Raw genomic sequence first — 56363 nt, 5'->3', positions numbered from 1 at the left:
GGAGCCGCGCCCGAAGGCCCCGACACCCTGGCCGCCCGGTTCGAGCCCGGGCAACTGAAACCTGCGGATGCCTTCCTCTTCGACCTCGGCGGCGAGGGGTCCCGCGTGGCCACCGTCACGCTGGAAGGCGCCGACGGCATCACCCGCAGCATCCGGATCGAGCGCGGCGACCGCCTGCGCGCCACCGGCCGCTTCTTCCTGCGGCTGGAACCCTATTGGAGGCCCGATCTTACCCGCGTCGCCGTCACCTTCGACCGGCCCCTGCGCGAGACCTCGGCCCTCACCCTTTGTCCAACCCCGAAAGGAGACGATTCATGAAACGCATCCAAGGCGCCCTGTCGCTCGTGGTTCTTGCCGCTGCCGCCACCGCCGCCCTGGCCCAGGACGGCGGCCTGTACGAGGACGTGGCCAATCCCGAAGCCAGCTTCGTCCGTGTCGTCGATGCCGGAACCCCGGTCGCGGTGATCCAGTCGGCCAGTTTCGACAGGGTTGACGGCGGCGTCACCCCCTATGTGGTGATCGACGGCGAGACCGAGGTGAAGATCACCTCGGGCGAGACCTCCACCACCGAGACCATCGAACCGGCGACCTTCTACTCCTTCGTCGTGGGGGCCGACGGGACCTCGGCGCTGGTGGTGGACAAGATCTCCAACAACCCGGCGCAGGCCGATGTCACCTTCTACAACCTGTCCGACATCGCCTCGGCCGACCTTTACGTGCCGCAGGCCAAGGCCATGGCGATCGAAGGCGTTGCGGTGAACGGCGGCGGCGCGGTGGCGCTGAAGGCCCCGCTGACGCTGGATTTCGAGGTGCGCGACGGCGAGACGGTGGTGGCCACCGTCCCCGCCGTGGCGCTGAAGCGGCGCGAGGGCGTCGCCATCGTGCTGTCCGGCACCGGCGGCAGCTACACCGCCACCGTCGCGCCGAACGCGCTTGCGAAGTGACCCCCTGACAGGAAGGCCGATTCCATGCTCCGCACCACCCTTGCCACCCTTCTGGTTCTTGCCCTGCCCGTCGCCGCGCGGGCCGCGACCGTGGACCTGGTGTTCGAGCCGCCGGTGCTGGACTCGGCCCCGATCTGCGACCGGAACCTCAGCGACGAGGCTCTGGTCGCGAAATGGGAGGGCGCGGATCCCGCCGCGCCGCCGGAAACCGATACCGGGCTGATCAAGCGCGACCTGCGCCGCCTGATCGAACTGGACCCGCGGCGCTGGTTCGACCTGGCCAGCGCTGTGCAGGCCGGTTTCCGTACGCTGGACCCGGAATATTCCGACGCCAACATGCTGATCGACCGGATCGAGCTGCTGCTGGCCACCGGACACCTGGCCGAACTGCAGCAGGAGGGGCTGGTGGAAAAGCTGGCGGCGACGGACCTCAGCCAGACGCCGCGGGCGCAGCACCTGCTTGCGGGCTATCTCATGCGCGGCGTCGGCATCGAACGGGACACCGAGAAGGGCGAGGCGCTGCTTCTCACCGCGGCCTTCGGCGGCAATGCCGATGCGATCCTCGATCTGGTCGAGCGCGAGAATCAGGGCGGGCCGGTCGAAGGCTGGGACGTGCCGCCGGAACTGGGCGTCACCATGGCCTTCGGCGCGCTTCTGGGCAAGCTGGACCCGCTGATCTGCGACCGGGTGAACCGGATCGCCCGGGAATACATGAACGGCAACATCGTAAGCCGCGACCCGGTCCTGGCCGAACGCTGGTTCCGCTTTTCGGCCGATCTTGGCGACGCGATCTCGGCCTGGCGGGTGGCCGAGATGCACCTGCGGGCCGAGGACATCGCCAAGGACAACGACGTCCTCCTGCACTACCTGACGGCGGCTTCGGAGGCCGGGCTGCCCTATGCCCAGGCCGCGCTGGCGCGGGTCGAGGCCGACGGCGCGCTGGTGCCCCGCGATCTGGAGGCCGCCGACGCGACCTATGCCGCCGCCGCCGCAAGCGACTGGGCGCCCGGCGCGGCCAGCCATGTCCTTTTCCTGCAGGCGCAGTCCCGCCGCGATCCGCAATGGACCCCGCGCTACATAAAGGCGCTGTCCGACCTGGCCGCCTCGCCCAGGGCCCCTGCCTGGGCGCTGATCTCCATGGCCGAGGAGGTGCTGAGGCAGAAGGGCCGCTGGGCCGGCGAGGCCGAGGCGAAAGAGCTTCTGGATCGCGCGATCGACCTTGGCGAATACGCCGCGATGGAGCGTACCGCCCCGATGCGTTTCCGCGCCGCCCGGACCCCGGCCGATTTCTACAAGGTCATGGACCAGCTGATCCAGGTCGTCGTCTCGGGCGGCGAGGTGGATCCGCTGCTGGAACTTTCCAACGCCTTCATCTGCCGCGCGCCCGATGCGCCGCAGGTGGCCGAGGCGGATTACTGGGTCCGAGCCGCGGACAGCACCGCGACCATCGCCGTCGACTTCACGCCGGAGGAGCTTGCAAGGCTTGCCGCGACGCCCGACCCGATCGCCGAGGCCGAGGTCCAGACCCAGGCCCTGAACGGCCGCATCTCCGCCATCGCGCAATACATGTATCTGCTGGAGAAGCGCGGCGCCCCGGCCCGGACACTGGCCTTCTGGACCGACTACGCGACCCGCTTCCCCGGCGTGACCACCGCCCGCGCCAGCCTTGCGCTGAAGGCCGCCCGCAGTCCGGCGGCGCGGGAAGCGGCGCTCGACCTTTTCCGCCAGGCCGTGCGTCGGGGCGAAACCTCGGCCAGCGCCCAACTGGCCGAAGCCCTGCTGGATGAGGGGCATATCAACGCCGCCGCCCAGGCCGAGGCGCTGGACCTCCTGTTGCCGCTGGCCGAGCGCGGCAATGGCGATGCCATGGCGCTGCTGCCCCTGGCCGACCCGGAAACCTTCCCGAACCTCGCCGCCGTCTATGGCCGCTACGCCGAGACGATCGACACCCGGGGCGATTTCGACGCCCTGCTTCTGGCCCTGCCGCTGATCAAGGACAAGGCGGTGTTCGACGACTACCAGCGCCGCGCCACCGCGATCACCGGCTGCACCTTCGACGAGGCCCTGCGCCTGGCCGATGCCGTCGGCCGCTCCGGCGACCGTGCGCTGCTGGAACGCTGGCTCGGGATTGCCGAATACCTGGCGCAGGGCAAGGGCGCGGCGCTGGCCGATCTGGCGGATGTCTTCAGCCGCTACGGCACCGATGCCGACGAGCCGCGCATCCTTGCCTTCTACGAGGCCGCCCGCGACGACGGCAGCCGGGTGGCGATCCACCGGCTGCTCAACATCTATTCGCACCGCAGTTCCCCCGAATACGATCCCGAGATCGCGGCCGGGCTGTTCGTGGACCTGGTCCGCTTCAGCGCGCCCGAGGAACTGCCCGCAGCTCTCGGGCGCCTGCGCACGGCGACGCCCGAGATCCGCGCCATCGCCTATCGCAGCATCGACGAGGCGGCGCTTTATCTGACGGCGGCGGAATCCGGCAACGCGGTCGCGATGCGGGAATATGCGCTGATCCTGCGCAAATCCGCCTCGACCCCGGCCGAGGTGATCGATTCGACCGAATGGTTGCGCCGCGCCGCCGAGGCGGGCGAGCCGGCCGCGATGATCGACTATGCCGATGCGCTGGTCTTCGGCATCGGCGTAACCCCCTCGCGGGGCGAGGCGGTTGTCTGGTTGCGCAAGGCCGCCGATCTGGGCGACACGGATGCAGCCCAGCGGCTGCGGACCCTGGAACTGACGACGGAGGTCGGACAATGACCCTGCGCACCCTTGCCCTCGGACTAAGCCTGCTCGCCGGCCCGCTCGCCGCCGAGATCTGCCCCTCGGACAGCAAGCCCGTCGTCTCGCTGGGTTTCGGCAGCCGCTATGCCGAGGACAGCAAGAACCGCAGCGACTTTGACGAGGAGGGCGACAAGGCGGTGACCGCCGCGCTGAAGCCGATCGATGACTTCATCGCCGACCTCGCGCGCCAGACCGACATCCTGCACGATCCGAAAAGCAAGCCCGAGGCGGTGGCAAAGGCGTCGGCCTGCGTCATGGACAGCATCCGCGCCTGGGCGAAGGCCGGGGCGCTGAGCAAGCTGACCACGCAGGGCGCCAATCTCTCGGCCCCGTCGCGGGTGGGGGGGATCGCCTTCGCCTATGCGGCCGTGCTGGACAAGGCCCCCGGCACGCCGCGCGACCGGGTGATCGAGGACTGGCTGCGCGCCCGGGCGCGGCAGACGATGGCCTGGTTCGACGCCGAGGCTCCGCCCCGCGCCTCGCAAAACAACCTGCGCGCCTGGGCCGGGCTGGCGGTGACCCGTGTCGGCCTCACGCTGAACGATCCGGCCTTGATCGACTGGGGCGCCGGATCGGCCGAGTTGGTGGCCTGCACCGCCGATGCCGATGGCAGCCTGCCGAACGAGATGTGGCGCGGCAGGCTGGCGCTGCATTACCAGCTTCATGCCGTGGCCCCGCTGGTCGTGACCGCCGCCCTGCTGAAAGAGCGTCGGCCGGGCCTTTTCACCGCCTGCAACCGGGCGATCCCGCGCATCGTCGGCTTCACCATCGCCGGGCTTGCCGATCCGGCCCCGGTCGTGGCGATCACCGGCAAGGCGCAATCCGTCGGTGGCCCCGGAAAAAGGCCCCGGGACCATGAGCTTGCCTGGGTGCCCGCCTACCTGCGGCTGCAGCCGGATCCCGCGCTTGCCGCGCAGGTCAGGCGCATCAAGAAGCTTGGCAATTCCAAGCTGGGCGGCGACCAGCGCCTGCTCTGGCCCGCGCGCCGCAGTCCGGCCCCTTCCGACGGCTGACCCCTGTTCCGCCTCCGGCTTCCGTCCTAGTCTGGCGCCGGGCAGGGATCGGGGCGGATATGCAGGATCAGTTCTTCCGGCTGGGGGTGGCGCTTGCAATCGGCCTTCTGGTCGGCCTCGAACGCGGCTGGCGCGAGCGTGAGGGGCGGGCCGGCAGCCGCACGGCGGGATTGCGCACCTTCGGACTTTTCGGTCTGCTTGGCGGCGTCTTCGCCGCGCTGGCCGAGGAGATGGGCTCTCCGCTGGTCTTCGCCGCCGGGTTCCTTGGCATGGCCGGGCTTTACGGCGTCTTTCAGCTGCACGAATCCAGCCACGAGGAGAATTTCAGCGTCACCAGCGTGATGGCCGGGCTTGGCGTCTTCGGCCTTGGCGGGCTGGCGGTCAGCGGCGACACCCAGGTCGCGGCCGCCGGGGCGGCGGCGCTGGCCGCGCTTCTGGCCGGGCGCGAGATGCTGCACGCAAGCCTTCGCCGGTTGAACTGGATCGAGTTGCGCTCGGCGCTGATGCTGGCGGTGATGACCATGATCATCCTGCCGATGCTGCCCGACCGGGCCGTCGATCCCTGGGGCGGGCTGAACCCCTGGGAGATCTGGTTCTTCACCGTGCTGATCGCCACGATCTCCTTTGCGGGCTATATCGCGGTCAGGGTGCTGGGCCCGACGCGCGGCCTTCTGGTCAGCGCGCTGGCCGGATCGCTGGCCTCCTCCACGGCGGTCACCGTGGCGCTGGCGCGGATGGCCGCGGGCGCGGGACAGGTCCGCCCGCTGGTCGGCGCGGCGGCGCTGGCGGCGCTGGTCTCGCTTCTGCGGGTCCAGGTCGTGATCGCGCTGCTGCGCCCCGAGGTCCTGCCGCTGGTCGCCCCGCCCGCCCTGGCGGCGGCTTTCGTGATGGGGGGCGCCGGGCTGGCGATGCTGGTGCGCCAGCGCGAGCCGCTCACGCCCGAGGGCACGCTGCGCAACCCGTTCGAGCTGCGCACCCTTCTGGTGTTCGCGGCGGTCTTCGCGCTGGTCTCCACCGCCAGCGCGGCGCTGGTGGCCCGCTTCGGCGGCGCAAGCCTGCCGGTCGCCTCGGCGCTGTCGGCGCTGCTGGATGTCGATGTCGCGGTGCTCAGCGCCCTGCGGCTCCAGACGCCGACGCTGGACCTGCCGATGCTCGGGACCGCGATCCTGATCGCGATCGCCGCGAACGCGCTGGGCCGGATGGGGTTGGCCGCCCTCGCCGGGCCCGCGCGCTTCTGGCTGCCCCTGGCCGGGATCAGCGCGGCCGCCGCGACCGCCGCGACGGCGGCCTGGCTTGCCCTTGGCTGAGGGCCGTCAGGGCATCGGCAGCGACAGCACCTTCGCCAGCTGGTCCCGCGCCGTGGCCAGGGCGGCAAGGTTGCGCTCCATCTGCGGGCCGACGATGCTTCCCTCCGGCCCGGTCAGGCCCACGGCAAAGCGGACCTCGCCCTGCGCGCCGGGGATCGGCCGCGCGACCGAGGCAAGGCCGAGGACATGCTCGCCATGCTCGATGGAATAGCCCCGCGCGCGGACCTGGGCCAGTTCCTCGTCCAGCCGGGCGCGCCCGGTGATGGTGCGGGGGGTGAAGGCCGTCCGTTCGACCGCCAGCGCCGCCTCCAGCACCTCGGGCGGGGCGAAGGCCAGGATCGACTTGGCCGTCGCCGAGGCATGTGGCGGCATCCCGGTGCCCGGCACGATGTGGAAGCGCACCGTCGTATCCGGCGCGACGCAGTTGACCGAGCGGACCTCGGCCCCGAACAGGCAGGCGACAAAGGCCGACTGCCCGGTCGCCCCGGCGAGGTCCTGCAACGGGCGCTCGGTGATGCGCTCCAGCCAGCTCAGGTCATGCGCGCCGGTCAGCAACCGCAGGATCCGCGGCCCCAGCCGATAGGCCCGCGCCCGCCCGGTCGAGCCTGCGATCAACCCGCTGTCCAGCAGGACATGGATGATCCGGTTCATCGTCGCCTTGGGCAGGTCCAGCGCGCGCTCCAGCTCTCCGGGGGTCAGGCCATCGGGCTGCGGCGCCAGCAGCTCCAGGACCGAAAGATACCGCTCGAGCGGTTTGTCGCGCTGGTCTGGGGCGGGCATCCTGTGGGTGTTCCGTGAAATGCGTCTGTCCCCCTGCTTAGGCGGCGCGGGGTCCAAGGGCAACAATCCGCTTCTGCCATGGAAAAGATAGGCCCGCCGCATGGTGCGGCGGGCCAGGTCCGGCTGGGCCTCTGCCTACTCGATCACGCGGCTGTCGCCGACCGTCGCGGCCGAGGGGTCAAGGCCATAGGCCGTCAGCACCTCGGCGATGACGCCCGCGCCGCGATAGTCCTCGAGGCTGGCGTTCATCGCCGCGACGAAATCGTCGTTGCCCTTGGGCAGCAGGAACGCCGTCTGCGAGGCCAGCGTCGTCGCCGCGATGCGCTCGTCGGCCTGCAGCAGCGTGACCTTCACATCGGTCCCGGCATGCAGCACCACCGCCGCGCCGAACCCTTCCAGGCCCGCGTCCAGCCGGTCGGCCTGCACGTCCTGCGCCAGGTTCAGCGACGAGGGATAGGTGGTCGAACCCTCGATCGTGTCCTGCATCTCCATGACCCAGTCATAGCCCTCGACCGTGCCGACCTTCTTGCCGATCAGCTCGTCCAGGGTCGAATAGCCGGCCTTCGAGGTCACGGCCAGCTGGTCCAGGTAGACCGGGGTCGACAGCGTGACCACCTGGTCGCGCGCGGCGGTGCGATAGAAGCCGCCGATGGCGACATCGGCGCGGCCCGACTGCACGGCCGAGACCGCGCCGGGATAGTTGAAGATCTCGTAGGCGATGGTCAGGCAATTTTCCTCGGCGAAGCGTTTCAGAAGGTCGCCGTCGATTCCGCCCACATTGCCCTCGACCTCGGCCGAATAGGGCGGGGTGTTGGTCAGGGCGACGGTCAGCGTGCCCTCGGCCAGGGTGGTGAAGGCATGTTTCGGCGCGCAGTCCTGCGCCAGGGCCGAGGTCGCGCCGATCAGGGTCAGGGCAAGGCCCAGGCTGGTCAGGGTGGTGGTCTTCATGGGTTCTCCTGTTGGGTTGCGGTCAGCCGAGATGGCTGCCAAGACGCCGCGCGGCCCGGTTCACAAGCCAGCCGAACGGAATGGTGACGGCCAGGTAGACAAGCCCGGCCAGGATCAGGACATCGAGGTAGAGGTAGGTCGCCGCCCCGATCCGGTAGGCGCGGGCCAGAAGCTCGGGGATGGCGATGGTGAAGGTCAGCGCCGTGGCCTGAAAGATCAGGATGGCGAACCCCATCAGCGCCGGCACCGCGAAGATCACGCCCTGCGGGATCACCACGAAGCGCAGGATGTCCTGCCGGGTCATGCCCAGGGCCTGGCCCGCCTCGACCTCGCCCTGCGGCACGGCATTGATGCCCGCGCGCAGGATCTCGCTGGTATAGGCGGCGGTGGTCAGCCCCAGCGCGATCGCCCCGGAAAGGAAGGCGCTCAGGTTCAGCCCGGCCGAGGGCAGGCCGTAATAGACCATCTGCAGCACCACCAGCGCCGGGGCGCCGCGTCCGATCTCGACCAGCGCGACGGCGGGCCAGCGCAGGGCCGGACCCCTGGCCGAGGAAGCCAGCGCCAGGACCAGCCCCAGCGGCAGGCCCAGGGCCAGGGCAAAGCCGGTCAGTTGCAGGCTGATCCCGAGCCCCTTCAGCAGTTGCGGCAGCCAGTCCGCCCAGTTCGTCAGAAGATCGGTCATCGCGAGGTCCTCGCGCGCAGGCGGGCGTCCATCTTCCGCGCCAGCAGCGCCACCGGGATCGACAGAAGGATGTAAAGCACCGCGGCCGAGATGAAGGGCGCGAAGCCCCCGCCCGCGGCCTGCGCCTGTTGCGTCACCAGCATCATCACGTCGCGCACCCCGATCGTGGATGCCACCGTGGTGTCCTTGAGAAGGCTGACCAGAAAGGTCGCCATCGGCGGGATCGAGACGCGCAGCACTTGCGGGGCCAGGACAAAGCGCAGCCGGTCTGCCCGCGTCATCCCCAGCGCGACTGCGGCGGCGTCCTGCCCGGCCGGCAGGGTCAGGAAACCGCCCCGGTAGATCTCGGCCAGATAAGCGGCCGAGATCAGCCCCATCCCCAGGCTTGCCGCCTGGAAGGGCGTCAGGCTGACGATGCCGCTGCCCAGGCCGAAGAAGATGATGAACAGCCAGACCACCGGCGGGATGCCGCGGGCGATCTCGATGTAGGTCCGGGCCAGAAGACGCGGCATCCAGTGGCCCGACCGACGCATCAGCACCAGCGGCACGCCCAGCACCGCGCCAAGCGCGAAGGCCAGCCCCGTCACCGCCAGCGACACCGGCACGCCGTGCAGAAGGGCAATGAACGTGTCCAGCATCAGTGGCGTTCCAGGATGGCGCGGAAGAACTTCTGCGTGCGCGGCAGGCTGGGGTTGCGGATCACCCGATCCGGCGGGCCCTCCTCGATGATCTGGCCGTCGGCCATGACGATCACCCGGTCGGCCACTTCGGCCGCGAAGGCGATTTCATGCGTCACGACGATCATCGTCATCCCCTCCGCCGCCAGTTCGCGCATTACCGACAGCACCTCCAGCCCCAGCTCGGGGTCCAGCGCCGAGGTCGGCTCGTCGAACAGCATCACCTGCGGGTCCAGCGCCAGGGCCCGGGCGATGGCGATGCGCTGCTGCTGCCCGCCCGACAGACGGGCCGGATAGGCCTGCGCCTTGTCGGCCAGATGCACCCGCTCCAGCAGGCGCGCGGTCACGCGGTCGGCTTCCTCGCGCGATCGGCCCAGCACCCGCATCTGCGGCAAGGAGATGTTGCGCTGGACCGTCATGTGCGGGAACAGGTTGAACTGCTGGAATACCATCCCCGTCGAACGCCGCAGCGCCAGCAGGTCCTTCTGTCCCAGCGGCCGGTCCAGCGCGAAGGTAATATCCCCCACATGCAGCGTCCCCGAGGCCGGGGTCTCCAGCATGTTGATCGCGCGCAAGAGCGTGCTCTTCCCCGCGCCCGAGGGGCCGACCATCGCCACGACCTCGCCCTTCGCGATGTCCAGCGATACGTCGCGCACCGCGTGATGGGTGCCGTAGCGGATGTTGATACCCTTGAGCGAGACGATGGGCTGAACTTCCCCGGCCATCACAGCACCTCGCGCAGCGGGCGGTTGCGGTCGGGCGTGGGCAGCAGCGCCTCGGCCCCGGCGACGGTGACCGGGCGGCCCCGCAGCACCCAGTCCGCCCCGATCAGCCCCATCACGGGCGAAAGCTGGATGCCGTAGCCGCCGCCGCCGCCCACGGTGACCAGTCCCGGCTCGGCCGGATCGAGCGGGCCGACGAAGGGCCGGTGGTCGAAGGTCTCGGGATAAAGCCCGGCCCAGCCCCGTCCCAGCCGCGCGCCGGGCAGGTCGGGCAGGCGCTCCAGCAGAAGCTCGGCCAGCATCTCGCGCGCCGAATCCCCGCACTGGTCGTTGTAGGCGTCGGGGTTTTCCGAGGGCGCGGTCTCGACCTTGTGGATCTCCGAGATCAGCTCGGTCGGTTTTTCGTGGCGGAAGTTCAGCCCGGTGCCCTGGCCGTCGATCAGGTCCATCACCATCGGCATCACATAGCCCAGCGGCTGGTCCAGAAGCACGCTCAGCGCCTCGTGCCGTTCGGCGTGGATGTGCAGCACCTGGCCGAACAGCGCGGCGATCCGGGGCGCCCAGGCGCCGGCGGCGTTCACCACCACGTCGCAGTCCACCGGCCCGCCGGTCGTCTCCAGCCGGTAGCCGCCGGGAGTGCGACGGGCCCCGGTCACCTTGCAGAACTGCCGCACCGCGCCGCCACTTGCGCGAAGCTGCGCACCAAGGAAGCTGCACAGTTCATAGGGATCCAGGAAGCCGTCGTTCGGCCCGAATATCCCGCCGGCCAGCCCCTCGGTGGACAGATGCGGCACCAGCTCGCGCAGCTGGTCCCGCCGGTAAAGCCGCGCCTCGAACCCCGCCCCGGCCTGCATCCGCTGCGAGCGTTCCAGCGCCTCCATCTGCGCTTCGGTCCGCGCCAGTCGCAGATAGCCGATATGGTTGAAGCGCAGGCCCCGGCTCTCCCAATCGCGAAAGCGGGCGATGGAATGGCGGCGCAGTTCGATCTGGAACGGGTCGGTCATCTGGGTGCCGACCACGCCCACCGAGCGCCCGGACGAGCCAGAGCCAAGCGCGTCCGCATCGAGAAGCGTCACCCGGGCGCCCTGTTCGATCAGGGCAAGTGCGGTCGAAGTGCCTGCGGCACCGCCGCCGATCACGGCGACATGGATCTGGGCAGTCATGGATTGGGTCCGTTCGGTCTGATGTCAGGCGGCGCGCGCGATGTCGGAAAGCGCGTCCTCGATCGCGGCAAGGATCTTTCCGGCGTCCGCGCGGGTCATCGGCGTGGAAAGGGCGAAGAGGCCATAGCTCGCCGACAGCACGCCCCGGTTCAGCAGGCCGCGGTGGAAGGCCTCCAGCCGCGCCTTCTCGACCTTGCCGGGATAGACGCTGCGGTAATCGGTGATCGGCCCGGCGGTGAAATGCACCTTGAACAGCGACCCCAGCCCGACGCAGGCCCCCGGCAGGCCAAGCCGTGCCAGCGCGTCGTTGGTGCCGTCGCGCAGGATCGCGCCAAGGTCGTCCAGATGGGCAAAGGCCTCGGGCGTCAGCGCCTGCATCGCGGCAAGGCCCGCGCGCATCGTGACCGGGTTGGCGGTAAAGGTGCCGCCATGCGGCAGGGCAGGCTTGCCGCGCGTGGGGTCGAAGACCGCCATCACCTCGGCCCGGCCCGCCACCGCGCCGACCGGGAAACCGCCGCCGATGATCTTGCCCAGGGCGGTCAGGTCCGGGCGGATGCCCCAAAGCCCCTGCGCCCCGGAATGACCCAGCCGGAACGAGATCACCTCGTCGAAGATCACCAGCGCCCCCGCCGCATGGGCGGTCTCGGTCATCGCCTCAAGGTAATCCTTGCGCGCCGGGATCAGCCCGGCGCGGTTCGGCATCGGGTCGATCAGCACGCCGGCGATCGTCGCCCCGTGCTGGGCGAAGACCGCCCGAAGCGCCGCGATGTCGTTGAACGGCACCACCAGCACGTCGTCCAGCACCCCCTGCGGCGTGCCGCGCGCATAGGCGGTCGAGGCCGGCATGTCGCCCCAGTTGCCCGGCGCGCTGTCCAGGCTTACCTCGGCAAAGTCGTAGGATCCGTGATAGGCGCCCTCGATCTTCACGATCCTGGGCCGCCCGGTATGGGCCCGCGCCGCCTTGATCGCCATCATCACGCCCTCGGTCCCCGAGTTGGCGAAGCGGATCTGCTCCATCGCGGGCAGGCGGCCGACCAGCAGCTCGGCCAGCTCGATCTCGGAGGGGGTCGGCCCGCCAAAGGCCGTGCCCCGCCGCAGCTGGTCGGTGACCGCCGCGACCTGTTCCGGCTGGGCGTAGCCATGGATCATCGCGGTGAAGTTGTTGATGCAGTCATAGAACCATTGCCCGTCGGCATCGCGGACCCGGCAGCCCTCGCCGTCGGTGACATAGATCGGGAACGGGTCGATGAAGACCGTGGTGCGGGTATTGCCGCCGGGCATGACCCTGCGGGCACGTTCGAAAAGCCGGGCCGAGGTCGGGAAGCTGTCGGGATAGCTGGGCATGATGCAACCGTAAGGAAAGGGGATAGGGGGCGGCAGGGGCCGCCCGGCCCGGATCAGATCGCCATGATCGTATGGCTTTGCTCATGCATGAACTGCGGCAGATACCAGATGCCAAGCCCGCCCTTGCCGCCGACCCCGGTGCCCTTCCAGCCGCAGAACGGCTGCCCGCCCGGCCAGGCCCCGGTCGTCGCCCCCGAGGCGCGGTTGGCGTACAGCACGCCCGCCTCGGCGCCCTCCAGGAACTGGCGCAGCTCGTCCTCGTCATTGGTGTAGATCCCGGCCGACAACCCGTAGGAGACCGCGTTCCCCTCGGCCAGCGCCGCCTCAAGCCCGTCGACCGCGCGCAGCACGACGAAGGGCATGAACAACTCGTCCCTCGTCAGGCTCGACGGCCCGTCCATCTCGACCAGGGCCGGGCGGTAGTAGTTGCCCGCCAGTTCCTCGATCCTGTCGCCGCCGAACAGCACCTTGCCCTCGGCCCTGGCCTGCGCGACCGAGGCCTCGAACCGCCGGGCGGTCGCGTCGCTGTAGAGCGGGCCCATGAAGACCTCGCGCCCGCGCGGATCGGCCACGACCAGCTTGCCCGCGAACTCCTTGAACGCCGCGACGAACTGGTCGCGCACCGCGCTGTCGACATAGACCACCGAACAGGCCGAGCATTTCTGTCCCTGCAACCCGAAGGCCGAGCGCGCCACCCCCGCCGCCGCGCGGGCGATGTCGGCGTTGCGCGTCACGTAGGCCGGGTTCTTGCCGCCCATCTCGGCGATGACCGGCCGCATCCAGGGCCGCCCCGCCATATGCCGGAAGATCGCCATGCCGGTCTTGTGCGAGCCGGTGAAGACTACCCCGTCGATCCCCTCGTCCGTCGCCAGCGCCTCGCCGACTGCCGCCCCGCCAAGGACCAGATTGAACACCCCCTCCGGCAGCCCGGCCTTGCGCAGCGTTTCCGCCAGCAGAAGCCCGGTCAGGGCGCAATCGGGCGAGGGCTTGTAGACCACCGCGTTTCCGGTCAGCAGTGCCCCGCACAGCATCCCCACCGACAGCGCCACCGGGAAGTTGAACGGCGCGATCACCGCGAAGACGCCATAGGGACGCTGCACGCTGAGCGAGCTTTCCCCCGGCACCATCTGGTTCATCGGGCGGCGGTAATCCCGGTTGGCCCGCAACTCGCCCGGATAATAGTCCAGCATGTCCACGGCCTCGTCGGCCTCGCCCATCGCCTCCAGCCGCGACTTGCCGACCTCGAACAGCGCGGCCATCGCCAGGAGGTCCTTGTCCTCGGCCAGCGCCGCGCGCCAGCGGGCCGCGAACTCCAGCCGGTCGTCCAGGCTGCTCCGGTTCCAGACCCGCGCCCCCGCCTTTGCCGAGGCGACGGCGGCCCGCACATCCCCGGGCGTCGATTCGGGGAAGGCCCCCAGCACCAGCGCCGGGTCGATCGGGCTGGCGACGTTGCGCGCGGGCCCGGTCGCAAAGCGGCTTGTCCAGGCCCGGCCCAGCCAGCTGGCTGCGAAATCGGGGATCGCCCGGTCCAGATGGTCGTGCAGCGGGCCGAAATCGGCGCCGATGTTGGAATAGGTGACGCGAGGCAGGTCGACAGTCATAGGTTTGTCCCGAAAAACGATATTTATATCAACAATCGGTATTATTTCGAGCTTGTCAATATTTTTCCTGCGCAGCCCGAAGCCTGGCGTCGGCGCCGGGTCCAAACCCTTGATCCTGCGTGAATCCTAGCGCAGCAGCCCGCGCAGCCCTGCCGCAACGGCCCGCAGCTCCGGCACCAGCCGCGCCGCCATCGCCGCCAGCGACTCGGGTCCGGCCGCGAGGCCCAGGTTCAGCGCCGCCACCACCTGCCCCCGCGCATTGACCAGCGGCACCGCGACCGAGCGCAGGCCCAGCTCGACCTCCTGGTCGATCAGGGCAAAGCCGTCCGTGCGGATCCGGGCCAGTTCGGCCAGGATCGTCTCGGGCGCGGTCAGCGTCAGCGGCGTGCGGGCGGGCAGGGGGGCCGTGCCCAGCCGGATCCGCGCCTCGGCCTCGGGCAGGGCCGCCAGCATCACCCGGCCCATGCTGGTGCAATAGGCCGGCAGGCGCGAGCCCGGCATCAGGCTGATCGACATCACCTTCCGCTGCGCCGCGCGGGCGACATAGACGATCTCGCCCCCGTCCAGGATCGAGACCGAGGAGCTTTCCCCGATCCGGTCCGACAGCGCATCCAGCGCCGGTTGCACGATCGCGGGCATCGGCATCGAGGCGAGGCAGGCCGTCCCCAGCCGCAACACGCGCGGGGTCAGGGTGAAGAACTTTCCGTCCCACTCGGCAAAACCCTGATGCACCAGCGTCAGAAGACAGCGCCGCGCCGTGGCCCGGTCCAGCCCCGTGGCCGCGGCGACATCGCTGATCGACTGCCTTGGCCGGTCGGCGGCGAAGGCCTCGATCACCGCCAGCCCCTTGGCCAGCCCGCCCATTATGTCGCGCTCGGTGATGGTCATGTCCGGCTTGTGCGATATCTCAACAAACGAACCATAACGCACAACTCCGGTAGACGAAAGCCCGCAAGGGGCAGTATCCCGGCGCGGCGGAGCGGCCGGCTTGCCTCGGGTCTGATCCGTGGCATCCTCAGGGGGAACGCCACCATGAAAGGGCTGGGCCATGACGAAACCACGGATCGGACTGATCGGGCTTGGCACGATGGGCGCGGCGCTTGCGCTCAACATCGCCGAGAAGGGCTTTGCCACCGCGGTCTGGAACCGCACCGCCTCTGTGACCCGCAGTTTCCACGCCGGGGCCGGAGAGCTTGCCGGACGCATCATGCCCACGACCTCCCTGGCCGATCTGGTCGCCGCCATCGCCCCGCCCCGTGCAATCGTCCTGATGGTCCCCGCCGGTCCGGTGGTGGATGACCAGCTTGCCGCCCTGGCCCCGCTCCTCGGCCCCGACGATCTGGTGATCGACGCCGGCAACGCCAATTTCCACGATACCAACCGCCGCATCCGCGCGGGGCTGCCCTTCCGCTTCATGGGCATCGGCGTCTCGGGCGGCGAGGAGGGCGCGCGCCACGGTCCCGCGATCATGGCCGGGGGCGAACCCGCCGACTGGACCCGCATCGCCCCGGTCCTGCAAGCCATCGCCGCAAGGGCCGAGGACGGCACCCCCTGCGCCTCCCATCTGGGGCCCGAGGGCGCGGGCCATTTCGTCAAGGCGGTGCACAACGGCATCGAATATGCCGACATGCAGATGATCGCCGAGACCTACGGCGTGATGCGCGACGGCATGGCGCTGCCGGCCCCCGCCATCGCCGAGACCTTCGCCCGCTGGAACCGGGGCCCGCTGCAATCCTACCTTGTCGAGATCTCGGCCACCGTCGCCGCCACTGCCGACCCCGTGACCGGCGCGCCGCTGCTTGACGTCATCGTCGATGCCGCCGGACAGAAGGGCACCGGCCGCTGGACGGCGATCGAGGCGCACAACCTTGCCGCGCCGATCCCGGTGATCGAGGCTGCCGTCATGGCGCGCAACGTCTCTGCCCGGCGGCAGGAGCGGGCCAGGGGCGAGGCGCTTTATGGCCCCGCCCCCCGGCCGCTGACCGAAGGCCTCACGCTCGACGATCTGGAGCAGGCGCTGATTGCAGGCAAGATCCTCTGCTACGCCCAGGGCTTCGCCATGATGACCGCTGCCGGGGCCGAGTTCTCCTGGCCCCTCGCCATGCCCGCCATCGCCAGGGTCTGGCGCGCAGGCTGCATCATCCGCTCGGCCATGCTGAACGACATGGCCGCCGCCCTGGCCGAGGATCCGGCGCGCAACCTGATCCTGTCGCCGTGCTTCGCCGACCACCTGCACCGCTGCCTGCCGGCCCTGCGCCGGGTGGTGGCGGCAGGCGCGCTGAACGGCCTCGCCCTGCCCGCGCTGGGGGCGGGGCTGGCCTGGTTCGACATGATGCGCACCGCCCGCGGGACCGCCAACATGATCCAGGGCCAGCGCGATTTCTTCGGGCTGCACGGCTTTGAACGGCTGGACGGCCTGCCGCAACCGCACGGCCCCTGGGCCCCGCTATCCACCTGACCGCAAGACGGACCAAGAAAGAAATGACCAATCCCCACGCTGGCAAGCCCTGCATCATCTGCGTCGCCATCACCGGCTCGCTTCCGACCAAGGAAAACAACCCCGCCGTCCCGATCACCATCTCCGAACAGGTGGAATCGACGCATGAGGCCTTCGAGGCCGGCGCCAGCATCGCCCATTGCCACGTCCGCGACGACGAGGGCAAACCGACCTCGGACCCCGACCGCTTCGCGCGGCTGAAGGAGGGGCTGGAGAAGCATTGCCCCGGCCTGATCGTCCAGCTTTCCACCGGCGGCCGCTCGGGCGCGGGGCAGGCGCGCGGCGGGATGCTGCCTTTGCGGCCCGACATGGCCTCGCTCACCACCGGCTCGAACAATTTCCCTACAAGGGTCTACGAGAATCCGCCGGACCTGATCGACTGGCTGGCCGCCGAGATGGCGAAATACGACGTCAAGCCCGAGCTGGAATGTTTCGACCTGAGCCACATCATCAAGGCGCAGGAGATGCAGCAGAAGGGCCAGATCAAGGGCACGCCCTATGTCCAGTTCGTCATGGGCGTGAAGAACGCGATGCCCGCCGACCGCGACGTCTTCGACTATTACATCCGCACCGTGCATCGCCTGTTCGGTCCCGACGCGCCCTGGTGCGCCGCGGGGATCGGTCCGCAGCAGATCGTGCTGAACGACTGGGCGGTCGCCTCGGGCGGCCATGCCCGCACCGGGCTTGAGGACAACGTCCGTCTCGACCGCGACCGTCTCGCCCCCTCGAACGCCGCCCTGGTCCGCCGGGTGGTCGAGATCTGCAACCGTTATGACCGCCCCGTCGCCAGCTGGCGCGAGGCGCGGGACATCCTGGGGTTGCGCCAGCCGGCAGGTTGATTTCCTCTTGCCTTGGGGGCGGGTTTGGCCCTTCCTCGCCCCCGACACCGCACTGGAAGACCCATGCAAGCCAACAGACTCCGTCTGAACGACGGCCGTTCCATCCCGCAGCTTGGCCTTGGCCTCTGGCAGATCCCGGCCGAAACCACGGCGGCAACGGTCGCCCAGGCCCTGCGGATGGGTTACCGGCTTCTGGACGGCGCGGCGATCTACGGGAACGAGGCAGGGCTCGGCCAGGGCCTGCGCGACAGCGGCGTGCCGCGCGACGAGGTCTTCGTGACGACGAAGGTCTGGAACAGCGACCAGGGCCACGACCAGACCCTGCGCGCGGTCGAGGCCAGCCTTGCCCGCCTCGGGATGGAGGAGGTGGACCTCTGCCTGATCCACTGGCCCGCCCCGGCGCAGGACCTCTATGTCGACAGCTGGCGCGCCCTGATCCGCCTGCGGGAGGAGGGGCGGGTGCGCTCGATCGGCGTGTCTAACTTCCTGCCCGCGCATCTCGACCGGATCGTGGACCAGACCGGCGTGGTCCCGGTCCTGAACCAGATCGAGCTGCACCCGCGCCTGCAGCAGGCCGGGCTTCGCGCCCTGCACGACAGCCTCGGGATCGTCACCCAGAGCTGGACGCCGCTTGGCCGGGGCCAAAGCTTCGATGCCGAACCGATCCGCGCCGCTGCGCAGCGCACCGGCCGCACCCCGGCGCAGGTCATCCTGCGCTGGCAAGTCCAGCTTGGCCTTTCCGTCATCCCGCGCTCGACCCGGGCCATGGGCCAGGCCGAGAACCTCGATCTTTTCGACTGGGAGCTGACCGAGGAGGACATGGTCGCCATCGCCACCCTGGACGACGGCAGCCGCAGCGGCCCCGACCCCGCGGTCTTCGGCTGAGGGAGGCGCGCCGATGCTCGTCCCCGAACTGACGCTGGCCGCGCCCGAAGCAGGCGCCAGGATGCTGGAACGCTTCGGCTTCCATCCCGACGCGGGACTCTGGCGTCTGGGCAGCCAGGCCCTGCGCGTGACCCAGGGCCAGCCGCAGGGCCACGGCCGCATCGACCATGTCGCGCTGACCGTGCCCGACATCGACCGCGCCCTTGCCGATCTCATCGCGCGCGGCCTGGCTTTGGACGCCGGGGTCACGCCGGACGGCCCCGAGCTGATCCCGGAATTCTGGACCGATGGGCTGCGCTTTGCCTACCTCTCCGGCCCCGAAGGCGCCCGGATCGAGCTTTGCCAGCGCCTGACCGGCGCGCCCTCCGGGATCGGCCAGGACCATGTCGGCATTCCCTGCGCGGATCTCGCCCCGATGCAGGCCTTCTTCGAAGGGCAGGGTGCCCGCCGGATCGCCGCCGTCGAGCTTGAGCGCCCCGAAGGCAGGATCCCCGTGCGCTTCCTCGCCTTCCAGGGTGGCGTGGTCGAGCTTTACCAGCCCGTTGCCCCCGCCCCCCGCGCCGCGCCGGGCCTCTGGTCCCGGCTCCTCCTCCCCGGCCTTGCCGCCCCGATCCACGGCCCCCAGGGCCTTGTTCTCGCCCCGCTCTGACATGCGACAGACCCTGACCGAACTCTACGAGGCCCGCGTCGCCGCCGGCACCCTGCGCCCCGACCCGGCGCAACATGCCGTCCTCCAGCCGCTCGAGGAGATCCGCCGCTGGCTGGAGGAGAACGCCAACCGCCGCATCGGCCTTTTCGCCGGGCTTTTCGCGCGGCCGATCACACCGCCGAAAGGGATCTATCTCTGGGGCGGGGTCGGACGCGGCAAGTCGATGGTCATGGACCTGTTCACCGAGGCGACCGAGATCGCCCGCAAGCGCCGGGTGCATTTCCATGCCTTCATGCAGGAAATCCACCGCGGCATGCACGCCGCCCGGCAGCGCGGGGTCGAGGACGCCCTAGCCCCGGTGGCCGAGGCGGTGATCCGCGACACCCGGCTTCTCGCCTTCGACGAGATGCAGATCACCGACATCACCGATGCGATGATCGTGGGGCGGCTGTTCGACAAGCTCTTCGCCGCCGGGGTGGTGGTCGTGGTCACCTCGAACCGCCCGCCGAAGGACCTCTATCTCAACGGGTTGAACCGGGGGCTGTTCCTGCCCTTCATCGCGCTCATCGAGGACCGGCTGCGGGTGATCGAGCTGGAAAGCCCGACCGACTATCGCCAGCACCGGCTGCAGGGTGCGCAGGTCTATTTCCACCCCGCCCGCACAGCCGGGGGACAGATCGCCGCGCTCTGGTCCGACCTGACCGGCGGCGCGCCCGAGGCCCCGCTCTCGCTGCAGGTGAACGGCCGCGAGCTGGTCCTGCCGCGCTTCGCCAACGGGATCGGCCGCGCGACCTTCTGGGACCTCTGCGCCAGGCCGCTGGGACCGGCCGACTACCTTGCCATCGCCCAGGCCCTGCGCGTCCTGATCCTCGAGGACATCCCCCAGCTTTCGGCCGAGAACTACAACGAGGCCAAGCGTTTCGTCACCCTGGTCGACGCACTGTACGAGGCGAGGGTCCGCCTCGTCGCCTCCGCCGCCGATACGCCCGAACGGCTGTATCTGGAAGGGACCGGGGCCTTCGAATTCGAGCGCACCGCCAGCCGCCTGCGCGAGATGCAATCCGCCGACTGGGGCGCCGACGCCGGCTGAGCGCCTATCCCGCGAAGACCTGCCACAACAGCCGCAGCGCCATGGCGGTCGAGACGACGACCAGCAGCGGCCGGATCAGCCCCGCCCCCACCCGCATCGCCAGCCGCGCGCCAAGCGAGGCCCCCGCGACCTGCGCCACCGCCATCACCAGCCCCACCCCCCACCACATCGCACCCGAGGGGATGAAGACCAGCAGGCTGCCGATGTTGGAGGCGAAGTTCAGCATCTTGGTATGCGCCGTGGCCTTCAGCACCCCATAGCCGGCCAGAAGCACGAAGCCCATCATGAAGAACGATCCCGTGCCCGGCCCGAAGAAGCCGTCATAGGCAGCTACCAGCGGCACCACGGTCAGCGCGAAGACCGGCAGTGATATCCGTGCGACGCTGGCGTCGTCGGACAGCCCCGGCTTCAGCGCGAAGAAGGCCGCGACGCCGATCAGCACGACGGGCATGATCACCCGCAGCACCTCGGCCGGGACCAGATGCGCCACCATCGCTCCCGCCCCTCCGGCCCCCAGGCTGATCGCCGCCATGCCGACCTGCTCCCGTGGCCGCACATGCCCCCCGCGCGTATAGGCGAACAGGGCGGTCCCGGCGCCGAAGGTCCCCTGCAGCTTGTTCGTCGCCAGCGCCTCGACCGGCGAGGCCCCGGCGAGAAGGAGCGCCGGCACCGACACCAGCCCGCCCCCGCCCGCGATGCTGTCGATGAACCCGGCCAGGAAGGCGGCCAGGATCAGGAGCGGGACAAGATGCGGGAGGACCTCGAACATCCCGCCCTTGTGGCCGCTTCCCCATGTCGGGGCAAGAGGAAGCCGTCCTCGGGGCATCGAGCCCCTCGGACGGCGCTGCCGCGGAAGAAGGTCCGAGGGGCGCGCCGGTGGAAGGGGCGGAGCCTCCGGCGGGAGTATTTTTGAAAAGAGCAAATGCGGCTTGCTCTTTTTCCAAATACTCTCGGGGGGTCCGGGGGGCGAAGCGCCCCCGGTGCTGTCAGCCTGGTGCGAACCCGTCGCGGGAATAGCCCTGCAGATACAGCAGCGCCGTCAGGTCGCCATGGTTCACCCGGACCTCGCATTCCGCCTGCACCCGCGGCTTGGCATGCAGCGCGACCCCGGTTCCGGCGGCCTTGAGCATCGGCAGATCGTTCGCGCCGTCGCCCACCGCGATCGCCTCGGCCGGAGTGATCCCCAGCCGGGCGGTGATCTCGTGCAGCGCCAGAAACTTGGCTTCCTTGCCCAGGATCGGCTCGGCCACCGTTCCCAGCAGGCTCCCGCCTTCCACATGCAGCCTGTTCGCGCGGTTCTCGTCAAACCCGAGCTGTTCGGCCACCGCCTGCGTGAAGGCGGTGAACCCGCCCGAGACCAGCGCGGCATGGGCCCCGTTCGCCTTCATCGTGGCCAGCAGCACCTTGCCCCCCGGCATCAGCGTGATCCGGTCGCGCAGCACGTGAGAGATCACCGCTTCGGGCAGGCCCTTCAAAAGGCCGACCCGCTCGCGCAGGGCGGCCTCGAAGTCGAGTTCGCCATTCATCGCCCGCGCGGTGATGTCGGCCACATGCGCCCCTACCCCGGCCTCGTCGGCCAGCTCGTCGATGCATTCCTGGCGGATCATCGTCGAATCCATGTCGGCGATCAGCAGCCGCTTCCTGCGCCCCGCGGCCTTCTGCACCACCATGTCGACGCGCAGCGCCTGCAGGCCTTCCCAGACCTCCCAGCGATTCTCCGGCACGGCTCCAAGGTCGAACTCCGCCGCCACGCCGGGGTCGAGCCAGCGCGCCGCGCCTCCGCCCCAGGCGTTGCGCAGGGATTCGACGGTAACGCGCTCCAGCACCGGGGTATCGGGGTTGGTCAGCAGGGTCACGACATGCATGGGCGGGTTTCCGATAGTGAACGCGGGCGTCGCTTTTTCGCGACGATGCGGCGCATTAGCGCGATTTTGTCCCTTGCGCCAGAGCGGGCGGGCCTTTAGCCAAGTCAGTGGGACACCCTTCCCCAACGAAGGGCTTTTAGCTGGAAGGCTACCATGACTGACCTGACTCCGCCGGCCAAGCGCCCGGCCAACCCGCGCTTTTCCTCGGGCCCCTGCGCCAAGATTCCCGGATATTCCCTGAACATGCTGGCCGACGCGCCCGTGGGCCGGTCGCACCGTGCCGCTGTCGGCAAGGCGAAGCTGAAGGAAGCCATCGCCCTGACGCGCGAGATCCTCGGCGTCCCCGCCGACTACCGCATAGGCATCGTCCCGGCCTCGGACACCGGCGCGGTGGAGATGGCGCTGTGGTCGCTTCTTGGGCAGCGCCCGGTGGAGATGCTGGCCTGGGAGAGCTTCGGCGAGGGCTGGGTCACCGACGTGGTCAAGCAGCTGAAACTTGACGCGACCGTGCGCAAGGCGCCCTACGGGCAGATCGTCGATTTCGCCCAGGTCGACTTTGACAAGGACGTGGTCTTCACCTGGAACGGCACCACCTCCGGCGTGCGCCTGCCGAACGGCGATGCGATCCCGGCCACCCGTCAGGGCCTGACGATCTGCGACGCGACCAGCGCGGCCTTCGCGATGGACCTGCCCTGGGACAAGCTCGACGTCACCACCTTCTCCTGGCAGAAGGTGCTGGGCGGCGAAGGCGCGCATGGGATGCTGATCCTGAGCCCCCGCGCGGTGGAGCGGCTGGAAAGCTACACCCCCGCCTGGCCGCTGCCGAAGATCTTCCGCCTGACCGCCAAGGGCAAGCTGATCGAGGGCATCTTCCAGGGCGAGACGATCAACACGCCCTCGATGCTCGCGAACGAGGATTACCTTGTCGCGCTGAAATGGGCGAAGTCTGTCGGTGGCTTGCAGGGCCTGATCGCCCGGGCCGAGGCCAATGCGCAGGTCGTCCACGACTTTTGCGCCGCGAACCCCTGGATCGCGAACCTGGCGGAAGACCCGGCGACGGCCTCGACCACCAGCGTCTGCCTGAAGTTCACCGATCCCCGGATCACCGATGGCGAGGCCTTTGCGAAAGCCGTCGCCAAGCGGATCGAGAAGGCGGGCGCGGGGTTCGACCTTGGCGCCTACCGCGACGCGCCGCCCGGCCTGCGGATCTGGTGCGGCTCGACGGTGGAAACCGCAGACGTGCAGGCGCTGATGCCCTGGATCGCGCATGCCTTCCGGGCCGAGATCGCCGCGCTGGCCGAAACCGCGTGAAAACCGCCGGGGCCCCCGGCCTACCCCATTCGTAGGTCGGGGCGTGCCCCGCTCTCCCCCCCGAAATCCAAGGACCATCCCATGCCCAAAGTCCTCGTTTCCGACGAACTCTCCGAAACCGCCGTCCAGATCTTCCGCGACCGCGGGGTCGAGGTCGACTACCTGCCGAAGCTCGGCAAGGACAAGGAGAAGCTGGCCGAGATCATCGGCCAATACGACGGCCTCGCCATCCGCTCGGCCACCAAGGTCACCGAGAAGCTGCTGGAGAACGCCACCAACCTCAAGGTCGTCGGCCGCGCCGGGATCGGGGTGGACAATGTCGACATCCCGGCGGCCTCGAAGAAGGGCGTCATCGTGATGAACACGCCCTTCGGCAACTCGATCACCACCGCCGAGCATGCCATCGCCATGATGTTCGCTGTTGCCCGGCAAATCCCCGAGGCGAACGCCTCCACCCATGCCGGAAAGTGGGAAAAGTCCAAGTTCATGGGGGTGGAGCTGTTCAACAAGACCCTCGGCGTGATCGGCGCGGGCAACATCGGCGGCATCGTCTGCGACCGTGCGGTCGGGCTGCACATGAAGGTCATCGCCTATGATCCCTTCCTGTCCGAGGAGCGGGCCAAGCAACTGGGCGTCCACAAGGTCGAGCTGGACGAGCTTCTCCACCGCGCCGATTTCATCACCCTGCATGTCCCCCTCACCGACAAGACCCGCAACATCCTGTCGCGCGAGAACCTGGCCAGGACGAAGAAGGGCGTCCGCATCATCAACTGCGCCCGGGGCGGGTTGATCGACGAGGCGGCGCTCCTCGATGCCCTGAACGCCGGCCACGTCGCGGGCGCGGCGCTGGATGTGTTCGAGACCGAACCCGCCACCGAAAACCCGCTCTTCAACCACCCGAATGTCGTCTGCACCCCGCATCTTGGCGCCTCCACGACCGAAGCGCAGGAAAACGTCGCCCTCCAGGTGGCCGAGCAGATGTCGGACTATCTCCTGACCGGCGCCGTCCAGAACGCGCTGAACATGCCCAACGTCACCGCCGAGGAGGCCGCCATCATGGGCCCCTGGATCAAGCTCGCCTCCCATCTCGGCAGCTTCATCGGCCAGATGACCGACGAGCCGATCAAGGCGATCAACATCCTCTATGACGGCACCGTCGCCGCGATGAACCTCGCCGCGCTGAACCAGGCGGTGATCGCGGGCGTGCTGAAGGCGCAGAACCCGGATGTGAACCTCGTCTCCGCCCCGGTGGTGGCCAAGGAGAAGGGCATCCAGATCTCCACCACAAGGCAGGAAAAGACCGGGGTGTTCGACGCCTACATCAAGGTCACGATGGTGACGGACAAGCGCGAGCGGTCCGTGGCGGGCACCTGCTTCAGCGACGGCAAGCCCCGCTTCATCCAGATCAAGGGCATCAACATCGACGCCGAGATCGGCCAGCACATGCTCTACACCACCAACGAGGACGTGCCCGGCATCATCGGCCTTCTCGGCATGACCATGGGCAAGAACAACGTCAACATCGCCAACTTCACCCTCGGCCGCGCGGGCGTGGGCCAGGAGGCGATCGCGATCCTCTACCTCGACCAGCGGATCGACCCCAAGGTGATCGCGACGTTGGAAGGCACCGGCCTTTTCCAGCAGGTCAAGGCGCTGGAGTTCGAGGTCGCCTGATCACGGCTTGCGACTTGCTCTTTTGACAAATACTCCGGGGGTCCGGGGGCTGGCCCCCGGTCCTCTCCATTGGGCGGAACGATGCATCTCTACGCGATCGGCGACATCCACGGCCAGCTCGGCCTTCTGCAGGCCGCGCATGCGCTGATCGCCGCCGACATGGCGCGGCATGGCCCCGGCCGGGTGGTGCATGTCGGCGATCTCGTGGACCGCGGCCCCGACAGCCGGGGCGTGATCGACTTCCTGATCCGGGGCCTCTCGCGGGGCGAGGACTGGGTGGTGCTGAAGGGCAACCACGACCGGATGTTCTCCCGCTTCATCGCCAATCCGCACGAGCCCGAACCCGGCCTCCGGGCCGAGCTTTCCTGGCTTCACCCGCGTCTCGGCGGGGCGGATACGCTGCGCTCCTACGGCGTGGCCGATGCCGGTGACCGCCCGGTCGCCAAGGTCCATGCCGAGGCCATCGGCGCGGTTCCGGCCGAACATCTCGCCTTTCTCGCCGCCCGCCCGACCCTTCACCTGGCCGGCGACTGCGTCTTCGTCCATGCCGGGATCCGCCCCGGCGTGCCCCTGGCCGAGCAGGTCGAGCGTGATCTCGTCTGGATCCGCGATCCCTTCCTGCAGGCCACCGAGAGCTTCGGCCCCTTGGTCGTGCATGGCCATACCGTCGTCGACGAGGCGACGCATTATGGCAACCGGCTGAACATCGACTCGGGCGCGGCCTATGGCGGCCCGCTCTCCGCCGTGGTGATCGAGGGGCGCGAGGCCGCGCTTCTGACCCCGACCGGCCGCCGCAACCTCATCCCCGCCCGCTGACGCAAGGTCGGGATTCCCGCCGCTCAGGCCACTGGACGCGCGGCCCGCGCCGTGATTGCCTCCGGTCCATGAGCAACCGCCTCACCCCCCTCCTCGTCACCCTCGCGATCATCCTCCTGATGGCGGCCTGGCTGCTCTGGATCGGACGCGAGCCGATCTGCACCTGCGGCTATGTCAAGCTCTGGCATGGCCAGGTCGTCAGTTCGGAGAACTCGCAGCATATCTCGGACTGGTATACGCCCAGCCACATCATCCATGGCCTCCTGTTCTATGCCGCGCTCTGGCTGGTCGCGCCGCGGCTCTCTCTCGGCTGGCGGCTGGCCCTTGCCACCCTGGTCGAATGTCTCTGGGAGATCGTCGAGAATTCGGATGCGGTGATCGAACGCTACCGGGCCGTGACGATCTCGCTGGATTATTACGGCGATTCCGTCCTGAACACGGTCTGCGACGTGCTGGCGATGATCCTGGGCTTCTGGCTGGCCACCCGCCTGCCGGTCTGGGCTTCGGTCGCGCTGATCCTTCTGTTCGAAGGGGTGACTATGTGGATCATCCGCGACGGGCTGGCGCTGAACGTGCTGATGCTGCTCTGGCCGGTCGACTGGATCGCCGAATGGCAGGCGGGCCGCTGAGGCGTCTAAAAATTTTCGACGAAAATTTTTAGACCCGCATCCGCCGCAGCGACAGCACCGCCGCCACGGTCAGCATCAGCGTCACCCCCGCCAGGATCCAGAAGAACCCGCGCTCGCCCATTCCCGCCATCACCGGCGCCAGCACCAGCGGCCCGCCGATGCCCCCCACTAGGCCCGAGGCGATGATCACCGGCGGCACCCGCATGTCCTCGCCCATCTTGCCGGTTGCGGTGACGTAGAAGCCGGGAAAGAACAGCCCCGCCGGGGCCCCCAGCGCCACGAAGAACACCGGCGGCGAGACGAGGGCCGCCCCCAGCGCAGACGCCGCCGCCAGCGCGACCGCCAGCGTGAACAGCGCAAAGGGCGCGATCCGGTGGGCGACGAAGATCAGCGCGACCCGTGCCGTCAGGAAGACCACGAAGAAGGCGCTGAGGAGTTCCGCCGCCGTCGCCTCCGTCACCCCGGCCCGGATCAGCGCCGTGGGGCCAAGGCCGATCAGGCAGGCCTCCAGCCCGATCGCCACCGCCCCGAAGCCCATGATTCCCCAATGCGGCCGGAAGACGCCCGTCCGGCCTGCGGCACCCGCAGCCTCGCGTCCCGCCGGGCCTGCGAACAGCCAGATCAGCGCGGCCAGCACCGCCGTCAGCCCGAAGGACCAGCGCGGATCGCTGTCCAGCGCGACAAAGACCAGCGGCGCGGCGATCGCGCCCAGCCCGAAGGTCGCGTTCAGCAGGCTCAGCATCGCGGGTCCCTGCCGCCCGAAGGCCCGCAGCACCCGCGGGTTGAACACCGCCGTCGACAGCCCGTAGCCCGCGCCGAACAGCACCGCCCCCGCGACCGTGGGCCACCACCCGGCCATCGCCGCCACACCCGCCGCCCCCAGGGCCATTGCCGCAAGCGCATGGCGCGGTGTGATCCCGCCCCCGCGCAGATACATCAGCGCCACGCCGAGGAAGCAGCCCACCCAATGCGCCGAGACCAGCACCCCCGCCTGCGCCTCGCTGATGGCGAGGCCGCGCGAGAAGGCGGGCAGGGCGGGCCCGTAAAGCGACTGGCCCGCGCCCATCATCACAAAGCTCGCCAGCCCGGCGAACAGAAGCCCGGCATGGGTTCGGATCAGGTCTTTCAAGATCGGCTCCCGCTGACGCGTCCTGATCTCCCCCGCCGGTCTGCGCATGTCAATGCCGCCCGTGACGCGACGTAGGCTCTGCCCTCGGCGCGAAATCGTGCATGATGCAAGGGACAGGAGGCCCCCATGACCGAGATCCACATCCTCTCCGCCACCCGCACCGCCATCGGCGGCTTTGGCGGCGCGCTTGCCGCGCTGCCCCCGATCGAGATTGCCACCCATGCCGCAAAGGCCGCCCTTGCCGGCGCCGGGGTGGAGGGCGCCCGGATCGGCCAGGTCGTCATGGGCCATGTGATCAACACCGAACCCCGCGACATGTATCTTTCCCGCGTCATGGCGCTGCAGGCCGGCATCCCCGAGACGACGCCGGCGATGAATGTCAACCGCCTCTGCGGCTCGGGCGCGCAGGCCGTGGTCTCGGCGATGCAGGCGCTGATGCTCGGCGATGCCGGGATGGCGCTGGCCGGTGGCGCCGAATGCATGAGCCGCGCGCCCTTCGCGCTCCAGACCGCCCGCTTCGGCCAGAAGATGGGCGACACCCGCGCCGTGGACATGATGACCGGCGCGCTGACCTGCCCCTTCGGCACCGGGCACATGGGCGTGACGGCCGAGAATGTCGCGGCGCAATACGGCATCACCCGCGAGGACCAGGACGCCTTCGCGCTGGAGTCCCAGACCCGCGCCGCCCGCGCCATCGCCGAGGGCCGGTTCAACGGGCAGATCACCCCCGTCGAGATCGCCGGCCGGAAAGGCCCGGTGACCTTTGCCGCCGACGAACACCCGAAAGCCACCAGCGCCGAGGCGCTTGCGGCTCTGCGGCCGGTCTTCCGGAAGGACGGCACGGTCACGGCCGGCAATGCTTCCGGCATCAACGACGGTGCCGCCGCGCTGGTCCTGTCGCGTGATGCGAAAGGTTCGCGTGCCCGGATCATGGGCTATGCGCTGGCGGGCGTGGATCCGAAGGTCATGGGCCTTGGCCCGATCCCGGCCGTGCAGGCGCTCTGCCGCAAGCTGGCGGTCAGGCCGCAGGACTTCGACCTGGTGGAATCGAACGAGGCCTTCGCCGCCCAGGCCCTTGCCGTGTCCCGCGCGCTGGACCTGGATCCGGCGAGGGTGAATCCGAACGGCGGCGCCATCGCCCTTGGCCATCCCGTGGGCGCGACCGGCGCGATCCTTATCGTCAAGGCCCTGCACGAGCTGGAGCGGACCGGACAGCGCACCGCGCTTGTCACCATGTGCATCGGCGGCGGCCAGGGCATCGCGCTGGCCATCGAACGCGCCTGATCCCTCCTCGTTCGACTTCGTCTCCTCGTCGGCAGGTCCGGCGAGGAGTGACGAAGTCATCGACGAGCCCCTACCTCACCCGCACCGCCGCCCTTGCCGAGCGGCCTTCCGCGTCGATCACGCTCAGCGTCACGAAACCCGCCCCCGGCAGCGCCAGCATCGCCTCGCGCGCGTCCAGTCCCACGATCACCGGGACCCCGTCGGCCAGCCAGGTGAAGGGCGCGGTCCCGCCCGTGACCCTCACCTTCAGCCCCGCCGCCAGCAGTTCCACCTCCGCTCCGTCCGGCGGGAAGGCCACCTGCGGCGCATCCGCCGCCACCCCGAACGCCGCCGACCGCGAGCGGAAGCGTTGCAGGGGCTGCGGCAGTTCGGCATTGGCGACCAGAAGCGTCGCCGCCGGGGCAGCCGGCTGTGGATCAAGCTTGCCCTTCAGCCGGTTGAAGGCCTGGAACAGCACCGGCGCGGCCACATCGGCGCCAAAGGCCCCCGGCACCGGCGTTCCGTCCGCCCGGCCCATCCAGACCCCCACCACATGCCGCCCGTCGAAGCCGATCGCCCAGGCGTCGCGATGCCCGTACGACGTCCCCGTCTTGTAGGCCAGCCGGTTCGACGGCGCCCCCGGCGGCGGGGCCAGTCCGGCCAGGATGTCCCCCACCTCCCAGGCCGCGACCTCCGAGACGACGCGCTGCCCCTCGGCCCCCTCGGCATCCAGCCGCCACGACAGCGGCCGCACCACTCCGCCCCGCGCCAGCGCAGCATAAAGCTGCACCATGTCCGACAGCGTCACGCCCACGCCCCCCAGCGCGATCGCCAGCCCCGGCTGGTCGCCGGGGAACACCGGCCTCATCCCCGCCTTCTCCATCGCCGAGATCAGCCGGGCCGGTCCCATCGCCTCGGTCAGCGCCACGACCGGGATGTTGCGCGACAGCTGCAGGGCCTCGCGCATCCGGATCGTGCCAAGGTAAAGCTTGTCGAAGTTCTGCGGCGCATAGGCGCCAAAGGCCATCGGCCGGTCTTCGATCATCGTCTCGGGGTGGCCCAGCCCCTCGTCGAAGGCCAGCGCATAGACCAGCGGCTTCAGCGTCGATCCGGGAGAGCGCAGCGCCTGCGTCATGTCGACGAAGCCCTGCCGCAGGTCGGCCTGATAGCCTGCCGACCCCACGCTCGCCAGGATCTCACCCGAGGCATGGTCGGCGACCAGGATCGCCACCTGCAATCGCTCGCCCTTGCCCGCCACGGCTTCCAGCGCCAGCGCCTCCAGCTTCTTCTGCAATCCGCCGTCCACCGTCAGGCGATGCGACAGCGCGGTCGGCAATTCCGCCCGCGCCCGGTCCGCCAGATGCGGCGCCAGCGCCGGGAAGGGCTTGCGCAGCCCCGGCACCGGCTCGCGCAGCGCCGCCGCCGCTTCCTCGGCGTCGATCACGCCCTCGGCCACAGCCCGCGCCAGCACCCGGTCGCGCGCCGCCTCGGCCCGGTCGGCGGCCCGGTCGGGGCGGCGGCTTTCGGGGCTTTGCGGGATCGCCACCAGAAGCGCCGCCTCGGCCGGGGTCAGGCGGCGCGGTTCCTTGCCGAAATAGGAAATCGAGGCCGCCCGGACGCCCTCGAGGTTGCCGCCGAACGGCGCAAGATGCAGGTATAGCTGCAGGATCTGGTCCTTCGACAGCCGCCGCTCCAGCGCCAGCGCCACCCGCATCTGCCGCAGCTTGCCGCCGACCTCGCCCGTCGTGCCCTCCTCCAGAAGTCGCGCCACCTGCATGGTCAGCGTCGAGCCGCCCGAGACGACGCGCCCGTTCCAGGCCGCCTGCAGCACCGCCCGCAAGAGCGACCGCGCATCCACCCCGGGATGATCGCGAAAGCGCCTGTCCTCATAGGCCAGCAGCATCTCCAGATAGACCGGGTCCACCTTGTCCGGCGGCAGCGCCAGCCGCCAGCGACCATCGGCGACCGTATAGGCGCGCAGAAGGTCGCCGTCGCGGTCCAGCACCTCGACCGAGGTCTCCACGACCAAGGGCGGCAGCACGGTCGCGTCGATCCAGCCATCGAAGCGGTCGCGCCCCAGCGCCGCCAGCCACAGCCCCGCCGCCAGAACGACGATCCCCCGCGCGCGCATCATCCGGCCCCGCTCGTCAGGCACTTCGTGCATTCCTCGCGCCATCCTCCGACGAGTGCACGAAGTGCTCGAGGAGGGGTCCCGCAGCCCCACCCCAGCCGAAATCCCCGCCCCCTGCCCATTACTGGCCGATCGTCACCGACCCGGTCTCGCTCCGCGCCCGGAAGTCCGGCCGGTACATGTCCTCGACCGAGGCCGCCGGGTGGTGGAACGTGCCGGGGCTGACCGCGCGGACCATATAGGCCAGGCGGAAGCTCTGGTCCGAGGACCAGTCCACCGCCGTGACAAAGCGATCCTGCCGGAATTCGGAATGGGCCACGTCCTGCAGGGCATCCAGCCAGCCCAGCTCCGAGGTCGAGCCCGCCGCGATCAGGTTCGGGTTGTCGATCTCGAACCCGGCGGGCAGCGGGTCGGCCACGATCAGCCGCGCCTCGCCATAGGCAAAGGGCGTGACCTCCAGCACCGTGACCAGCCGCGTCCCCGCCGCCACCTTGTCCAGCGCCACCGGCTCGCCCGACAGGGTGTAGTAGCTGCGCGTGATCGCATAGCCGTTGCCCCCCGCCGGTTCCGGTTCGGACGGCACGCCATAGGTGGTGACGGTGACCGTCGTATCCGCGCCGCCGTTCTTCACCACCACCGGAGCGACCGCCCCCGCGTCCAGCACCCGCACCAGCGGGCCGTCGGCCGGCTGGCCGTCGATGGTGATCCCCTCGGCGCCCGGCCGGTCGATCAGCGCATTGGCCGCCATCAGCGCCCAGGTCGCCTCCTGCGTGGAAAGCTGGCCGCTTTGCGCCGCGATCCGGTCCGTCAACGCCTCGCGGTCCACCGCCTGCGACCCGGCCTCGACCGCCAGCGTCAAGAGCGCGGCCGCGTCGCGATAGCGGGTGCCATAGTCCACCCGCCAGACCTGGCCCTGATCCGGCCCCAGCGCCTCCAGCTTCGCGCCCGCCTTGCGGAACATCGCATCCGCCCGCGCCTGGTCGCCGTAGGAGGCCAGCGCCGCGCCCAGCTGCGCCATCGCCAGCGGGGTGGCGAAGTCGTCGCCCTTCACGTCGGCGTAGTAGCGCAGGTCGCCGATCGCCGCCGCGCCCTCGCGGGCCAGCACCATCAGCGCATAGGCCAGCGCCTCGCCGCCGCCATTGGCCTCGGCGCTGAAGTCCGGCGCATAATTCACCTGGTTGCGCAGGTTCGCCAGCGCGTTCCTGAACGCCAGGTCCGGCACCCGGTAGCCCTGCGCCTTCGCCCGGCTCAGGAAGTCCGTCACATAGGCGTCCAGCCAGAAGTCGCCTTCCCCCGGCCCCCACAGCCCAAACCCGCCGGTCGAGCTTTGGTTCGCCAGGATCTCGACCACCGCCTCGTCGATGCGCTTCTGCAGGTCCTCGGCGCCCTTCAGCTCCATCACCCGCGCCACCTCGTCGAAATAGAGAAGCGGCATCGCCTGGCTGGTCATCTGTTCGGTGCAGCCATAGGGATAGCGGTCCAGCGCCGCCAGCAGGCCCGGCGCATTCAGCCGCGCGATTGGCCCCACCGCCATCGTCGCCTTGCCCGAGCCCGCGACCAGTCCCGCGAACACATCGCCGTCGAAGGTGAAGCTCTGGCCGCTCGCCAGTTCCAGCCGCGAGATCCGCGCGATCTCGGGGTCGTTCACCTGCACCGGCACGGTCAGCGTCTTCTTCAGCACCTTCCCGTCCGGCGTGGTCAGGCTGACCTCGATGGTCTGGATGCCGACCGCGCCCGCTGTCACCGGCACCTCGAACACCGCCTTGGCCTTGTCGCCAAGGTCAAAGCCCGAGGGCACCTCGCCCAGGGTCAGCCCGTTCGCGGTCACGTCCAGCCCCATCCGCCCCGAGGGCCCGGTGGCATGGACCACCTCCAGCAAGAGCCGAGAGCTATCCCCCGGCGACAGGAAGCGCGGAACGCTCGCCGTCACCACCACCGGATCGCGCACCAGCACGTCCGCCGATGCCTGCCCGACCCCGGTCTTGCTCCACGCGACGGCCATCACCTTCACCGTCCCGTTGAAGCTTGGCAGGTCGAACGACGTCCGCGCATAGCCATCCGCCCCCACTTCCACCGGCCCGGTGAAATAGGCCACCAGCTCCTCTGTAGGCGGCGGAGCCTGCAAGCGCGCCTGCGCGCCCGCATCGCCGCCGGAGCGGACCTCGCCGGTCGCGCCGTTCAGCCCGTCGATCAGCCGGCCATAGATGTCGCGGATGCCGACGCCCAGCCGCCGCTGGCCGAAGTAATGGTCCTGCGGATCGGGCGCCGTGAACCCGGTCAGGTTCAGGATCCCCACATCCACCGCCGCGATGGTGACCCAGGCCGTCTCGCCCGCCGTCACCCCATCGACCTTCACCGCCACATCCAACGGGCCGCGCGGCGCGGCTTCCGCCGCCACCTCGACCTTGGCCGACAGCGCCCGCGCGCCCGGATCAATCGCGGCATGGGTCAGTCCCAGCGCCCGCGCCGGGTTGCGGCCCGCCGCCACGTCCATCGGCCGCAGCACCGAAGCCGTAACATAGACGCCAGCACCCCAGTCGTCGGTGACCGGAAGCTGGATCAGGTTCTCCCCCTCCTTCACCTCGACCGCCTGCATCGCCACCAGCCGGTTCGACAGCACCGTCACCAGCGCCGTCCCCGCCGCGCGCGGCACGATCCGCAGGATCGCCGTCTCACCCGGCTTGTAGGCCGGTTTGTCCAGCGACAGTTCCAGCGTATCGGGCGTGGCCGAGGCATCGGCGGGCGCATACCAGCCCGCGTAGAACTCCATCGAGGTCGCGGCCTTGCCGCCATCCCGACGCTCGACCAGGATCTCGTAGGTTCCCCAGGTCACATCCGCCGCGATCTCGACCGGGGCGGCCCCCAGATCGGACTCGCCCTCGGCCACGATGGACCGGCTGACCACCGGCTCCCAGTTCCAGCTGCCGAAGCTCTGGTACCATTGATAGTCGTATTCCACGCGGGATACCGTCCATTTCACCGGCAGGTCCACCATCGCATCATCCTGCACGGCCATGATCTGGAACCACGCCTCGCCGCCCTCGGGGGCCACGCCGTCGAACATCGGCTTCACCCCGATGATCGGATCGGCCGAGGTGACCGCCTTCACCGCCTGCCGTTCCACCGGCCGGCCCGAACCTTCGGCGACGCGCACCGTCACCCGCGCTTCCAGCGGGCGATGCGGGTCCTCGATCATCGGCAGATAGACCGGCAGCACGGCATTGCCCGCCTCGTCGGTCTCGGCCCCGTTCAGCGATTCCATCTGCGCGCTGAAGGGCTGGTCATGGCGTCCGAAGACATAGCCGGGGAAAGCGGCAAGGCCATCGGCGGCACGCAGCAGCACCTCGCCCTCGATGGCCAGCCCCGCGCCCGGCGCGCCGAACAGATAGCGCGCGGCGACCGTCAGATCGACCGCCGAGTCGCGCCCGACGAACAGCGGCCCCTCCGCCATGGTCAGGTCAAAGTCGATGCGTTCCGGCAGGAAATCCTCGACGAGGAAGGTCTTCGACGCGAGTGCCGGGGCCTCCAGATCGGCATACATCTCCAGCCGGTAGACCCCGCGCGGGGCAGAGCCCGCGATGGGCAGCTGGAACACATGCCCGCCCGCGCCCTGATCCTCGACCAGTTGCCGGGAATATTCCACGCTATCCGGGCGGCTCAGGACCGCTGTCAGCGGCAACCCCTCGACCGCCGCCTGCTCCGCGTCGCGGGCCAGCGCGGTGACATAGACCGTCTCTCCGGCGCGATAGGCGCCCCGGTCGGTGGTCACGAACACATCCACCGGCGGCGCGGCCTCGCGGCCCTCCACCCCCCGGTCCGACAGGTCGAACTCCGGATCGGTCAGCGACAGGAAGGCTATATCCGCGGTCCCGTCCTTCACCACCACCATCGCCGGGGCGCTGCCGCCCGTGCCCCGCGTCAGCCCGGCATCAAAGCGCGCATAGCCCTGCTCATCGGTCGTGGCCGTGCCCAGCACCGTATTCGCCCGGTTCAGCAATTCCACCGACACCCCGGCCTTCGCCCCCGCTGTCCCCAGCGAGCGGACGAAGACATGCAGCCCGTCCACCCCCGACATTGTCGTGACCCCGAGGTCCGAGATCACGAACCACTGCCAGCCCGGCGGGATCGTGTAGGGGTCCACCCCCGGCACGGCGGCCTTCAGCGCATAGATCCCCGCCGGCAGCCCCTCCAGCGCCTCGCCCATCGGCAGGCGGGTGGTCACGTCCTTGTTCACCTCCTGAGCGACCGTGGCCGTGCCGGTCCACAACTCCTCGCCCACGGTGTCGGCGAAATATTCCTCGGAATAGACGTTGATCGGCGCGCCGAAATAATAGTCCTGGATCGAGCGCAAGAGGTTCCGGTCCGTCACCCGGTAAAGCACCAGGTCCAGCTTGTCGGTGTTCACCGTCTCGACCGGCAGCGCCGGATCGCCCGCCTTCGGCAGGACATAGCCCCGGCCGGGGAACTTCACCCCCGGCGCCCGGTCGCGGACGTATTGCGTGATCTCGACCGATTTCGCCATGGTCTGCCCGTCCGCCGCCGGCAGCCCCTCGCGGAAGGTCACGGAGTATCGCTTGCCATGCTCCAGCCCCGCCACGCAAAGCTGCCGCCAGCCGCCGTTCTCCACCGTCAGGCCGGGATCCTTGAGCTGGACGAAGGTGGAATAATCGACGCCCGAGGCGACCAGATCCTCGGAAAACGTCGCGCAGATCCGGGGCCGGGCAAGGTCGGACTGCACCTGCGTCTCACTGATGCGGAAGCCGTATTTTCCGATCGCGTCATCCAGCAGCGCCGCCGTATCCACCCGCTCCTGCAAGGACTGCGCCAGCCGCAGCGCCTGCACCGTGTCGCTGCCCCTTCCGCTGCGCTCCAGCACCTCGGCCATCGTGACCAGGATCGTATGCCGCAGCGCAGGGTTTTCCGCCCTGAGATAGCCGTTGACCGAGGCCGAGAGCGCCTGCGCCAGCCAGTAGTACTGCTGGTTCTGGTCCGCCTTCGCCGCCTCCAGCTGCCGCCGCGCGAACTCGCCCCAGGTCGCTGCATCGTCCGTCAGGTTCAGCGCCGCGCCCGTCGAGGCCGCCGCCGCCGCCCAGTCGCCCCGGCCCTCACCCGCACTTGCCTCGGCCAGATGCTCCTCGGCCGTCCAGGGACCCGTCGGGTAAAGCCGCCCCAGCCCCTGCGCCTGTTCCAGCGCCGGTGTCACGTCCCAGTCCTGCAGGAACCCCAGCTCCTTGCGCCGCTCTGCCGCCGCTGCCACCACCCGCGCATCCGCCTCGATCACCCGGGCCGACCAGGCCCCGGCAAAGAACGCCCCCTCGCCGGGACCGCTTTTCACGAAGCACGAGCCGTTGCGCGAATTGAACACATAGGCCGTGCAGCGCGCATTGGTCAGGCAGGCGCGCTCGCAGGCCTCGATCGTGGTGTCGAAAACACTGGCGATATCGCCCCCCGGCAGGTCCTGATCCTGCATCACGACGACCCGCCGCTCGGGAATCAGTTCCTGTGCCCCGGCCATGCCGGAAAAGCCGATGAGCGCCGCCACGGCGACCTGCAGAAACCGACGCATCGAAATACCCTCCAGGTGAACTTCCCGAAATCTCGCACCAGGCCGCCGCGCTGGCAAGGCGGCAGCCCCATCGGCGTTAAGTCTTGGTTCACTTTGCTGCGGCAGGGTAGTCGGGAATCCGGATGCGGGACCGCGCAAGGCCGGATGTTCGGGCAGGATGTCGGCTGAAGTGATGGAAGTATCGGAACGTCTGCTCAGGGAACGCCGCGCCCGCCTTGCGGCCGAACGGCTGCTGGAGCAGAAAAGCCGCGAACTCTTCGCCGCGAACGAGAAACTCGCGATCCACGCCCGCGCCCTGTCCGACCAGATCGTCGAACAGCGCCAGATGGTCCGCTCGGCCCTGACCGAGGCCGAGGCGCTGAAGACCCAGAACCACCGATTCGTCGCGGATCTGGACAGGGCCCATACCGCCGCCGTTATGGCGGAACGCCGGCTCTGGGAATCGATCAACACCATCCGCGACGGTTTCGCCGTCTTCGACAGCGCCAAGCGGCTGGTCAGCGCCAACCTCGCCTGGCTCGCCAGCTTCGAGGGCTATGCGATCGCCCCCGGCGTCCCCTATGAGCAGATGGTCCGCATCATCGCCACCTCCGGCCGGCTCGACCTTGGCGACGAGGCTCCCGATGCCTTCGTCGCCCGCATGCTCGCCCGGCTCGACGCCGACCCGGTCGAGCCCGTCACCCTGAAATTCCGCAACGGCACCTGGGTCAAGCTCCAGGATCGCCGCGCCCGCGACGGCGATCTCGTCTGCCTCGCGCTCGACATAACCGACCAGATGCGCATCTGGGCCGCCATCGACGCGCTGCCCGATGCCTTTGTCCTTTTCGACCGGGAGGAGCGACTTTTGGCCTGCAACCAGCGTTACCGTGAGATGTTCCCCGACAGCGCCGTCGCCATGCAGCCCGGCACCACCTTCGAGGACCTGCTGCGCCATGGCCTGAAGAACGGCCATGTCCCCGAGGCCGTGGGGCGCGAGGAGGACTGGCTCACCGACCGGCTCCAGCGGTTCCGCGCCGCCGAGGGTGCGGCCGAGAACGTGCTGGCCGGCGGCCGCGTGATCCTGGAATCCGATCATGTCACCCCCGACGGCGGCCGGGTCGGACTCCGCTCCGACATCACCGCGCTTCGCGAACAGCAGGCCCAGCTCGAAGCCGCCCGCAACGCCGCCGAGGCCGCGAACCGCGCCAAGACGGCCTTCCTTGCCAACATGAGCCACGAGATCCGCACCCCGATGAACGGCGTCGTCGGCATGGCGGAACTCCTCTGCGACACCGCCCTGACGGAAGAACAGCGCCTCTTCGCCGAGACGATCCGGTCGTCGGGCGAGGCGCTTCTCGTCATCATCAACGACATCCTCGACTATTCCAAGATCGAGGCCGAACGTCTGACCCTGCGGCCCGAGCCCTTCGATCTGGAACGCACGATCCATGAGGTCACCATGCTCCTCCAGCCCCGCGCGCGGGAAAAGGGCATCGACCTGATGATCGACTTCGACATGTTCCTGCCCACCCGCTTCGTCGGCGATCCGGGGCGGTTGCGCCAGGTGCTGACCAACCTGATCGGCAATGCGGTCAAGTTCACCGAGACCGGCCATGTCCTGACCCGCGTCGTCGGAGTGGAAACCGAGGACGACAGCCAGACGCTGCATGTCACGGTCGAGGATACCGGGATCGGCATCGCGCCCGAATACCTCGACCACATCTTCGGCGAGTTCAACCAGGTCGAGGACGAGCGCAACCGCAAGTTCGAGGGCACCGGCCTCGGCCTTGCCATCACCCGCCGCCTGATCGAACGCATGGGCGGCGCGGTCTGGGTCGACAGCGAGCCGGGGCAGGGCTCCTCCTTCGGTTTCCGCGTCACCCTGCCGGTGGCCGAAGATGCCGGGCCGGTGCAGGTTCCGGTCTCGGTGCGCCGGGTTCTGGCGGTGGATGACCAGTTCATCAACCGCACCATCCTGGAACGCCAGCTGACCCCCTGCGGGATCGAGGTGACGCTCTGCCGCTCGGGCGCCGAGGTGCTGGAGCGTCTGGCCATCGACCCCGACTACGACGTGATCCTGACCGACCATGCCATGCCCGAGATGGACGGCGACGTGCTTCTCCAGCACATCCGTGCGGCCGGTCACGGCCTGCCGGTGATCCTTCTGTCCTCCAACCCCTCGCATCTGGCCGCAGGGGTCGCGCAGGATTTCGCCGCGATCCTGCAAAAGCCGGTCCTGCGCTCGGACCTCTATCGCCATCTGCAGGGACTGACCGCCCCCGCCGCGCCCGCGCTGCCGATGCTGCTGCTGAAGCCGGTCGAACTGCGCCAGTTGCGCGTCCTTGCGGCCGAGGACAACCGCACCAACCAGCTGGTGTTCCAGAAGATGGTCCGGGCGATGGACCTGGACCTGGTCTTCGCCGACAATGGCCGCATCGCGGTCGAGATGTTCGAAAGCTACCGGCCGGACATCGTGTTCATGGACATTTCCATGCCCGAGATGGACGGGAAAGAGGCTGCCCGCGCGATCCGCGCGCTGGAGGGGGAGGGGGCGCATGTCCCGATCATCGCGCTTACCGCCCATGCGATGGAGGGCGACGCCGAGGCGATCCTTGCCGCCGGGATCGACCAGTATCTCACCAAGCCCCTGCGCAAATCCGCAATCGAATCCGCCCTGATCGAACATTGTCCCCCCGGCGTCCGCACCCCCGTCCCCCCCGCCGAGGACGCCGCATGACAGCCGTGAACAACCGGACCGGAACCCCTCACCCCCCCGTAGGCTGCGCTACAGCGCACCATTGCGGGCCGCATCACCCGCCGCCCGTACAACCGCCCCCTCCCGGCCGGAAATACTTACCAGATCCCTAACGTCCGCAGCCAAGCCACTGATTTGCGACGAATTCAGAACCCTGTCCACTGTGGACAGCCCGCCTCACCCCTCGCGCAGGACCGCGAGGAAAGCGTCCCCGAACCGCTCCAGCTTGGCCTCCCCCATCCCCCCGATCCCCGCCAGCTCCGCCAGCGTCGAGGGCCGCCGCTCCGCGATGGCCCGCAGGGTCGCGGGCGAGCAGGTCAGGTATTTCCCCGTCCCGTCCTCCCCCCGGACGAGCGCCAGCTGAACCTCCGCAAGCCGGTCGAACAGCGCCCCCTCCGGTCGTCCGGCCAGCCGCATCCGGGCCGGGTGCAGCCCCTCGGCCGCCCCGGTGATCACCTCCAGAAAGGCCGCGCCATAGCTCTCCAGCTTCCGCGCGCCCACCCCGGTGATCCCCGCCATCTGGTCGAGGGTGGCGGGCTTCTTCTCGGCCATCTCGATCAGGGTCTTGTCCGGGAAGACCACATAGGCCGGCACGTTCTGCGCCTCGGCCAGCGCCCGCCGCTTCGCCTTCAGCAGCGCCAGCAGCCCCAGATCCTCCTCCGCCACCTGGGCCCGGACCACCGCCTCCCGCTCGCCCGCCGCCGCCACCGTGTCGCGGCGCAGGGTCACCGTCGCCTCGCCCCGCAGCACCGGCCGGGCGGCCTCGGTCATCCGCAGCGCGCCGTGGCGGTCGGGGTCGGGGCGGATCAGGTCGCGGCCCATCATCTGCCGGAACACCGCCCCCCAGGCGGGTTTCGAGAGGTCCTTTCCGACCGCGAAGGTCGGCAGCTGGTCATGCCCCCGCTCGCGGACCTTCTGGGTCGCGCTGCCGGTCAGGATGTCGATCAGATGCCCCGCCCCGAACCATTCCCCGGTCCGCAGCACCGCCGACAGGGCCTTTCGCACCGCCTCGGTCGCATCGAAAAGCTGCGCCGGCCGGTCGCAGAGGTCGCAGTTCCCGCAAGGCTCCGCCGCCTCGCCGAAATAGCCGAGCAGGACCTGGCGGCGGCAGCCCAGGGCCTCGGCCAGCCCCAGAAGCGCGTTCAGCCGGGCGTGATCCGCGGCCTTCCGGTCCGGCGGCGCCGCGCCCTCGTCGATCTGGCTGCGGCGCAGGCGGATGTCGTCGGGGCCGTAGAGGGTCATCGTCTCGGCCGGAGAGCCGTCGCGGCCCGCACGGCCGATTTCCTGGTAATAGGCCTCGATCGACTTCGGCAGGTCGGCGTGGGCGACCCAGCGGATGTCGGGCTTGTCGATCCCCATCCCGAAGGCGATGGTCGCCACCACGATCAGCCCGTCCTCGCGCTGGAAGCGGGTCTCGACCCGGCGGCGTTCGTCGGCCTCCATCCCGCCGTGATAGGCAACCGCCTCGTGCCGCGCCTCGCGCAGGGCCTGGGCCAGCGTCTCGGTCTTGGCCCGGGTGGCGCAGTAGACGATGCCGGACTGGCCCCGCCGGGCGGCGGCGAAGCGCAGGATCTGCTCGCGCGGCTTGTCCTTGACCGCGAAGGCAAGGTGGATGTTCGGCCGGTCGAAGCCGCGCAGGAAGGTGGCCGGGGCCTCGCCGTCGAAAAGCCGCGTCACGATCTCGGCCCGCGTCTCCTCGTCCGCCGTGGCGGTGAAGGCGGCCAGCGGCACCCGGAGCGCGCGGCGCAACTCGCCGATCCGCAGATAGTCGGGGCGGAAGTCGTGGCCCCATTGCGAAACGCAATGCGCCTCGTCCACCGCGATCAGGCTGCATTTCGCCCGCCGCAGCAGCGCCAGCGCCCCGCCGGAGGCCAGCCGCTCCGGGGCCATGTAAAGAAGCTTCAGCCGGCCCTCGTCGATGGCGGCAAAGACCTCTTCCGTCTCCTCCTCGGTATTGCCCGAGGTCAGCGCCCCGGCCTCCACCCCTGCCGCGCGCAAGGCGCGAACCTGGTCGCGCATCAGCGCGATCAGCGGCGAGATGACGACCGTCACCCCGTCGCGGCACAGCGCCGGAAGCTGGAAGCAGAGCGACTTGCCGCCGCCGGTGGGCATGATCGCCAGCGTGTTTCGGCCGGACAGCACGGCCTCGACGATCTCGGCCTGGCCGGGGCGGAACTCGGGGAAGCCGAAGACGGAATGAAGAAGCCGGGCAGCCTGGTCCAAGGGAAGATCAGAAGAAGGCGGTGGCGTTGTTGATCAGCACGATCCGCAGCGCATAGATCCCGATCAGCACCACCAGCGGCGCAAGGTCCAGCCCGCCCATGTTCGGCAGGAAGCGGCGGACGAAGGAATAGAGCGGGTCGAGCACGCGGTTCAACCCGTCCCAGACCTGGGCGACCAGCTGCTGGCGCAGGTTCAGGACCTGGAAATTGATCAGCCAGGACATGATGATATGCGCGATGATGATGAACTGCGCGATGTCGAGGATCAGCATCAGGATCTGGAAAAGCGAGGTCATCGGGCGCTCCGTTTGCGGTCCTGCCACAGGTAGCGGCGGCAGGGCGGAAGGGCAATGCCTCACGCAGCGTCTTGCTTGACGCCGGGTTGATGCCGGGCCAGGCAGGTCGCCGGAGGTCGCCGATGTATCCTTTCCTGCGCATGGCCCGTGTGATGGCCCTTGCCCGCCGCCAGCCCGAGCTGGGCCTGTTCGATACCCATGTGAGCCAGCTGATCTGCTGGCCCTGGGACCTGGACCCCTGGGTCGAGTTGAACAACGGCCGGACGCTGACGCTGTACGATCTGGGCCGCCTGCCGCTGGCGCGGCGCACCGGGGTCGAGCGGGTGCTGCGCGAAAGGGGCTGGGGGCTGACGGTCGCCGGCTCCAGCACGCGCTATCGCAAGCGGGTGACGATGTTCATGCGCCTGACCATGCGCACCCGCTGCCTGGGCTGGGATCACCGTTTCCTCTACATGGAGCAGTCGATGTGGCGGGGCGAGGACTGCGCCTCGCAGGTGCTGATCCGGTCCGCCGTCATCTCGAAGGCGGGCATCGTCCCCCCGCGTGAACTGGCGCGGGCGATGGGGGTGGCGGAGGAGGGGCCGGAACTGCCGGGCTGGGTCAAGGCCTGGACCGAGGCCGAGGCGCAGCGCCCCTGGCCGCCCGCGCGCTGAGCGCGGCTTGCGCGGGGCGCGGTTTCCGGCTTCACTTCGCGGCAAAACAAGGGGGCAGGCATGGTCGGCGACAGGAAGCGTATCTGGGGCTGGTATTTCTTCGACTGGGCCAGCCAGCCCTACAGCACGCTGCTGCTGACCTTCATCTTCGGCCCCTATTTCGCCGAGATCGCCCGGGGCTACTATATGGGCGCGGGGCTGGACGAGGAGGCCGCCAAGGCCGCCGCGCAGGCCTATTGGGGCTGGGGCCTGGGTCTTGCCTCGCTGGCGGTGGCGGTGCTGGCCCCGGTGCTGGGGGCGATCGCCGACAGCACGGGGCGGCGGATGGTCTGGGTCCGGACCTTCTCGCTGTTCTATGTCATCGGCTCGGCCGGGCTGTGGTGGGTGGCGCCGGGCGGGGGCGAGGGGATGCTTCTGCTTGCGGTCGCCCTGTTCGGGCTGGGCTTCATCGGGATGGAGTTCGCGACGATCTTCACCAATGCGCTGATGCCCTCGCTGACGCAGGCGGATGACCTGGGCGCGATCTCGGGCACGGGGTTTGCCTTCGGCTATCTCGGCGGGTTGCTGGCGCTGGTCGTCATGCTGCTGTTCTTTGCCGAAAGCGCCGACAGCGGCCTGACCCTGCTGGGGATGGAGCCGCTCTTGGGCCTTGACCCCGAGGCGCGCGAGGGGACGCGCTTTGTCGGACCCTTCACCGCGATCTGGTTCGCCGTCTTCATGGTGCCCTTCTTCCTCTGGGTGCGCGAGCCGCGGATGGCGGCGCGGCCGCTGCATCTGGGTCGGGCCTTCGCCAGCCTGCGCGACCTCTTGCGATCGCTGCGCTTCCGGCACAGCCTGGCGGCCTATCTCGGCTCGTCGCTGCTTTATCGGGATGCGCTTAACGGGCTTTACGGCTTTGGCGGGGTCTATGCCTCGGGGGTGCTGGGCTGGTCGATCATCCAGATCGGCATCTTCGGGCTGGTGGGCGCGGTGACGGCCATGGTCGCGTCCTTCATCGGCGGGCGGGCGGATCGCGCCCATGGGCCGAAGCCGGTGATCGCGGTCTCGATCCTGATCCTGGTGCTGGTCTGCCTGGTGATCGTCGGCATGACGCGCGAGAGCCTGTGGGGGCTGGCGCTGGATCCTGCCTCCAGCCTGCCGGACCAGATATTCTTCGCCTGCGGGGCGCTGATCGGGGCGGCGGGCGGCTCGCTTCAGGCGGCCAGCCGGACGATGATGGCGCGCCACACCACGCCGGACCGCGCGACCGAGGCTTTCGGCCTCTTCGCACTCTCGGGCAAGGTCACCAGCTTCCTCGCGCCGATGCTGATCGCGCTTGCGACCACCGCCAGCGGATCCCAGCGGATCGGCATTGCGCCGCTGATTGTCTTGTTCCTGATCGGACTTTTCCTGCTATCCTTCGTCAGACCCAAGGGAGAGATGACCGCCTGATGCTGCTCCGCGCACTGATCCTGTCGCTTGTCCTTGCCGCCCCGGCCCAGGCCGAGAAGCTGGCGAACCGTCTGTTCGGCGCGATGGAGGCGCCTTCGACCCAGGAGTCCATGCCGATCGGCACCTATGCCAGGGGCTGCGCGGCCGGGCTGGTGGAACTGCCCGAATCCGGGCCAACCTGGCAGGCGATGCGCCTGTCGCGGCACCGGAACTTTGGCCATCCGATGATGATCCAGTTCCTGATGGACCTCTCGGCGACCGCCCGCGAGATCGGTTATGGCAAGGGGCTTTACATCGGCGACATCAGCCAGCCGCGCGGCGGGCCGATGACCTCGGGCCATGCCAGCCACCAGATCGGGCTGGATGCCGACATCTGGATGCTGCCGCCGCACAGCCTGTCGCTGAGCGAGGCCGCGCGCGAGGAGATCAGCTCGATCCCGGTTCGCTCGGCCGACCAGAGGAGCGTGACCGCGAACTGGACCCGCACTCACCGCGAATTGATGAAGCAGGCGGCGCTGGACCCGCGCGTGGACCGGATCTTCGTGGCGGCCGCGGTCAAGATCGAGATGTGCCGGACCGCAAGGCGGGCCGACAGGAAATGGCTGCAGAAGATCCGCCCGGTGGCGGGGCATGACACGCATTTCCACGTCCGCCTGAAATGCCCCAAGGGCGCGCGCCTGTGCGAGACGCAGACCCCCACGGTGGCCGACCTGTCGAAGAACGGCGACGGCTGCGACGATACGCTGATGTGGTGGGTGACCGACTACCTGGACCCGCCGAAGTCCACCGGCAAGAAGAAGCCGAAGGACGAGGACGCCCCGAAGAAGAAGGGCCCGCGCGAATTCACCATGGCCGACCTGCCGGGCCAGTGCCGCGACGTTCTGGCCGCCAACTAGGTTGACAGGCCGCCGGCAGGGGTATAGTCGGCTTGCGCCCCGATGAAGGGGCCAAGTCTCCGCGACCTTGTCAAAACGGACAGCACCATGCGTATCCTTCTGCCCGGCATCCTTGCCATGGCGGCGATCGTCGTCGCCTCGAACATCCTGGTCCAGTATCCGCTGGGCGCCTTCCTGACCTGGGGGGCATTCACCTATCCCTTCGCCTTCCTGGTGAACGAGATCACCAACCGCTTCGACGGCCCCGCCGCGGCCCGCAAGGTGGTGCTGGCCGGCTTTCTGACCGGGATCGTCTGTTCCTTCATCGGCACGCAGATCATCGGCGAGTTCGGCCCGCTGGTCACGTTGCGCGTCGCGCTGGGATCGGGTCTTGCATTCCTTGCCGCACAGCTTCTGGACATCGCGGTCTTCAACCGCTTCCGGCAGGGCCTGTGGTGGAAGGCGCCGCTGGTTTCGCCGGTGATTTCCTCGACGCTGGACACCGCGATCTTCTTCACCATCGCCTTCTCGGCCATGCTGACCTTCCTGGAACCGGGCGTCGACGTCTCCTGGGCGGCCGAGCCCGCGCCGCTGTTGGGGATCGGGCCCGAGGCCCCGTTCTGGGTCTCGCTGGCGGTGGGCGACTGGCTGGTGAAGCTCCTGCTTGCCGTTGTGGCCTTGCTGCCGTTCCGGCTGGCGCTGGCGCGGCTTGCCGCAAGGGTTGCGTGATTTGTTTTGACAAACACAAAATCTGTGTCACGCTTCCCTTATCGGCAACCATTTGAAAGGAGGTGATCCAGTGTCGAGAGTGATATTGGAGAGAGGTGTCGGGACAGTCGGGAGGGGTATTTTCTAAGGGCAGCCCCTGGAAAATAGACCACCGATTGGATTTGGATGCCTAACTGGCCCATCTCCTTGGATCTCGGAAAGGGTTGCCCGCAACGGCAACCCTTTCTCTATTCCCGCCCCGGCCTAAGATCTTTCGGCGAAAGATTTTAGGCTCGCCCGCAGCGCAAGGCCGGGTCATAACCGGGCCATGCTGCATGTCACCGAAACCCTTGCCATCGCCGAATGGGAGCTGTCCGAAAGCTTCATGCGCGCCTCGGGGCCGGGCGGGCAGAACGTGAACAAGGTCTCGACCGCGGTCGAACTGCGCTTCGAGGCGGACCGCTCGCCGCATCTGGCCCCCGGCGTGAAGGCGCGGTTGCGGAAGCTGGCCGGGCGGCGCTGGACGACCGAGGGCGCGATCGTGCTGCAGGTGGACGAGACCCGCAGCCAGGCCCGCAACCGCGAGATCGCGCGCGAGCGGCTGGTCGAGATGATCCGCGCCGCGCTGGTCGCGCCCAAGCGGCGGATCGCAACCAAGCCGACGCTGGGCAGCCAGCGCCGCAGGATCGCGGCCAAGACCCAGCGCGGCGAGGTCAAGGCGTTGCGCGGCAAGGTGGGAGACGAGGAATGACCCTGGCGGAAGAAGCGGCCGGTCACTGGGGCGGGCGGGTGATCCGCCTGATCCGCGACCGCGAGAACCATGTCTTCGAGATGGCCCTGCCCGAGGGCCGCGCCGCCCTGCGCCTGCACCGGGCGGGCTATCAGTCGCCCGAGGCGATCCGGTCGGAACTCTGGTGGTGCGCGGAACTGGCGCGCGCGGGGCTGCCGGTTCCCGCCGCCCTGCCCGCCGGCGACGGGGCGCTTCTGGTGCCGCTGTCGGACGGCCGCCATGCCTCGGCCATCGCCTGGATGGAGGGCGAGGCGCTGGGCGAGGCGGCGAAACCCTTCACCCGCCCGCTGCCGCAGGTGCTGGACCTCTACCACGCCCTCGGCGCGCTGCTGGCCCGGGTGCATCGCGTCACGGACGGGCTGGTCCTGCCCAAGGGCTTCAGCCGTCCGCGCTGGGATCTGGAGGGGCTGGTGGGGGAAGAGCCGCACTGGGGCCGGTTCTGGGAGCATCCGGTGGCGACCCCCGACCAGCGCACGCTGCTGATCCGCGCCCGCGATGCCCTGCGCGAGCGGCTGTCGGGCGATATCGGCCTGATCCACGCCGATGTCCTGCGCGAGAACGTGTTGGTGACCGATCGTTCGGTGTCGCTGATCGATTTTGACGATTCGGGCTATGGCTTCCGGCTGCACGACCTGGGCACGGCGCTGGTGCAGACGGTGCAGCATCCCGAACATCCACAGCTGCGCGATGCGCTGATCGCAGGTTATGGAACGGCCGACAGCGCGATGGTCGAGGCCTTTGTCCTGGCGCGAACGCTGGCCTCGGTCGGCTGGACCATGCCGCGGCTTGGGCCCGAGGATCCGATCCACCGCAGCCACCTGGCAAGGGCGGAATTCTGCGCGGGGCGCGTGCTCACGCGCGGCTGACGGAAACGGAAGACATTGCCAACGGGTTTCCGAACGGATAGTCGGACGCCCGACAAACCCACCGGGGGCTGTCCTGCCTCCCGATTCCCGAGAGATACCATGTTCAAGCTGATCAAGGCGATCCTGCCGCGCTCGGACAACTTCTTTGACCTGTTCGAAGCCCAGGCCCGGAAGGCCCAGGAAGCCGCCCAGACGCTGCGGGCGATCCTGGACGGGGGCGAGGGGACGGCCGACCGCTGCTCGCTTCTGTCGCGGCAGGAGGAGGAGGCGGACCAGATCAGCTATGACGTGATGCAGTCGCTGCGGCAGAGCTTCATCACCCCCTTCGACCGTTCCGACATCAAGGCGCTGTCCAGCGCGCTGGACGATGCCATCGACCAGATGAACAAGACGAGCAAGGTTGTCATGCTTTATGACGTGGTCACCTTCGCGCCGAACATGCGGGCGATGGGCGACCGGATCATCCTTCTGGCCAACCTCGTCATCGACGGCCTGCCGCTGATGCGCGACATCGGGGCCAATTCCGCGCGGCTGCACCAGATGGTGGGCGAGATCAGCCGGATCGAGGAACAGTCGGATCAGCTGTACGACACCGGGCTGAAGGACCTGTTCAAGGCCACCCCCAAGGAGGACGCCCTGAGCTTTGTCGTCGGGGCCCAGCTTTACGACCAGCTGGAGAAGGTCTGCGATCGGTTCGAGGACGTCGCCCATGTGATCGGCGACATCGTCATCGAACACGTATAGGCCCGCCATGGACGCCGGAACCGTCACCTTCCTGCTGGTCTTCCTGATCGGGATCGCCTTCCTGTTCGACCTTCTGAACGGGATGCACGACGCGGCGAATTCCATCGCCACCATCGTCTCGACCCGGGTGCTGTCGCCTTTCGTCGCAGTGCTCTGGGCGGCCTTCTTCAACTTCTCGGCCTATTTCATCGGCCATCATTTCGGCTTCGAGGCCAAGGTCGCCTCGACCATCGGCAAGGGGCTGATCGACCCGGACATGGTGACCAACGCGGTCATCTTCGGCGCGCTGATGGGGGCCATCGTCTGGAACGTGATCACCTGGCGGCTGGGGATCCCCTCCTCCTCGTCGCACGCGCTGGTGGGCGGCATCATCGGGGCGGGCGTCGCCAAGGCGGGCTTTCCGGCCATCGTCTGGGGCGGCCTGTCCAAGACGCTGGTGGCCATCGTCCTGTCGCCGGTGACGGGGTTCATCCTGGGCGTGCTGTTGATCGTCGCGGTCTCCTGGGCGTTCGTCCGCGCCAATCCGGCGCGCACCGACGGCCTGTTCCGCAAGCTGCAGCTGGTCAGCTCGGCGCTGTATTCCATCGGCCACGGCTCGAACGACGCGCAGAAGACCGCCGGGATCATCGCGGTCCTGCTTTATGCCAACGGCTATTACGAGGAATTCACCGTCCCCGCCTGGGTGGTCCTGTCCTGCTTCACCATCATGGGCATCGGCACGATGCTGGGCGGCTGGCGGATCGTGCATACGATGGGGTCCAAGATCACCCGGTTGACCCCGATGCAGGGCGCGGCGGCCGAGACGGCGGGGGCGATGACCCTGTTCGGCGCGACCTATCTGGGGATCCCGGTCTCGACCACGCACACGATCACTTCGTCGATCGTCGGCGTCGGCTCTGCCCGCCGGGTCCATGCGGTGCGCTGGGGGATCGCCGGGCGGATCGTCTGGGCCTGGGTCATCACCATTCCGGCCGCCGCGATCATGGGCGCGGTGTTCTACCTGATCGGCGCGCAGTTCATGTAAGGCGGCCGCAGGAGGTCAGACCAGGACCTCCTGCACCTTCTGCTCGCCCACGCCGAAGATGCGGCGGTATCGCGCGATCTCGTCCTTGGGTCCGGTCGCCTTGGCCGGATTGTCCGAGAGCTTGACCGTCGGCCGCCCGTTCGCCGACACGGCCTTGCAGACCAGGCTGAACGGGGCCAGCGCGTCGTCCGCCACCAGGCCGCGGAAGTCGTTGGTCAGCATGGTGCCCCAGCCGAACGAGACCTTCACCCGGCCGTGGAAACGGGCGTAAAGCTCTTCGATCTTCTCGACGTCCAGCCCGTCCGAGAAGATCACCAGCTTCTTCCTCGGGTCCTCGCCGCGGTCCTGCCACCAGCGGATCGCGATTTCCGCGCCCTCGGCCGGATCGCCGCTGTCGATGCGGATGCCGGTCCAGCCCGCCAGCCAGTCGGGCGCGTTCTTCAGGAAGCCCTCGGTGCCATAGGTGTCGGGCAGGATGATCCGCAGGTTGCCCTCGTGCTCCTCATGCCAGTCGGCCAGCACGCGGTAGGGGGCCTGGCGCAAACCTTCGTCGGTGTCGGCCAGCGCGCTGTAGACCATGGGCAATTCGTGGGCATTGGTGCCGATCGCCTCGATGTCGCGGCGCATGGCGATGCGGCAGTTGGAGGTGCCGGTGAACTTTGCCCCCAGCCCCTCCTGCATCGCCTGCACGCACCAGTCCTGCCACAGGAAGCCGTGCCGCCGCCTGGTGCCGAAATCGGCGATCTTCAGCCCGTCGATCTTGCGCAGCCGCTCGATCTTTTCCCACAGCCTGGCCATGGCGCGGGCGTAGAGGATCTGCAACTCGAACTTGCCCATGTCGTTCAGGACCGCTCGGCTGCGCAACTCCATCAGCACCGCCAGCGCCGGGATTTCCCACAGCATGACCTCGGGCCAGCGCCCCTCGAAGGTCAGCTCGAACTGGCCGTCGCGCTTTTCCAGGTGATAGGCGGGCAGGCGCAGGCCTTCGAACCATTCCATGAAATCGGGGCGGAACATCTGCCGCTTGCCATAGAAGGTGTTGCCGCGCAGCCAGGTGCTTTCGCCCCGTGCCAGCGAGATCGTGCGCACATGGTCCAGCTGTTCGCGCAGCTCGCCCTCGTCGATCAGTTCGGCAAGGCGCACCTTGGTCGAGCGGTTGATCAGGCTGAACACCACGTTGGTGTCCGGCTTGTTGCGAAAGATCGACTGGCACATCAGCAGCTTGTAGAAATCGGTGTCGATCAGCGACCGCACGATCGGGTCGATCTTCCACTTGTGGTTCCAGACGCGCGTGGCGATGTCGACCATGGCGTAATCCTCATCTCGTTCCGCGGGCGCGGGTCGCTTCCCTTGTCGGGCCTTGTGGCGGCCAAGGCAAGCGGTGGCGCCCGCTTCAGGGCGGCAAAGTGCAGTCGTAGGGCCGCCCGTCCGGCAGGACGCAAAGCCGCGCGGCGAAATCCGCGGGCAGCCTGCCCTTTCCGTCCGGGACCGCTTCGCGGTCAAGCGCGTCCAGATAATTCGAGCAGATGGCGAATCTGTAGATATCCAGCCGCTCGTCGTCTTCGAACCATTGCGCGAAAGTGGCCGAGACCGCCGCGCCGTCACCGGCCCCTTCGGCGATTTCCCGGGCGAAGCGGCCGGTCAGGTCGTCATGCGTGGGCCAGGCCGCCAGCGCGTCCCAAAGGCCCGGATCGCCGCCCTGCCGCAGGTTCCAGGCCACCAGCACCGCGATGGCCGCCGCGTCGGCCTCCAGCGCCAGCCGGGCGCGGGTGTAATCGTCCATCTCCAGGGCGATGGTCGGGCAGGTGCCACGGTCATATTGCTCCAGATGCCGGGTCTCGTGGACCAGGATCGCCAGTTGGAAGTCCTGCCCCAGCCGGGCGTTCACCACGATGCGGTTGGTGCGGGGCTCGAAGAATCCCTGCTCCTCGACCAGCGTATCATCCAGGCACAGGCTCGGGGCCTGATCGGCGAGGGCCCGCGCCAGTGACGGATAGGCGGCAAGCGTCCGGTCCAGCCGCGTCGCAAGTGCGTCCAGCGGGCCGGTCGCGCCGCTGTAGGGATGGGCGGCGCAGGTCTCGAAGGCGCGCGCCGGACCCGGGACAAGGCAGGCAAGCGTCAGCGCGAGGCCCCGCGCGAGGTTCATGCGAGCCGCACACCCGCGGCCAGCATCCCGGCCCGCGCCTCGGCCAGCGATCCGTTCAGGTCGATACCCCGGCAGGCGTCCTCCAGCACGGTGGCCGCAAGGCCCAGGCGCCGGGCGTCGATGGCCGAGAAGGCGACGCAATAGTCGGTGGCAAGTCCGACCAGCGTGATCGCGGAAACGCCCCGGTTCCTCAGATAGCCCTCAAGGCCCGTCGCGGTGGTCCGGTCGTTCTCGAAGAAGGCGGAATAGCTGTCGATCTCGGGGCGGAACCCCTTGCGGATCACCAGTTGCGCCGGGTCGGTGCGCAGGGCGGGATGGAAGGCGGCGCCCCCGGTCCCCTGCACGCAATGCGTCGGCCAGAGGACCTGCGGGCCATAGGGCATCTCGGTCAGGCTGAAAGGCGCGGCCCCCGGATGGTTCGCCGCGAACGAGGCATGGTTCGCCGGATGCCAGTCCTGGGTCAGGACCACGGTGGCGAAATCATCCATCAGCCCGTTGATCCGGTCGATGATCCCGTCGCCGCCCGCCACCGCCAGCGCGCCGCCGGGGCAGAAGTCGTTCTGCACGTCGATCACGATCAGCGCCTCGCTTGCGGGTCTCATGGCGGCCTCCCCCCGTGGTCTTTCCCCTTGGGTAAGGCGCGGCAGAGGGCTGCGTCAAGCGAGGCGCTTGAAATTTCCGGGGCTTCGGCGCAGAGGGGGGCCATGCTGACCGTCGCCGCACTCTATCAGTTCACCCGCTTCCCCGACCCCGCCGCCCTGCGTCCGGGCCTGCTGGAGGTCTGTCAGGCGCATGGGGTGAAGGGCTCGCTCCTGCTGGCGCCCGAGGGGATCAACGGCACGATCGCCGGCACGCGCGAAGGGATCGACGCGGCATTGGCGGCGATCCGGACGCTGCCGGGCTGTGCGGGGCTGGAGTGGAAGGAGAGCCAGGCCGGGACGATGCCCTTCGGCCGGATGAAGGTGAAGCTCAAGCGCGAGATCGTGACCATGGGCCAGCCCGACGTCGACCCGCTGGCCCGCGTGGGGAACTATGTCGCCCCGGCCGAGTGGAACGCGCTGATAAGCGATCCCGGGACGGTGGTGATCGACACCCGCAACGATTACGAGGTGGCGATCGGCACCTTCCGCGGCGCGGTGGATCCGGGGACGCGGGCCTTCGGCGAATTCCCGGACTGGTGGCAGGAAAACCGCGACCGCTTCGCCGGCAAACGGATCGCCATGTTCTGCACCGGCGGCATCCGCTGCGAGAAGTCGACGAACTATCTCCTCGGGCAGGGGATCAACCAGGTCTACCACCTGAAGGGCGGCATCCTGAAATATCTGGAAGAGGTGCCCGCGGCCGAGAGCCTGTGGCAGGGCCAGTGCTTCGTCTTCGACGACCGCGTCTCGGTCGGTCACGGGCTGGTGCCGGGCGGCCTGTCGGTCTGCGGCGCCTGCCGCAGGCCGGTCACGGCGGCAGAACGGCAACATCCGGCCTATGAGGAGGGCGTCACCTGTCCGGCCTGCGAGACCGAATATTCGCAAGCGGATCGGGAGCGGTTCCGGGAACGCCAGCGCCAGATGCGGCTTGCCGCCGGGCGGGGCGAGCGGCACCTCGGGGCCTGACCCGCGGGTAACCCGGGCGGGTCACCCGCCCTGCGCTTGCGCGCCGACCATCTCGCGCACCAGCGGGATCACCTTCTCGCCGTAAAGCCGGATGCAGTCCATCAGCGCGCCATGCGGCACCGGGCCGGTCGCGTATTTCATGTCGAACCGCTGAATCCCCAGCAGCTTCACCGTCCGCGCGATCTTCCTCGCCACCGTCTCCGGGCTGCCGACATACAGCGCGCCATCGTGGATCTCGGACAGGTAGCGGTCCTTCGTCACCTGCGGCCAGCCGCGCTCGCGCCCGAGGCGGCCATACATCTCGGCGTAATGCGGCCAGAGCGTCTCCTGCGCGGCCTCGTCGGTCTCGGCCACGAAGCCGGGCGAATGCACCCCGACCGGCCGCTGCGGCCGGCCCAGCTGGGCGCAGGCGCGCTGGTAGAGGTCGATATAGGGCGCAAAGCGGGCGGCATCGCCACCGATGATCGCCAGGATCAGCTGCAGGTCCTGCCGCACCACCCGCACCACGCTTTCCGGGCTGCCGCCGACGCCGACCCAGACGGTCATCGGCCGCGCCGGCTGCGGATAGATCGCCTGATCCTGCAGCGGGCTGCGGGTCTGGCCGGACCAGGTGATGCGCGGCTCGCGCGTCAGGCGGGCGAAGAGGTCGAGGCGTTCCTCGAACAGCTGTTCATACTCGTTCAGGTCATGGCCGAAGAGCGGATAGCTTTCGGTGAACGAGCCCCGGCCCAGGATCGGCTCGGCCCGGCCGTTCGACAGCGCGTCCAGCGTGGCGAACCGCTGGAACACCCGCACCGGATCATCGGTCGACAGCACCGTGACCGCCGTCCCCAGCCTGATCCGACGGGTCCGGCCGGCGATGGCGGCCAGCACGATCTCGGGCGCCGAGATCGCGAAATCCGGGCGATGATGCTCGCCCAGGCCGATGAAGTCGATGCCGACCTCATCCGCCAGCACCGCCTGGTCCAGCACCTCGCGCAGGGTCTGGTCCATGGATTGCGGCCTGCCGTCCACACCGAGGGAGACATCGCCGAACGTGTCGAGGCCAAGGGAAATCTGGGTCATGTCGTCTCCTTTGCGCCAGATCTAGGCGATCGGGGACCGCACGAAAACACGCATTCCGAGAGAGGGCCGGTTCAATGCCGCACGACCCGCCGTGCCGGACGAAGAAGGGGGCGGATCGCCGCGATCAGCCCGGCAAGGCGTGCGTGCCAGAGCTGTCGCCGCGCCTGGCGCAGGGCGGCGAGATGTGTGCAGCGGTGCTGCGCCCGGGGATCGCGGGGCCGGCCATCGGCATGGTGACGGCTGGTGGCAAGAAGGTCGAGGTTGACGCCGTGCATGGCTTTCGTCCCAAGGCAGGATTGCCGCTTGGGAATGCCGGAAAAGCTGCGATACTGCGACTCAGGAAAATCCTTCGGACGAAAGCTGATCTTTCATGTCACGCTGGCGCGATCTTCCGCCGCTCGCCATGTTGCGCGCCTTTGACGCGACCGCCCGGCAAGGCAGTTTCGCCGCAGCCGGGCGGGTGCTGAACGTCACCCACGCCGCCGTGACCCAGCAGGTCCGCGCGCTGGAGGGCGAGCTTGGCCTGGCCCTGGTCCGGCGCGCGGGCCGGACCGTGGCCCTGACCGAGGCCGGGGCAGAGCTTGCCCGCGCCTTGGACGAGGGCTTCGGCGCGGTCGCGGCCGGGATCGCGGCACTGCGCGCGGCCGAGGCCCGGCGCGTGGTCCGGGTCACGACCACGACCTTCATCGCCGAGGCCCATGTCATGCCGCGCCTGCCGGACTTCTGGGCGCGCCATCCGGGGGTCGAGGTCGCCCTGTCGCCAAGCCCGTCCCGGGTCGAACTGGCGCGGGACGGATTCGACATGGCGATCCGGGCCCTGTCCGACGGCTGGGTCGAGGCCCCCGGAGAGGAGGTCCGGCCGCTCTGCCGCTCGCCGGTGCTGGCGGTCTGCGCGCCATCGCTCGCGGCATCGGGGCTGCATCCGCAGGACATGCCCTGGGTGATCGGGGTCGACCGGCACTGGGAACTGGCGCAGGTCGCCGGGACCGGCCTTGATCCCGCCCGCTTGCGGCGGGTCGAGCTTGGCAGCCCGCATCTGGAGCTGTCGGCCTGCCGGCAGGGCCTCGGCGCGGGCACGGCGACCGAAATCATCTGCCGCGCCGACCTCGACGCCGGGCGGCTGGTCGAGCTGCCGCTGACCGGCCTGCCCTCGGTCACCTATGCCCTCGTCCTGCTGCGCGGCCCGCGCCGCGCGGCGGTGGAGGCCTTTGCCGACTGGCTGGCGACGATCTTCTGATCAGGCCGGCGTCACGCCTTGTCGCGCACGATCAGGTGATTGCCCTCGCCCTTGGTCACGGCGAAACGGCCGGTCCTTTTCAGCAGTTCGGAAAGCTTGGCGCTGCCATAGCTGCGGCTGTCGAAATCGGGATAGATCTGGGTAAGGACCTGGCCCAGCTGGCCAAGCGAATAGCTGTCCTCCTCGATCCCGATCTTCTTCATCGCGGCCAGGACCAGCGGAATCGCCTTCGACGGCGGATCCTTCTCGGCCTTGGCCGGCCTGGCCGGCGCGGGCGAATCAGGAGCGGGTTCGGGGGCGGCGGCGATGTTCTCCAGAAAGATGAATCGGTTGCAGACGTTGCGCAGCGATTCCGGGGTCTTCTTCTCGCCCACGCCGATGACCTGCAGCCCGTCCTCGCGGATGCGGCTGGCTAGCCGGGTGAAATCGCTGTCCGAGGAGACCAGCACGAACCCATCGACCTTGCCCAGATGCAGGATGTCCATGGCGTCGATCACCAGACCGATATCGCTGGCGTTCTTGCCCTTGGTGTTGGCCGATTGCTGGTGCATCACCAGCCCCAGGCTGCGGGCCTTTTCCTTCCACTGCGACAGGGCCTGGCTGGACCAGTCGCCATAGACCCGGCGGACCGAGGGCTCGCCAAGGCCGGCGATCTCGTCCAGCACCGCCTCGATGTGGCGGGCTGGAATGTTGTCGGCGTCGATCAGGACGGCAAGGCGGGGGGCGCGGGGATCTGCGGGCATCTGGGCCTCCTCGGTTTGCTTGTCGCCGGATCGGGATGGGCCATCAGCCGGCCCGTTGTGACCCCTCGTCGTTCACTTCGTGTCCTCCTCGGAACGCGCCGCGAGGAGTGCACGAAGTGCTCGACGAGCGATCAGCCAGGGGCCTGCCTCAGAACACCACGACGGCGCGGATGGACTTGCCCTCGTGCATCAGGTCGAAGCCCTTGTTGATGTCGTCCAGCGTCAGGATATGGGTGATCATGCTGTCGATCTCGATCTTGCCGTCCATGTACCAGTCGACGATCTTCGGCACGTCGGTGCGGCCCCGCGCGCCGCCGAAGGCGGTGCCCTTCCAGACCCGCCCCGTCACCAGCTGGAACGGCCGCGTCTCGATCGTGGCGCCCGCTGGCGCGACGCCGATCACGATCGACTGGCCCCAGCCGCGGTGGGTGCATTCCAGCGCGGCGCGCATTACCTTGACGTTGCCGGTGCAGTCGAAGCTGTAGTCCACCCCGCCGATCTTGTCGAAAGGCGTCTTCGTCATGTTGACGATATGCGGAACCACGTCGCCCCCCTCGATCTTCGTCGGGTTGACGAAATGGGTCATGCCGAACTTGCGGCCCCATTCCTCCTTGTCGTCGTTGATGTCGACGCCGATGATCTTGTCTGCGCCCGCAAGCTTCAGCCCCTGGATCACGTTCAGCCCGATCCCGCCCAGCCCGAACACGGCGGCCGTCGCGCCCTGTTCCACCTTGGCGGTGTTCAGCACCGCGCCGACCCCGGTGGTCACGCCGCAGCCGATGTAGCAGATCTTGTCGAAGGGCGCGTCGTCGCGGACCTTGGCCAGCGCGATCTCGGGCAGCACCGTGTGGTTGGCGAAGGTCGAGCAGCCCATGTAGTGATGGATCGGCGTCCCGTCGAGCATGGAGAACCG

General features: G+C 69.1%; 49 protein-coding genes (1 of these 49 running past the window's edge). 26 read left to right on the top strand and 23 right to left on the bottom strand.

The window, feature by feature from the left end:
* The 5 genes in view from ACE3UA_RS12495 to ACE3UA_RS12475 are tightly spaced (at most 59 nt apart) and all read left to right on the top strand, a layout consistent with a single transcriptional unit that may run on beyond the window.
* Window positions 1-318, top strand: partial view of an alginate O-acetyltransferase gene (locus ACE3UA_RS12495; RefSeq protein WP_374645558.1) — the 3' portion only. 1050 nt of this gene lie to the left of the window's left edge; the window shows 318 of its 1368 coding nt (coding positions 1051-1368); its start codon lies off the left edge, out of view; it ends in the stop codon at window positions 316-318.
* Window positions 315-944 carry an alginate O-acetyltransferase AlgF gene (locus ACE3UA_RS12490; RefSeq protein WP_374645556.1) on the top strand — a complete coding sequence of 210 codons (630 nt, stop codon included), beginning with the start codon at window positions 315-317 and terminating at the stop codon, window positions 942-944. Before ACE3UA_RS12495 ends, ACE3UA_RS12490 begins: the two co-directional genes overlap by 4 nt.
* A gap of 24 nt (window positions 945-968) precedes the next feature.
* Window positions 969-3704, top strand: coding sequence for a tetratricopeptide repeat protein (locus ACE3UA_RS12485; RefSeq protein WP_374645554.1), 2736 nt, complete (start codon window positions 969-971; stop codon window positions 3702-3704).
* Window positions 3701-4741: an alginate lyase family protein gene (locus ACE3UA_RS12480; RefSeq protein WP_374645552.1), complete on the top strand. Its 1041-nt coding sequence runs from the start codon at window positions 3701-3703 to the stop codon at window positions 4739-4741. Before ACE3UA_RS12485 ends, ACE3UA_RS12480 begins: the two co-directional genes overlap by 4 nt.
* A gap of 59 nt (window positions 4742-4800) precedes the next feature.
* On the top strand, window positions 4801-6048 hold the full coding sequence (locus ACE3UA_RS12475; RefSeq protein ID WP_374645550.1) for an MgtC/SapB family protein: 1248 nt from the start codon (window positions 4801-4803) through the stop codon (window positions 6046-6048).
* A 6-nt stretch (window positions 6049-6054) separates the two neighbouring features.
* Here ACE3UA_RS12475 and ACE3UA_RS12470 read toward each other — a convergent pair whose 3' ends face one another.
* The 9 genes from ACE3UA_RS12470 to ACE3UA_RS12430 form a co-directional block, all read right to left on the bottom strand.
* A complete protein-coding gene (locus ACE3UA_RS12470; protein ID WP_374645548.1) occupies window positions 6055-6828 on the bottom strand; it encodes an IclR family transcriptional regulator in 774 nt (257 codons plus the stop codon).
* A gap of 135 nt (window positions 6829-6963) precedes the next feature.
* Window positions 6964-7776 (bottom strand): substrate-binding periplasmic protein, encoded by an 813-nt coding sequence (locus ACE3UA_RS12465; RefSeq protein WP_374645546.1) that lies wholly within the window; start codon window positions 7774-7776, stop codon window positions 6964-6966.
* Window positions 7777-7798: 22 nt separating this feature from the next.
* The gene (locus ACE3UA_RS12460; RefSeq protein ID WP_374645544.1) at window positions 7799-8458 is read right to left on the bottom strand and encodes an amino acid ABC transporter permease; all 660 of its coding nucleotides are present in this window, start codon (window positions 8456-8458) and stop codon (window positions 7799-7801) included.
* Window positions 8455-9096, bottom strand: coding sequence for an amino acid ABC transporter permease (locus tag ACE3UA_RS12455; RefSeq protein WP_374645542.1), 642 nt, complete (start codon window positions 9094-9096; stop codon window positions 8455-8457). The genes ACE3UA_RS12460 and ACE3UA_RS12455 overlap by 4 nt, the downstream gene beginning before the upstream one ends.
* On the bottom strand, window positions 9096-9860 hold the full coding sequence (locus tag ACE3UA_RS12450; protein ID WP_374645540.1) for an amino acid ABC transporter ATP-binding protein: 765 nt from the start codon (window positions 9858-9860) through the stop codon (window positions 9096-9098). The genes ACE3UA_RS12455 and ACE3UA_RS12450 overlap by 1 nt, the downstream gene beginning before the upstream one ends.
* The gene (locus ACE3UA_RS12445; RefSeq protein ID WP_374645538.1) at window positions 9860-11020 is read right to left on the bottom strand and encodes an NAD(P)/FAD-dependent oxidoreductase; all 1161 of its coding nucleotides are present in this window, start codon (window positions 11018-11020) and stop codon (window positions 9860-9862) included. Before ACE3UA_RS12445 ends, ACE3UA_RS12450 begins: the two co-directional genes overlap by 1 nt.
* A 24-nt stretch (window positions 11021-11044) precedes the next feature.
* Window positions 11045-12364, bottom strand: a complete 1320-nt coding sequence (locus ACE3UA_RS12440) for an aspartate aminotransferase family protein (protein WP_374645536.1) — start codon at window positions 12362-12364, stop codon at window positions 11045-11047.
* Window positions 12365-12417: 53 nt separating this feature from the next.
* Window positions 12418-13965: an aldehyde dehydrogenase family protein gene (locus ACE3UA_RS12435; protein WP_374645534.1), complete on the bottom strand. Its 1548-nt coding sequence runs from the start codon at window positions 13963-13965 to the stop codon at window positions 12418-12420.
* Window positions 13966-14091: 126 nt separating this feature from the next.
* Window positions 14092-14853 carry an IclR family transcriptional regulator C-terminal domain-containing protein gene (locus ACE3UA_RS12430; protein WP_374645532.1) on the bottom strand — a complete coding sequence of 254 codons (762 nt, stop codon included), beginning with the start codon at window positions 14851-14853 and terminating at the stop codon, window positions 14092-14094.
* Window positions 14854-15013: 160 nt separating this feature from the next.
* Here ACE3UA_RS12430 and gndA point away from each other — a divergent pair, with 160 nt between their 5' ends.
* The 5 genes from gndA (at window position 15014) to zapE (ending at window position 19925) form a co-directional block, all read left to right on the top strand.
* On the top strand, window positions 15014-16423 hold the full coding sequence (gndA, locus tag ACE3UA_RS12425) for an NADP-dependent phosphogluconate dehydrogenase (protein ID WP_374645530.1): 1410 nt from the start codon (window positions 15014-15016) through the stop codon (window positions 16421-16423).
* Window positions 16424-16446: 23 nt separating this feature from the next.
* The gene (locus ACE3UA_RS12420; protein ID WP_374645528.1) at window positions 16447-17301 is read left to right on the top strand and encodes a 3-keto-5-aminohexanoate cleavage protein; all 855 of its coding nucleotides are present in this window, start codon (window positions 16447-16449) and stop codon (window positions 17299-17301) included.
* Between the two features lie 63 nt (window positions 17302-17364).
* Window positions 17365-18186: an aldo/keto reductase gene (locus ACE3UA_RS12415; protein ID WP_374645526.1), complete on the top strand. Its 822-nt coding sequence runs from the start codon at window positions 17365-17367 to the stop codon at window positions 18184-18186.
* A gap of 13 nt (window positions 18187-18199) precedes the next feature.
* Window positions 18200-18835 carry a VOC family protein gene (locus tag ACE3UA_RS12410; protein WP_374645524.1) on the top strand — a complete coding sequence of 212 codons (636 nt, stop codon included), beginning with the start codon at window positions 18200-18202 and terminating at the stop codon, window positions 18833-18835.
* A gap of 1 nt (window position 18836) precedes the next feature.
* Window positions 18837-19925, top strand: coding sequence for a cell division protein ZapE (gene zapE / locus ACE3UA_RS12405; RefSeq protein WP_374645521.1), 1089 nt, complete (start codon window positions 18837-18839; stop codon window positions 19923-19925).
* Between the two features lie 4 nt (window positions 19926-19929).
* On the opposite strand, the gene ACE3UA_RS12400 is transcribed toward zapE, so the two are convergent.
* A complete protein-coding gene (locus tag ACE3UA_RS12400; RefSeq protein ID WP_374645519.1) occupies window positions 19930-20694 on the bottom strand; it encodes a TSUP family transporter in 765 nt (254 codons plus the stop codon).
* A gap of 217 nt (window positions 20695-20911) precedes the next feature.
* A complete protein-coding gene (serB, locus tag ACE3UA_RS12395; RefSeq protein WP_374645517.1) occupies window positions 20912-21790 on the bottom strand; it encodes a phosphoserine phosphatase SerB in 879 nt (292 codons plus the stop codon).
* A gap of 153 nt (window positions 21791-21943) precedes the next feature.
* Here serB and ACE3UA_RS12390 point away from each other — a divergent pair, with 153 nt between their 5' ends.
* The 4 genes from ACE3UA_RS12390 (at window position 21944) to ACE3UA_RS12375 (ending at window position 26220) form a co-directional block, all read left to right on the top strand.
* The gene (locus ACE3UA_RS12390) at window positions 21944-23101 is read left to right on the top strand and encodes a phosphoserine transaminase (RefSeq protein ID WP_374645515.1); all 1158 of its coding nucleotides are present in this window, start codon (window positions 21944-21946) and stop codon (window positions 23099-23101) included.
* 81 nt (window positions 23102-23182) lie between these two features.
* Window positions 23183-24775, top strand: coding sequence for a phosphoglycerate dehydrogenase (gene serA, locus ACE3UA_RS12385; protein WP_374645513.1), 1593 nt, complete (start codon window positions 23183-23185; stop codon window positions 24773-24775).
* 81 nt (window positions 24776-24856) lie between these two features.
* Complete coding sequence (locus ACE3UA_RS12380; RefSeq protein ID WP_374645511.1) at window positions 24857-25591, top strand: metallophosphoesterase; 735 nt, start codon at window positions 24857-24859, stop codon at window positions 25589-25591.
* A 68-nt stretch (window positions 25592-25659) separates the two neighbouring features.
* Window positions 25660-26220, top strand: coding sequence for a DUF2585 domain-containing protein (locus tag ACE3UA_RS12375; RefSeq protein ID WP_374645509.1), 561 nt, complete (start codon window positions 25660-25662; stop codon window positions 26218-26220).
* 28 nt (window positions 26221-26248) lie between these two features.
* On the opposite strand, the gene ACE3UA_RS12370 is transcribed toward ACE3UA_RS12375, so the two are convergent.
* Entirely contained in the window at window positions 26249-27349 is a 1101-nt protein-coding gene (locus tag ACE3UA_RS12370) for a sugar MFS transporter (protein WP_374645507.1), read from the bottom strand.
* Between the two features lie 126 nt (window positions 27350-27475).
* Between ACE3UA_RS12370 and bktB the strand changes: the two genes are divergently transcribed.
* On the top strand, window positions 27476-28633 hold the full coding sequence (gene bktB / locus ACE3UA_RS12365) for a beta-ketothiolase BktB (RefSeq protein ID WP_374645505.1): 1158 nt from the start codon (window positions 27476-27478) through the stop codon (window positions 28631-28633).
* A 70-nt stretch (window positions 28634-28703) separates the two neighbouring features.
* On the opposite strand, the gene pbpC is transcribed toward bktB, so the two are convergent.
* On the bottom strand, window positions 28704-30746 hold the full coding sequence (gene pbpC, locus ACE3UA_RS12360; protein WP_374645605.1) for a penicillin-binding protein 1C: 2043 nt from the start codon (window positions 30744-30746) through the stop codon (window positions 28704-28706).
* Between the two features lie 118 nt (window positions 30747-30864).
* Entirely contained in the window at window positions 30865-36315 is a 5451-nt protein-coding gene (locus ACE3UA_RS12355) for an alpha-2-macroglobulin family protein (RefSeq protein WP_374645603.1), read from the bottom strand.
* Between the two features lie 166 nt (window positions 36316-36481).
* Between ACE3UA_RS12355 and ACE3UA_RS12350 the strand changes: the two genes are divergently transcribed.
* The gene (locus ACE3UA_RS12350) at window positions 36482-39025 is read left to right on the top strand and encodes a response regulator (RefSeq protein ID WP_374645503.1); all 2544 of its coding nucleotides are present in this window, start codon (window positions 36482-36484) and stop codon (window positions 39023-39025) included.
* Window positions 39026-39220: 195 nt separating this feature from the next.
* Here the strand turns inward: ACE3UA_RS12350 and recQ are convergent, their stop codons facing one another.
* Window positions 39221-41266 (bottom strand): DNA helicase RecQ, encoded by a 2046-nt coding sequence (recQ, locus tag ACE3UA_RS12345; protein ID WP_374645501.1) that lies wholly within the window; start codon window positions 41264-41266, stop codon window positions 39221-39223.
* 7 nt (window positions 41267-41273) lie between these two features.
* The gene (locus tag ACE3UA_RS12340; protein WP_374645499.1) at window positions 41274-41561 is read right to left on the bottom strand and encodes a YggT family protein; all 288 of its coding nucleotides are present in this window, start codon (window positions 41559-41561) and stop codon (window positions 41274-41276) included.
* A 122-nt stretch (window positions 41562-41683) separates the two neighbouring features.
* On the opposite strand from ACE3UA_RS12340, the gene ACE3UA_RS12335 reads away from it, so the two are divergent.
* The 8 genes from ACE3UA_RS12335 (at window position 41684) to ACE3UA_RS12300 (ending at window position 48652) form a co-directional block, all read left to right on the top strand.
* Window positions 41684-42214, top strand: coding sequence for an acyl-CoA thioesterase (locus ACE3UA_RS12335; RefSeq protein WP_374645497.1), 531 nt, complete (start codon window positions 41684-41686; stop codon window positions 42212-42214).
* A 60-nt stretch (window positions 42215-42274) separates the two neighbouring features.
* A complete protein-coding gene (locus ACE3UA_RS12330) occupies window positions 42275-43645 on the top strand; it encodes an MFS transporter (RefSeq protein ID WP_374645495.1) in 1371 nt (456 codons plus the stop codon).
* A complete protein-coding gene (gene mepA, locus ACE3UA_RS12325) occupies window positions 43642-44541 on the top strand; it encodes a penicillin-insensitive murein endopeptidase (RefSeq protein ID WP_374645601.1) in 900 nt (299 codons plus the stop codon). Before ACE3UA_RS12330 ends, mepA begins: the two co-directional genes overlap by 4 nt.
* An 87-nt stretch (window positions 44542-44628) precedes the next feature.
* Entirely contained in the window at window positions 44629-45249 is a 621-nt protein-coding gene (locus ACE3UA_RS12320; protein ID WP_374645493.1) for a queuosine precursor transporter, read from the top strand.
* Between the two features lie 307 nt (window positions 45250-45556).
* A complete protein-coding gene (gene arfB / locus ACE3UA_RS12315; protein WP_197647618.1) occupies window positions 45557-45979 on the top strand; it encodes an alternative ribosome rescue aminoacyl-tRNA hydrolase ArfB in 423 nt (140 codons plus the stop codon).
* Entirely contained in the window at window positions 45976-46884 is a 909-nt protein-coding gene (locus ACE3UA_RS12310) for a phosphotransferase enzyme family protein (protein WP_374645491.1), read from the top strand. Before arfB ends, ACE3UA_RS12310 begins: the two co-directional genes overlap by 4 nt.
* A 99-nt stretch (window positions 46885-46983) precedes the next feature.
* On the top strand, window positions 46984-47628 hold the full coding sequence (locus tag ACE3UA_RS12305) for a DUF47 domain-containing protein (protein WP_374645489.1): 645 nt from the start codon (window positions 46984-46986) through the stop codon (window positions 47626-47628).
* A 7-nt stretch (window positions 47629-47635) separates the two neighbouring features.
* Complete coding sequence (locus tag ACE3UA_RS12300; RefSeq protein ID WP_374645487.1) at window positions 47636-48652, top strand: anion permease; 1017 nt, start codon at window positions 47636-47638, stop codon at window positions 48650-48652.
* A gap of 15 nt (window positions 48653-48667) precedes the next feature.
* On the opposite strand, the gene pncB is transcribed toward ACE3UA_RS12300, so the two are convergent.
* The 3 genes from pncB to pncA all read right to left on the bottom strand — a co-directional run bounded on the left by pncB (window position 48668) and on the right by pncA (window position 51400).
* The gene (gene pncB, locus ACE3UA_RS12295; RefSeq protein ID WP_374645485.1) at window positions 48668-49960 is read right to left on the bottom strand and encodes a nicotinate phosphoribosyltransferase; all 1293 of its coding nucleotides are present in this window, start codon (window positions 49958-49960) and stop codon (window positions 48668-48670) included.
* An 85-nt stretch (window positions 49961-50045) separates the two neighbouring features.
* Complete coding sequence (locus ACE3UA_RS12290) at window positions 50046-50798, bottom strand: DUF6782 family putative metallopeptidase (RefSeq protein ID WP_374645483.1); 753 nt, start codon at window positions 50796-50798, stop codon at window positions 50046-50048.
* Complete coding sequence (gene pncA, locus ACE3UA_RS12285; RefSeq protein ID WP_374645481.1) at window positions 50795-51400, bottom strand: bifunctional nicotinamidase/pyrazinamidase; 606 nt, start codon at window positions 51398-51400, stop codon at window positions 50795-50797. Before pncA ends, ACE3UA_RS12290 begins: the two co-directional genes overlap by 4 nt.
* Before the next feature lie 102 nt (window positions 51401-51502).
* On the opposite strand from pncA, the gene ACE3UA_RS12280 reads away from it, so the two are divergent.
* Window positions 51503-52405: a rhodanese-related sulfurtransferase gene (locus ACE3UA_RS12280; protein WP_374645479.1), complete on the top strand. Its 903-nt coding sequence runs from the start codon at window positions 51503-51505 to the stop codon at window positions 52403-52405.
* Between the two features lie 21 nt (window positions 52406-52426).
* Here the strand turns inward: ACE3UA_RS12280 and ACE3UA_RS12275 are convergent, their stop codons facing one another.
* Together ACE3UA_RS12275 and ACE3UA_RS12270 are read right to left on the bottom strand one after the other, a co-directional pair.
* Window positions 52427-53470, bottom strand: coding sequence for an LLM class flavin-dependent oxidoreductase (locus ACE3UA_RS12275; protein ID WP_374645477.1), 1044 nt, complete (start codon window positions 53468-53470; stop codon window positions 52427-52429).
* A gap of 71 nt (window positions 53471-53541) precedes the next feature.
* On the bottom strand, window positions 53542-53745 hold the full coding sequence (locus tag ACE3UA_RS12270) for a hypothetical protein (protein WP_374645475.1): 204 nt from the start codon (window positions 53743-53745) through the stop codon (window positions 53542-53544).
* 95 nt (window positions 53746-53840) lie between these two features.
* Here ACE3UA_RS12270 and ACE3UA_RS12265 point away from each other — a divergent pair, with 95 nt between their 5' ends.
* Complete coding sequence (locus tag ACE3UA_RS12265; RefSeq protein WP_374645473.1) at window positions 53841-54707, top strand: LysR substrate-binding domain-containing protein; 867 nt, start codon at window positions 53841-53843, stop codon at window positions 54705-54707.
* 11 nt (window positions 54708-54718) lie between these two features.
* Here the strand turns inward: ACE3UA_RS12265 and ACE3UA_RS12260 are convergent, their stop codons facing one another.
* Window positions 54719-55450 (bottom strand): NYN domain-containing protein, encoded by a 732-nt coding sequence (locus ACE3UA_RS12260; protein WP_374645471.1) that lies wholly within the window; start codon window positions 55448-55450, stop codon window positions 54719-54721.
* 148 nt (window positions 55451-55598) lie between these two features.
* Window positions 55599-56363, bottom strand: a 765-nt coding sequence (locus tag ACE3UA_RS12255) for a zinc-binding dehydrogenase (protein ID WP_374645469.1), incomplete at its 5' end; no start/stop codon positions are given.

Origin of the sequence: Tabrizicola sp. (genome assembly GCF_041919135.1) — a bacterium.
In the GTDB taxonomy this organism is placed as follows: Bacteria; Pseudomonadota; Alphaproteobacteria; order Rhodobacterales; family Rhodobacteraceae; genus Tabrizicola.
This window is presented reverse-complemented; position numbering and strand designations above follow the sequence as displayed.

Bases quoted from the DNA above. Each gene is read 5' to 3' on its own strand.
- ACE3UA_RS12490 (WP_374645556.1), top strand. From the start codon at position 315: ATGAAACGCATCCAAGGCGCCCTGTCGCTCGTGGTTCTTGCCGCTGCC.
- ACE3UA_RS12485 (WP_374645554.1), top strand. From the start codon at position 969: ATGCTCCGCACCACCCTTGCCACCCTTCTGGTTCTTGCCCTGCCCGTC.
- ACE3UA_RS12480 (WP_374645552.1), top strand. From the start codon at position 3,701: ATGACCCTGCGCACCCTTGCCCTCGGACTAAGCCTGCTCGCCGGCCCG.
- ACE3UA_RS12475 (WP_374645550.1), top strand. From the start codon at position 4,801: ATGCAGGATCAGTTCTTCCGGCTGGGGGTGGCGCTTGCAATCGGCCTT.
- ACE3UA_RS12470 (WP_374645548.1), bottom strand. From the start codon at position 6,828: ATGCCCGCCCCAGACCAGCGCGACAAACCGCTCGAGCGGTATCTTTCG.
- ACE3UA_RS12465 (WP_374645546.1), bottom strand. From the start codon at position 7,776: ATGAAGACCACCACCCTGACCAGCCTGGGCCTTGCCCTGACCCTGATC.
- ACE3UA_RS12460 (WP_374645544.1), bottom strand. From the start codon at position 8,458: ATGACCGATCTTCTGACGAACTGGGCGGACTGGCTGCCGCAACTGCTG.
- ACE3UA_RS12455 (WP_374645542.1), bottom strand. From the start codon at position 9,096: ATGCTGGACACGTTCATTGCCCTTCTGCACGGCGTGCCGGTGTCGCTG.
- ACE3UA_RS12450 (WP_374645540.1), bottom strand. From the start codon at position 9,860: ATGGCCGGGGAAGTTCAGCCCATCGTCTCGCTCAAGGGTATCAACATC.
- ACE3UA_RS12445 (WP_374645538.1), bottom strand. From the start codon at position 11,020: ATGACTGCCCAGATCCATGTCGCCGTGATCGGCGGCGGTGCCGCAGGC.
- ACE3UA_RS12440 (WP_374645536.1), bottom strand. From the start codon at position 12,364: ATGCCCAGCTATCCCGACAGCTTCCCGACCTCGGCCCGGCTTTTCGAA.
- ACE3UA_RS12435 (WP_374645534.1), bottom strand. From the start codon at position 13,965: ATGACTGTCGACCTGCCTCGCGTCACCTATTCCAACATCGGCGCCGAT.
- ACE3UA_RS12430 (WP_374645532.1), bottom strand. From the start codon at position 14,853: ATGACCATCACCGAGCGCGACATAATGGGCGGGCTGGCCAAGGGGCTG.
- gndA (WP_374645530.1), top strand. From the start codon at position 15,014: ATGACGAAACCACGGATCGGACTGATCGGGCTTGGCACGATGGGCGCG.
- ACE3UA_RS12420 (WP_374645528.1), top strand. From the start codon at position 16,447: ATGACCAATCCCCACGCTGGCAAGCCCTGCATCATCTGCGTCGCCATC.
- ACE3UA_RS12415 (WP_374645526.1), top strand. From the start codon at position 17,365: ATGCAAGCCAACAGACTCCGTCTGAACGACGGCCGTTCCATCCCGCAG.
- ACE3UA_RS12410 (WP_374645524.1), top strand. From the start codon at position 18,200: ATGCTCGTCCCCGAACTGACGCTGGCCGCGCCCGAAGCAGGCGCCAGG.
- zapE (WP_374645521.1), top strand. From the start codon at position 18,837: ATGCGACAGACCCTGACCGAACTCTACGAGGCCCGCGTCGCCGCCGGC.
- ACE3UA_RS12400 (WP_374645519.1), bottom strand. From the start codon at position 20,694: ATGTTCGAGGTCCTCCCGCATCTTGTCCCGCTCCTGATCCTGGCCGCC.
- serB (WP_374645517.1), bottom strand. From the start codon at position 21,790: ATGCATGTCGTGACCCTGCTGACCAACCCCGATACCCCGGTGCTGGAG.
- ACE3UA_RS12390 (WP_374645515.1), top strand. From the start codon at position 21,944: ATGACTGACCTGACTCCGCCGGCCAAGCGCCCGGCCAACCCGCGCTTT.
- serA (WP_374645513.1), top strand. From the start codon at position 23,183: ATGCCCAAAGTCCTCGTTTCCGACGAACTCTCCGAAACCGCCGTCCAG.
- ACE3UA_RS12380 (WP_374645511.1), top strand. From the start codon at position 24,857: ATGCATCTCTACGCGATCGGCGACATCCACGGCCAGCTCGGCCTTCTG.
- ACE3UA_RS12375 (WP_374645509.1), top strand. From the start codon at position 25,660: ATGAGCAACCGCCTCACCCCCCTCCTCGTCACCCTCGCGATCATCCTC.
- bktB (WP_374645505.1), top strand. From the start codon at position 27,476: ATGACCGAGATCCACATCCTCTCCGCCACCCGCACCGCCATCGGCGGC.
- pbpC (WP_374645605.1), bottom strand. From the start codon at position 30,746: ATGATGCGCGCGCGGGGGATCGTCGTTCTGGCGGCGGGGCTGTGGCTG.
- ACE3UA_RS12350 (WP_374645503.1), top strand. From the start codon at position 36,482: ATGGAAGTATCGGAACGTCTGCTCAGGGAACGCCGCGCCCGCCTTGCG.
- ACE3UA_RS12340 (WP_374645499.1), bottom strand. From the start codon at position 41,561: ATGACCTCGCTTTTCCAGATCCTGATGCTGATCCTCGACATCGCGCAG.
- ACE3UA_RS12335 (WP_374645497.1), top strand. From the start codon at position 41,684: ATGTATCCTTTCCTGCGCATGGCCCGTGTGATGGCCCTTGCCCGCCGC.
- ACE3UA_RS12330 (WP_374645495.1), top strand. From the start codon at position 42,275: ATGGTCGGCGACAGGAAGCGTATCTGGGGCTGGTATTTCTTCGACTGG.
- ACE3UA_RS12320 (WP_374645493.1), top strand. From the start codon at position 44,629: ATGCGTATCCTTCTGCCCGGCATCCTTGCCATGGCGGCGATCGTCGTC.
- arfB (WP_197647618.1), top strand. From the start codon at position 45,557: ATGCTGCATGTCACCGAAACCCTTGCCATCGCCGAATGGGAGCTGTCC.
- ACE3UA_RS12310 (WP_374645491.1), top strand. From the start codon at position 45,976: ATGACCCTGGCGGAAGAAGCGGCCGGTCACTGGGGCGGGCGGGTGATC.
- ACE3UA_RS12305 (WP_374645489.1), top strand. From the start codon at position 46,984: ATGTTCAAGCTGATCAAGGCGATCCTGCCGCGCTCGGACAACTTCTTT.
- ACE3UA_RS12300 (WP_374645487.1), top strand. From the start codon at position 47,636: ATGGACGCCGGAACCGTCACCTTCCTGCTGGTCTTCCTGATCGGGATC.
- pncB (WP_374645485.1), bottom strand. From the start codon at position 49,960: ATGGTCGACATCGCCACGCGCGTCTGGAACCACAAGTGGAAGATCGAC.
- ACE3UA_RS12290 (WP_374645483.1), bottom strand. From the start codon at position 50,798: ATGAACCTCGCGCGGGGCCTCGCGCTGACGCTTGCCTGCCTTGTCCCG.
- pncA (WP_374645481.1), bottom strand. From the start codon at position 51,400: ATGAGACCCGCAAGCGAGGCGCTGATCGTGATCGACGTGCAGAACGAC.
- ACE3UA_RS12280 (WP_374645479.1), top strand. From the start codon at position 51,503: ATGCTGACCGTCGCCGCACTCTATCAGTTCACCCGCTTCCCCGACCCC.
- ACE3UA_RS12275 (WP_374645477.1), bottom strand. From the start codon at position 53,470: ATGACCCAGATTTCCCTTGGCCTCGACACGTTCGGCGATGTCTCCCTC.
- ACE3UA_RS12270 (WP_374645475.1), bottom strand. From the start codon at position 53,745: ATGCACGGCGTCAACCTCGACCTTCTTGCCACCAGCCGTCACCATGCC.
- ACE3UA_RS12265 (WP_374645473.1), top strand. From the start codon at position 53,841: ATGTCACGCTGGCGCGATCTTCCGCCGCTCGCCATGTTGCGCGCCTTT.
- ACE3UA_RS12260 (WP_374645471.1), bottom strand. From the start codon at position 55,450: ATGCCCGCAGATCCCCGCGCCCCCCGCCTTGCCGTCCTGATCGACGCC.